At 66.4% G+C, this 57,671-nt stretch carries 47 protein-coding genes, 1 tRNA gene and 1 pseudogene (1 of these 49 running past the window's edge); 28 read left to right on the top strand and 21 right to left on the bottom strand.

The genetic code is table 11. The annotated features are described in order from the left end of the window. Positions 1–63: 63 nt before the first annotated feature. From L810_RS23620 to L810_RS23630, 3 genes are all read right to left on the bottom strand, one after another. Positions 64–873 (bottom strand): BPSS1780 family membrane protein, encoded by an 810-nt coding sequence (locus L810_RS23620; RefSeq protein ID WP_021160836.1) that lies wholly within the window; start codon positions 871–873, stop codon positions 64–66. Continuing rightward, positions 864–1,862: a homoserine kinase gene (locus L810_RS23625; protein WP_021160837.1), complete on the bottom strand. Its 999-nt coding sequence runs from the start codon at positions 1,860–1,862 to the stop codon at positions 864–866. Before L810_RS23625 ends, L810_RS23620 begins: the two co-directional genes overlap by 10 nt. A gap of 101 nt (positions 1,863–1,963) precedes the next feature. After that, entirely contained in the window at positions 1,964–2,359 is a 396-nt protein-coding gene (locus tag L810_RS23630; RefSeq protein ID WP_021160838.1) for a hypothetical protein, read from the bottom strand. 129 nt (positions 2,360–2,488) lie between these two features. On the opposite strand from L810_RS23630, the gene L810_RS23635 reads away from it, so the two are divergent. Further along, the gene (locus L810_RS23635) at positions 2,489–4,015 is read left to right on the top strand and encodes an AMP nucleosidase (RefSeq protein ID WP_021160839.1); all 1,527 of its coding nucleotides are present in this window, start codon (positions 2,489–2,491) and stop codon (positions 4,013–4,015) included. Positions 4,016–4,624: 609 nt separating this feature from the next. Here the strand turns inward: L810_RS23635 and L810_RS23640 are convergent. The 4 genes from L810_RS23640 to L810_RS23655 all read right to left on the bottom strand — a co-directional run bounded on the left by L810_RS23640 (position 4,625) and on the right by L810_RS23655 (position 8,021). Then, positions 4,625–5,188: a tautomerase family protein gene (locus tag L810_RS23640; protein ID WP_042975828.1), complete on the bottom strand. Its 564-nt coding sequence runs from the start codon at positions 5,186–5,188 to the stop codon at positions 4,625–4,627. A gap of 149 nt (positions 5,189–5,337) precedes the next feature. Continuing rightward, positions 5,338–6,330, bottom strand: a complete 993-nt coding sequence (locus L810_RS23645) for a GlxA family transcriptional regulator (RefSeq protein WP_021160841.1) — start codon at positions 6,328–6,330, stop codon at positions 5,338–5,340. Positions 6,331–6,562: 232 nt separating this feature from the next. Further along, positions 6,563–6,871, bottom strand: coding sequence for a hypothetical protein (locus L810_RS23650; RefSeq protein ID WP_021160843.1), 309 nt, complete (start codon positions 6,869–6,871; stop codon positions 6,563–6,565). Positions 6,872–7,262: 391 nt separating this feature from the next. After that, a complete protein-coding gene (locus L810_RS23655) occupies positions 7,263–8,021 on the bottom strand; it encodes a TIGR00730 family Rossman fold protein (RefSeq protein ID WP_021160844.1) in 759 nt (252 codons plus the stop codon). A gap of 1 nt (position 8,022) precedes the next feature. On the opposite strand from L810_RS23655, the gene polA reads away from it, so the two are divergent. From polA to L810_RS23670, 3 genes are all read left to right on the top strand, one after another. Next, positions 8,023–10,776, top strand: a complete 2,754-nt coding sequence (polA, locus tag L810_RS23660) for a DNA polymerase I (RefSeq protein WP_042975830.1) — start codon at positions 8,023–8,025, stop codon at positions 10,774–10,776. A gap of 271 nt (positions 10,777–11,047) precedes the next feature. Beyond that, positions 11,048–12,382, top strand: a complete 1,335-nt coding sequence (locus L810_RS23665; protein WP_042975832.1) for an NAD(P)/FAD-dependent oxidoreductase — start codon at positions 11,048–11,050, stop codon at positions 12,380–12,382. 414 nt (positions 12,383–12,796) lie between these two features. After that, the gene (locus L810_RS23670) at positions 12,797–13,672 is read left to right on the top strand and encodes a dienelactone hydrolase family protein (protein ID WP_021160848.1); all 876 of its coding nucleotides are present in this window, start codon (positions 12,797–12,799) and stop codon (positions 13,670–13,672) included. 43 nt (positions 13,673–13,715) lie between these two features. On the opposite strand, the gene L810_RS23675 is transcribed toward L810_RS23670, so the two are convergent. Next, positions 13,716–14,585 (bottom strand): sulfurtransferase, encoded by an 870-nt coding sequence (locus L810_RS23675; protein ID WP_021160849.1) that lies wholly within the window; start codon positions 14,583–14,585, stop codon positions 13,716–13,718. A 117-nt stretch (positions 14,586–14,702) separates the two neighbouring features. Then, positions 14,703–15,809, bottom strand: coding sequence for an aromatic ring-hydroxylating oxygenase subunit alpha (locus L810_RS23680; RefSeq protein WP_021160850.1), 1,107 nt, complete (start codon positions 15,807–15,809; stop codon positions 14,703–14,705). Positions 15,810–16,079: 270 nt separating this feature from the next. Between L810_RS23680 and L810_RS23685 the strand changes: the two genes are divergently transcribed. From L810_RS23685 to folE2, 4 genes are all read left to right on the top strand, one after another. Next, positions 16,080–16,373: an exodeoxyribonuclease VII small subunit gene (locus L810_RS23685; RefSeq protein WP_011355806.1), complete on the top strand. Its 294-nt coding sequence runs from the start codon at positions 16,080–16,082 to the stop codon at positions 16,371–16,373. Then, complete coding sequence (locus tag L810_RS23690; RefSeq protein WP_042975833.1) at positions 16,370–17,254, top strand: polyprenyl synthetase family protein; 885 nt, start codon at positions 16,370–16,372, stop codon at positions 17,252–17,254. The genes L810_RS23685 and L810_RS23690 overlap by 4 nt, the downstream gene beginning before the upstream one ends. An 81-nt stretch (positions 17,255–17,335) precedes the next feature. Further along, on the top strand, positions 17,336–19,240 hold the full coding sequence (gene dxs, locus L810_RS23695; protein ID WP_021160852.1) for a 1-deoxy-D-xylulose-5-phosphate synthase: 1,905 nt from the start codon (positions 17,336–17,338) through the stop codon (positions 19,238–19,240). A 154-nt stretch (positions 19,241–19,394) separates the two neighbouring features. After that, a complete protein-coding gene (gene folE2, locus L810_RS23700) occupies positions 19,395–20,204 on the top strand; it encodes a GTP cyclohydrolase FolE2 (RefSeq protein ID WP_021160853.1) in 810 nt (269 codons plus the stop codon). A gap of 91 nt (positions 20,205–20,295) precedes the next feature. Here folE2 and tsaD read toward each other — a convergent pair whose 3' ends face one another. After that, entirely contained in the window at positions 20,296–21,336 is a 1,041-nt protein-coding gene (gene tsaD, locus L810_RS23705; protein ID WP_042975834.1) for a tRNA (adenosine(37)-N6)-threonylcarbamoyltransferase complex transferase subunit TsaD, read from the bottom strand. Between the two features lie 130 nt (positions 21,337–21,466). Between tsaD and L810_RS23710 the strand changes: the two genes are divergently transcribed. The 7 genes from L810_RS23710 to L810_RS23740 all read left to right on the top strand — a co-directional run bounded on the left by L810_RS23710 (position 21,467) and on the right by L810_RS23740 (position 30,126). After that, positions 21,467–22,687, top strand: coding sequence for an NAD(P)/FAD-dependent oxidoreductase (locus L810_RS23710; RefSeq protein WP_021160854.1), 1,221 nt, complete (start codon positions 21,467–21,469; stop codon positions 22,685–22,687). Positions 22,688–22,793: 106 nt separating this feature from the next. Beyond that, positions 22,794–23,006 (top strand): 30S ribosomal protein S21, encoded by a 213-nt coding sequence (gene rpsU, locus L810_RS23715; protein WP_006479415.1) that lies wholly within the window; start codon positions 22,794–22,796, stop codon positions 23,004–23,006. A 210-nt stretch (positions 23,007–23,216) separates the two neighbouring features. After that, the gene (locus L810_RS23720) at positions 23,217–23,663 is read left to right on the top strand and encodes a GatB/YqeY domain-containing protein (RefSeq protein WP_021160855.1); all 447 of its coding nucleotides are present in this window, start codon (positions 23,217–23,219) and stop codon (positions 23,661–23,663) included. Between the two features lie 70 nt (positions 23,664–23,733). After that, positions 23,734–25,608, top strand: coding sequence for a DNA primase (gene dnaG / locus L810_RS23725; protein ID WP_042975837.1), 1,875 nt, complete (start codon positions 23,734–23,736; stop codon positions 25,606–25,608). A gap of 88 nt (positions 25,609–25,696) precedes the next feature. Beyond that, a complete protein-coding gene (gene rpoD / locus L810_RS23730) occupies positions 25,697–28,117 on the top strand; it encodes an RNA polymerase sigma factor RpoD (RefSeq protein ID WP_081052572.1) in 2,421 nt (806 codons plus the stop codon). 129 nt (positions 28,118–28,246) lie between these two features. Then, positions 28,247–28,322, top strand: a tRNA-Ile gene (locus L810_RS23735). 253 nt (positions 28,323–28,575) lie between these two features. Continuing rightward, on the top strand, positions 28,576–30,126 hold the full coding sequence (locus L810_RS23740) for a phospholipase D family protein (protein ID WP_042975839.1): 1,551 nt from the start codon (positions 28,576–28,578) through the stop codon (positions 30,124–30,126). 22 nt (positions 30,127–30,148) lie between these two features. Here L810_RS23740 and pdxR read toward each other — a convergent pair whose 3' ends face one another. Beyond that, the gene (gene pdxR / locus L810_RS23745; RefSeq protein ID WP_021160860.1) at positions 30,149–31,615 is read right to left on the bottom strand and encodes a MocR-like pyridoxine biosynthesis transcription factor PdxR; all 1,467 of its coding nucleotides are present in this window, start codon (positions 31,613–31,615) and stop codon (positions 30,149–30,151) included. Positions 31,616–31,929: 314 nt separating this feature from the next. Between pdxR and L810_RS23750 the strand changes: the two genes are divergently transcribed. Continuing rightward, the gene (locus L810_RS23750) at positions 31,930–32,580 is read left to right on the top strand and encodes a pyridoxamine 5'-phosphate oxidase family protein (RefSeq protein ID WP_042975850.1); all 651 of its coding nucleotides are present in this window, start codon (positions 31,930–31,932) and stop codon (positions 32,578–32,580) included. Between the two features lie 362 nt (positions 32,581–32,942). On the opposite strand, the gene L810_RS23755 is transcribed toward L810_RS23750, so the two are convergent. After that, complete coding sequence (locus tag L810_RS23755) at positions 32,943–34,775, bottom strand: S53 family peptidase (protein ID WP_021160862.1); 1,833 nt, start codon at positions 34,773–34,775, stop codon at positions 32,943–32,945. A 5-nt stretch (positions 34,776–34,780) separates the two neighbouring features. After that, entirely contained in the window at positions 34,781–35,473 is a 693-nt protein-coding gene (locus L810_RS47465; protein WP_155836344.1) for a hypothetical protein, read from the bottom strand. On the opposite strand from L810_RS47465, the pseudogene L810_RS49210 reads away from it, so the two are divergent. Further along, positions 35,444–35,569: pseudogene (locus L810_RS49210) on the top strand (APH(3') family aminoglycoside O-phosphotransferase); the annotation flags it as partial. The gene L810_RS47465 and the pseudogene L810_RS49210 sit on opposite strands and share 30 nt — an antisense overlap. 115 nt (positions 35,570–35,684) lie before the next feature. Here L810_RS49210 and L810_RS23765 read toward each other — a convergent pair. Genes L810_RS23765 through L810_RS23775 form a run of 3 tightly spaced genes read right to left on the bottom strand, consistent with a single transcriptional unit; the run spans position 35,685 to position 39,910 of the window. After that, positions 35,685–37,172, bottom strand: coding sequence for an efflux transporter outer membrane subunit (locus L810_RS23765; protein WP_021160865.1), 1,488 nt, complete (start codon positions 37,170–37,172; stop codon positions 35,685–35,687). Between the two features lie 13 nt (positions 37,173–37,185). Then, positions 37,186–38,772: an MDR family MFS transporter gene (locus L810_RS23770; RefSeq protein WP_021160866.1), complete on the bottom strand. Its 1,587-nt coding sequence runs from the start codon at positions 38,770–38,772 to the stop codon at positions 37,186–37,188. Beyond that, entirely contained in the window at positions 38,765–39,910 is a 1,146-nt protein-coding gene (locus L810_RS23775) for an HlyD family secretion protein (protein WP_021160867.1), read from the bottom strand. Before L810_RS23775 ends, L810_RS23770 begins: the two co-directional genes overlap by 8 nt. 92 nt (positions 39,911–40,002) lie before the next feature. On the opposite strand from L810_RS23775, the gene L810_RS23780 reads away from it, so the two are divergent. After that, on the top strand, positions 40,003–40,842 hold the full coding sequence (locus tag L810_RS23780) for a CerR family C-terminal domain-containing protein (RefSeq protein WP_021160869.1): 840 nt from the start codon (positions 40,003–40,005) through the stop codon (positions 40,840–40,842). Positions 40,843–40,869: 27 nt separating this feature from the next. On the opposite strand, the gene L810_RS23785 is transcribed toward L810_RS23780, so the two are convergent. Continuing rightward, positions 40,870–43,365 carry a mechanosensitive ion channel family protein gene (locus L810_RS23785; protein WP_021160870.1) on the bottom strand — a complete coding sequence of 832 codons (2,496 nt, stop codon included), beginning with the start codon at positions 43,363–43,365 and terminating at the stop codon, positions 40,870–40,872. Positions 43,366–43,650: 285 nt separating this feature from the next. Beyond that, positions 43,651–44,610 (bottom strand): LLM class oxidoreductase, encoded by a 960-nt coding sequence (locus tag L810_RS23790; RefSeq protein WP_021160872.1) that lies wholly within the window; start codon positions 44,608–44,610, stop codon positions 43,651–43,653. Positions 44,611–44,806: 196 nt separating this feature from the next. Here L810_RS23790 and L810_RS44085 point away from each other — a divergent pair, with 196 nt between their 5' ends. After that, the gene (locus L810_RS44085) at positions 44,807–45,205 is read left to right on the top strand and encodes a lysozyme inhibitor LprI family protein (RefSeq protein WP_021160874.1); all 399 of its coding nucleotides are present in this window, start codon (positions 44,807–44,809) and stop codon (positions 45,203–45,205) included. 21 nt (positions 45,206–45,226) lie between these two features. Here the strand turns inward: L810_RS44085 and L810_RS23800 are convergent, their stop codons facing one another. After that, positions 45,227–45,958 carry a GNAT family N-acetyltransferase gene (locus L810_RS23800; protein WP_021160875.1) on the bottom strand — a complete coding sequence of 244 codons (732 nt, stop codon included), beginning with the start codon at positions 45,956–45,958 and terminating at the stop codon, positions 45,227–45,229. 1,047 nt (positions 45,959–47,005) lie between these two features. Between L810_RS23800 and L810_RS23810 the strand changes: the two genes are divergently transcribed. The 4 genes from L810_RS23810 (at position 47,006) to L810_RS23825 (ending at position 50,595) form a co-directional block, all read left to right on the top strand. Continuing rightward, complete coding sequence (locus L810_RS23810) at positions 47,006–47,902, top strand: NAD-dependent protein deacetylase (protein WP_042975845.1); 897 nt, start codon at positions 47,006–47,008, stop codon at positions 47,900–47,902. Then, positions 47,899–48,540 carry a DUF938 domain-containing protein gene (locus tag L810_RS23815; protein ID WP_021160878.1) on the top strand — a complete coding sequence of 214 codons (642 nt, stop codon included), beginning with the start codon at positions 47,899–47,901 and terminating at the stop codon, positions 48,538–48,540. Before L810_RS23810 ends, L810_RS23815 begins: the two co-directional genes overlap by 4 nt. Before the next feature lie 97 nt (positions 48,541–48,637). Further along, positions 48,638–50,050 (top strand): NADP-dependent phosphogluconate dehydrogenase, encoded by a 1,413-nt coding sequence (gndA, locus tag L810_RS23820; protein WP_021160879.1) that lies wholly within the window; start codon positions 48,638–48,640, stop codon positions 50,048–50,050. A gap of 200 nt (positions 50,051–50,250) precedes the next feature. Beyond that, positions 50,251–50,595, top strand: a complete 345-nt coding sequence (locus tag L810_RS23825) for a DUF4148 domain-containing protein (RefSeq protein WP_021160880.1) — start codon at positions 50,251–50,253, stop codon at positions 50,593–50,595. A 130-nt stretch (positions 50,596–50,725) separates the two neighbouring features. Here the strand turns inward: L810_RS23825 and L810_RS23830 are convergent, their stop codons facing one another. Then, the gene (locus tag L810_RS23830) at positions 50,726–51,046 is read right to left on the bottom strand and encodes a hypothetical protein (RefSeq protein WP_021160881.1); all 321 of its coding nucleotides are present in this window, start codon (positions 51,044–51,046) and stop codon (positions 50,726–50,728) included. Between the two features lie 412 nt (positions 51,047–51,458). On the opposite strand from L810_RS23830, the gene L810_RS23835 reads away from it, so the two are divergent. Beyond that, positions 51,459–52,193: a peptidoglycan DD-metalloendopeptidase family protein gene (locus tag L810_RS23835; RefSeq protein WP_021160882.1), complete on the top strand. Its 735-nt coding sequence runs from the start codon at positions 51,459–51,461 to the stop codon at positions 52,191–52,193. A 57-nt stretch (positions 52,194–52,250) separates the two neighbouring features. Here L810_RS23835 and L810_RS23840 read toward each other — a convergent pair whose 3' ends face one another. Beyond that, the gene (locus L810_RS23840) at positions 52,251–52,889 is read right to left on the bottom strand and encodes a Pr6Pr family membrane protein (protein WP_027791100.1); all 639 of its coding nucleotides are present in this window, start codon (positions 52,887–52,889) and stop codon (positions 52,251–52,253) included. A 230-nt stretch (positions 52,890–53,119) separates the two neighbouring features. Here L810_RS23840 and L810_RS23845 point away from each other — a divergent pair, with 230 nt between their 5' ends. The 4 genes from L810_RS23845 to L810_RS23860 form a co-directional block, all read left to right on the top strand. Next, positions 53,120–53,656 carry a cytochrome b gene (locus tag L810_RS23845; protein ID WP_021160884.1) on the top strand — a complete coding sequence of 179 codons (537 nt, stop codon included), beginning with the start codon at positions 53,120–53,122 and terminating at the stop codon, positions 53,654–53,656. Positions 53,657–53,815: 159 nt separating this feature from the next. Continuing rightward, entirely contained in the window at positions 53,816–54,184 is a 369-nt protein-coding gene (locus tag L810_RS23850) for a DUF2946 domain-containing protein (protein WP_021160885.1), read from the top strand. 83 nt (positions 54,185–54,267) lie between these two features. Further along, a complete protein-coding gene (locus L810_RS23855; protein ID WP_021160886.1) occupies positions 54,268–56,400 on the top strand; it encodes a TonB-dependent copper receptor in 2,133 nt (710 codons plus the stop codon). Between the two features lie 228 nt (positions 56,401–56,628). Next, positions 56,629–57,671, top strand: the 5' portion of a protein-coding gene (locus tag L810_RS23860) for a triacylglycerol lipase (RefSeq protein ID WP_042975848.1). The gene runs 52 nt beyond the window's last position; the window shows 1,043 of its 1,095 coding nt (coding positions 1–1,043); its start codon is at positions 56,629–56,631; the stop codon falls past the right edge of the window.

Below are 57,671 nucleotides of genomic sequence, written 5' to 3' on the forward strand. Positions count from 1 at the left end.
CGGCGCCGTGCCGAAATATCGCGCCGCGCTTCGGGCCGGCGACACGCGCCGGCCGGGGAGACTTCAGCGGCCCGACGTGGTGGTCGTCGCGCCCGGCTCCTGGATGCCGAAGCAGCCGCGATAGGTCGCGTAGAACGAGCAGTACAGCATCGTGACGATGACGATCGTCAGCGGCATCATGATCGTCAGCGCATAGGCGCCGGCGCCGAGCGCCTGCAGCAGCAGCGACAGCGCGAGCGACGTGCCGAGCGCGACGCCGAACCACAGCGCGCCGTACACGACGAACGCGCCGCGATTGCGCCAGCAACTGACGACGCTGAAGAACAGCGCCTTGGCGGGCGGCACGTCGTGCCACGCGACCAGCACCGGCGCGAACCAGAACAGCATCGCGACCGGCAGGTAGAGCAGCGTCGCGAACATCAGCGCGCCGAACGTGCCTTGCGCGGCGAGCGTTTCCGGCGTCGCGCTCGCTTCGTCGGCCGCGCCCATCATCACGTGGAACAGCGCGCCGCCGTCCACGAACGACGAGGCGGCGAACACGAGCACCATCGACGCGACGTAGATCACGCCGAGCACGAGCAGCCGCTGGGTCGCGACGGTGCCGTACGAGCGGAAGCCGTCGACGAGGATCGTCGGCATCACGGTCTTGCCGGCCACCGTGTCGCGGCATGCGGCCATGAAGCCGACCGCGATGCCGGGAATGAACACCAGCGGCAGCGCGGAGCCGATCACGGGCACCTGCGATACCAGCGTGATCGCCAGCAGGTACGTGAAGAACAGCGTGATGAACGCGAGCGGGTTCCGGCGGAACAGCCAGATGCCTTGGCGGAACCAGACATAGCCCGTTTTCGCGGGCACTTCGATCAGTTGCATGCGGTTTGGATCTCGGGAAGCGCGGGCGTATGCGCGATACGCTCGCGCAGGATGCGTTCGAAATGGCCGGGGTCGTGCGGCTTGAGCATCTCGGCCGCGCGCGGCAGGTAGAAGTCGTACAGGCGCGACACCCAGAAGCGGTACGCACCCGCGCGCAGCATGTCGCTCCAGTGGCGGCGCTCCTCGGCCGTGAATGGCCGCACGGTCTGGTACGCGCGTAGCAGCGCATCGGCGCGCGCGACGTCGAGCACGCCGGTCGCGAGGTCGACGCACCAGTCGTTGACCGTGACCGCGACGTCGAACAGCCACTTGTCGCAGCCCGCGAAATAGAAGTCGAAGAAGCCGCCGAGCCGCACGTCGTGGCCGGTGCCGGGCGCCGCGTGCGCGAACAGCACGTTGTCGCGGAACAGGTCGCAATGGCACGGTCCGGCGGGCAGCGCCGCGTAATCGTCCGACGCGAAGAAGCCGGCCTGGTGCGCGAGTTCGCTTTCCAGCAGCGCGCGCTGCGCGTCGGTGACGAACGGCGAGATCGCGGGCACGTTCTCCTGCCACCACGGCAGGCTGCGCAGGTTCGGCTGGTTGCGCGGATAGTCGCGGCCGGCCAGGTGCATGCGCGCGAGCATCTGCCCGACCTCGATACAGTGTGCGACCCCCGGCGCGAGTTCCGCCGAGCCGTCGAGCTTCGTGACGATCGCGGCCGGCTTGCCGTGCAGCTCGCCGAACAGCGCGCCGTCGTCACGCGGGATCGGATCCGGCACCGGTACGCCGTGGCCGGCCAGATGGCGCATCAGGTCGAGGTAGAACGGCAGTTGCTGCGCCGTCAGCTTTTCGAAGATCGTGAGGACGTACTCGCCGCGCGTCGTCGTCAGGAAGAAATTGCTGTTTTCGATACCGGACGGAATGCCTCGGAACGCAAGCACGTCGCCCAGTTCGTAGTGGCGCATCCATTGCGCGAGATCGGAGTCGGAAACAGCTGTGAAAACGGCCATGCGGGATGCGTCAGGTCAGGGTGTCGGCACGCGGGCGGCGTGCGTCGCGACAGCAGGTGAAGGAAGGCGGCGCGCGGCGTTCGGTGCGGCGCGCCACGGAATCAGTAGCGCAGGTTCAGCGACGGCAGGCGCGTGATCGGGATGCCCGCGTCGTGCGGCTTCGGCGACGTATCGGGCGTCGAGCTCATCTGGTAGCGCGTGCCGAAGTTCGACTTCACGTCGATCTCGACCGGCTTGCCGCGATCGCGGTACTCGGTGACTTCGGTGCCGTTCTTGCTCTTTTCGTGGAAGCTCGGCGTGCGGCGGATGTCGGCGAAGTCGACTTTCGACGTGACTTCGGCGCCCGGCCGGTTGATCTTGCGGAGATCGGGCAGGCCGGCGGCCTCGTTGGCCTCGGCCCGTGCCTGCGCGTCGGCGTCAGGCGTGCCGCCGGCGGCGTAAGCGGCGCTGGCGGCGGCAAACGCGGCGGCAGCGACGACGAGAATGAGCGGCTTCATGATGAGTCTCCAGTGAACCCGCCGATTTTAGCAAATACTGCGCACCATCCGGCCCTCGCGTGCGTGGGGGCAGCCACAAGGGCGACCGGGTTCCGTGGTAATGTCGCCGGATCAGACGAGGTGATGAAAATGAAGAACGATTTGAGCCGCCGGCACCGTGTGCTGACGCCCGAGAGCCCGTCGGTCGAGGCTTTCGACGATCCGGTCGCCGCCGTCGCGCGGCTGTCCGCCATTTACGACACGAACACGGGTTTCCTGCGTGACGCATTCGCGCGCTATCGCCGCCACGAACCGATCACCGAGCACGTGCGCGCGTGCTACCCGTTCGTGCGGATCCGCACCGATGTCAACACGCACGTCGATTCGCGCCGCTCGTACGGTTTTGTCGCGGGCCCCGGCGTGTTCGAGACGACGGTCACGCGCCCCGACCTCTTCGCGAACTACTATCGCGAGCAACTGCGCCTGCTGGCGAAGAACCACCATGTGAAGATCGAGATCGGCGTGTCGTCGCAGCCGATTCCGATCCATTTCGCGTTTCCCGAAGGCATCCATCTCGAGGGCGAGCTCGACCGCGACCGCCTGCTCGCGATGCGCGACATCTTCGATACGCCCGACCTGTCGTATCTCGACGATCGCATCGTCAACGGCACGTTCGAGCCGGCGCCGGGCGAGCCGCATCCGCTCGCGCTGTTCACGGCCGCACGCGTCGACTTCTCGCTGCACCGGTTGCGCCACTACACGGCGACGTCGCCCACGCATTTCCAGAACTACGTGCTCTACACGAACTACCAGTTCTACATCGACGAGTTCGTGAAGCTGGGCCGCACGGTGATGACGGAGAGCGACGATCCCGAGGTGCGCGCGTATCGCAGCCAGTACAGCTCGTTCGTCGAGCCGGGCGACGTCGTGACCTACAACGCGAACCTCGGCAGCGAGCCGGCCGAGGGTGCCGCGCCGCCGCGCCTGCCGCAGATGCCCGCGTATCACCTGAAGCGCGCGGACGGCAGCGGGATCACGATGGTCAACATCGGCGTCGGCCCGTCGAACGCGAAGACGATCACCGATCACATCGCGGTGCTGCGTCCGCACGCATGGGTGATGCTCGGTCACTGCGCGGGGCTGCGCAATACGCAGCGTCTCGGCGACTACGTGCTCGCACACGGTTACGTGCGCGAGGATCACGTGCTGGACGCCGACCTGCCGCTGTGGGTGCCGATTCCGGCGCTCGCCGAAGTGCAGCTCGCGCTCGAGCGCGGGGTGGCCGACGTCACGCAGCTCGATGGCGTCGAACTGAAGCGCGTGATGCGCACGGGCACCGTCGCGAGCGTCGACAACCGCAACTGGGAGCTGCGCGATCATCGCGAACCCGTGCAGCGCCTGTCGCAGAGCCGCGCGATCGCGCTCGACATGGAAAGCGCGACGATCGCCGCGAACGGTTTCCGCTTCCGCGTGCCGTACGGCACGCTGCTCTGCGTGTCGGACAAGCCGCTGCACGGCGAGCTCAAGTTGCCGGGCATGGCCGACACGTTCTATCGCGGGCAGGTCGACCAGCATCTGCAGATCGGCGTGAAGGCGATGGAGATCCTGCGCACGAACGGGCTCGACAAGCTGCATAGCCGGAAGCTGCGGAGCTTTGCGGAAGTGGCGTTTCAGTAATGTGAACGGCGGCCCCGGGTGCGGTATGCGTCGCGATATCAGGCGCAGTCGCGAACCGGGGCATACCGGGCTTCAGGCGGCAGGTGTGCACTTGTACCTCTCCGTCTGGCCGTGCGTAGCCACTCGCGGTGGCCGCGTCGCCGCCTTAGTACTGGAACGCGATCATTTTCTGCAATTTGGAAGTTGTCCTATTGGTTGCCCTTGTCATCGAGAATATGCTCTCCTGCGTGGCGTTATTCGACGCCCGTACGAAGGAACGGCGAACAGTCGATCCGATCGATTCCTATCGAATTGAAAGAGGGCATACCTGATGAAAATCAATTTCTTGCTGGCTTCCCTGATGCTCACCACATCTCTGTCGGCAATGGCCAGAACCGCGGTGATCGGTCCGTCCAATCCCTGTGCGCCCGTCGCGGTAATCGGCCCGTCCAACCCCTGCAAACCCGTCGCGGTGATTGGCCCCGGCCCTGTCAAAAAGTGTCCGTGCTATTGACCGAATAAGTGATTAAACGGGTGCGCTCGCCCTTGGGCGCATCTCGTCCGTGTATTGCTTTCCCGTGCCGTCCGGCACGCTGCCGTGCGTGTCGGACAAGCAACTGCGCGCCGGCGTCAGCGTACGGCTTTAGCGGCCGGTTCGAGCGATCCACTCCGAGCCGTTTCCAACATCGAATCTCGCACCGCATCGATAACCCGACCCGCGTCCGCCTGTCGCTTGATCGCCAGCCGCCATTCCCCGAGCGCCCGCAGTTCGGCGCCGCCGAAATATTCCATGATGTCCGGCAGGCGGCGCACGACGCCGCGGCTGCCCCAGCAGCCGTCGTCGATTTCCGTTGGAAAGACCCACACGCGCGTCGCGACGGCATCGACCGGCAGGCCCTCCGCGCGCGCGACGGCAGCGGTCACGTCTGCGATCAGCCCGGCACGCGCGGCATCCGTGTACTGACCTTCGGGCACGGTCGGCACGATCCGGTAGATCGGCGCAGGCGCGACAGCCCCGGCGCGATACACGGCTGCCGGCCGATGGACGAAGATCCAGGTCACGTCCCGCGTGCGCGGATCGTCGGGATCGAGTCCCTCGTGACGGATCAGCGTTCCGGTCAGTTCTTCCATCAGTTGGGCTTCGGCCTGCGGTGCGAGCGCACCTTCGGGAATGTAGACGTCGATCATCGGCATGATGGTGTCCTGGTTCGGTGAGGATGGCGTCGCTCCGATGCCGGGCGACGTGAATCCAGTGTACGAACCGCGTGCCGGCACGCGGAGTGGCGAAACTGCCATTCGACGATGCCATTTCCGACACCGCACCCGACGACGGTTGCGCGCGCTTATCGCGTGAAGCGACGGCGATACTCGCCGGGGGAGATGCCGGTCTCGCGCTTGAACAGTTGCCGGAAGCCGCTGATGTCCGCATAGCCGACGCGCTCGCAGACGGTGTCGATCGCGAGCGTCGTTTCCGCGAGCAGCCGTTTCGCGACTTCGATCCTGAGCGTCTGCAGATACCTGAGCGGCGGCGCGCCCACGGCGTCCCTGAAACGGCGATGGAGCGTGCGTTCGCTCATCGCGACGTGATCGCTCAGCCGGGCGAGGCTGAACGGCTCGCGCAGGTGCTTTTCCATCCAGCGTTGGGCGCGTGCAATGGCCGCATCGGCGTGCCCGTCATGCCCCATCCGGCCGAGATCGATGAATGAATCCTGCGACACGCGGTTCACGTCGATCAGCATGACCTTGGCGACGGCCGCGGCGAGGCGCGCGTTCGCGAGTTTGTCGACGACCCGCAACGCGAGATTCTGATACGACGTGATGGCGCCGCCGCACAATATGCCGTCCTGTTCGGTCAGGACGTCCGACGCGCGCAATGCCACGTCCGGATAGCGTACGCGGAAGCTCGATGCTTTCGACCAGTGCGTCGTGGCGACGCGGCCGTCGAGCAGCCCGGCTTCCGCGAGCAGGAACGCGCCCGTGCAGTACGTCGCGATCAGTGTGCCGCGCGCATGTTGCCGGCGCAGCGCGTCGAACAGCGGCGCGAGTGACGCGGGCCGGGCGAGCAGCCGCTCGAGATCGGCGACGAACGGAGCGGTGAGCCAGATCGCATCGGCGGTGCCGTGACCGTCGATCGTGCCGTCGACCGCGGCGGCCTGGCCGGAAGCCGTGCGCACCGGCTTGCCGTCGATCGATTCGATGCGCCAGCGAAACGGGGCCTGCGGCCGGCCGTTACGTAATGACGGGGCGAGATGATTGGCTGCCGTGAAGATGTCGGTCGGCGCGGCGATGCCAGACGCAAGGGCATGGTCGACAGCCCAGATCCGGATGAGTGGCATGGGTGGCGGGAATGGCCATGGACAGGGTCGATCCTACCATCGGTGCCACGCGGTCATGGAGGCGGTTGCAGGCGCGCGATGCGCCGGCTCGCAGCGTGCGCGGCAGTCGGGCTTTCCGCTCGCATCGTCGGTAGGGGGCAGGGATGGCACGGAACGCGCCGCTGAAAGCGACAAGGCCGCCCGGCGCTGAAGCGCACGGGCGGCCTTGCCGGTCAGGCGAGTGCGTTGTCGCTCAGCACTCGCCCTTCTTCGCGTGCCCCGGCGGGCAGTGATAGCCGCGGCGATCCGGGCCGTGTTCGCGGTCGCGATAACGCTGGTGATCTTCCCATTCGCGGCGTTCCCAGTAGCGGTGGCCGTCCCAGTAGCGGTCGCCGTGCCAGCCGACGATGACCGCGGGTGCCGGGGCGACCACGACGGGCGCGGGCGCGACGACGACCGGTGCGGGCGTGCCGATGTTGACGTCGACGTTGACGGCGTGGGCGAGGCCGGACAGCGAAAGGCCGAGGCCGGCGAAGGCAAGGGCGATCAGGGAGCGTTGCATGTTCTTTTCCGTGATGTCGTTGTAAAAGGCCGGCGCGACGCGATGGAAGCGAGGGGGGATCGTTCCACCGGGGGAAACGCCGCACCGACACATGCAGTGTGCTGGTGCGCGACGGAAAACGCGAGGCGGGTTTGTTACGGCGGATTGGCGGCCGGCAGGGGCAGGGTACAGGCGCCGGGTCGCGTCATTTGACAATGGCGGCCCGCGTTTGCGGATGATTGCGCGCGTCGCACGGCACCGGCCTCGCGAATTTGACATTCGACGGCGAACGGCGCGCCAGGCGCGATTAATGGCACGTTACAAAGTGACACGCGGCAGGTGGTGGGATCGCCAAGCCTGCCGCGCGGAAAGCGGGATGCCGGCCCTCGGGCCGGCGGTCTTCATCGACCGGTTACAGGTAGAACATCCGGTCTTCTTCGGGGCGCGGCGGATGGCCATCGTCGTCCGAACCTTCGTCCTCGCCGCTGTCCTCGTAGAACGCGAGCACGGCGTCGAGCACCTGGTCGGGATCGTCGATCACCTGCATCAGGTTCATGTCTTCCGGGTTGATGAGGCCCATCGGGATCAACTGGTCGCGGAACCACTGCAGCAGCCCCTTCCAGAACTCGCTGCCGACGAGGATGATCGGCACGAGGCGCGACTTCTTCGTCTGGATCAGCGTGAGCACTTCCGACAGCTCGTCGAGCGTGCCGAAGCCGCCCGGCATCACGATCACCGCATCCGAATTCTTCACGAACGTGACCTTGCGCGTGAAGAAGTGGCGGAAGCGCAGCGAGATGTCCTGGTAGTGGTTGCCGGCCTGTTCGTGCGGCAGCTCGATGTTCAGGCCGACCGACGGCGCCTTGCCGGCGTGCGCGCCCTTGTTCGCGGCTTCCATGATGCCGGGGCCGCCGCCGGAGATCACGGCGAAGCCTGCATCGGACAGCTTGCGCGCGATCTGCGCGGCCAGCTTGTAGTGCGGCGTGTCGGGTTTGAGGCGGGCAGAACCGTAGATGCTGACGGCCGGGCGGATCTCCGACAGGTACTCGGTCGCCTCGATAAACTCTGCCATAATCGTGAACATCTGCCACGATGCGCGGGCCTTCTTGGCCGTCGCGCGCTCTTGATCTGCGAGCGAACGCAGACTCGGAATCACTTTTCTCTTGTTCATAATGCCTGAAGAACGAAATCTGGAAGGTAAGACCCTGCTATTGGTTGACGGTTCGAGCTATCTGTATCGGGCTTACCATGCGATGCCTGATTTGCGTGGCCCTGGCGGGGAGCCGACCGGAGCGCTCTACGGAATCATCAACATGCTGCGCCGTATGCGCAAGGAAGTCAGTGCAGAGTATAGCGCTTGCGTGTTCGATGCAAAGGGCAAGACGTTCCGTGACGACCTTTATGCCGACTATAAGGCAAACCGTCCGTCGATGCCGCCCGATCTTGCGTTGCAGGTCGAGCCGATCCACGGCGCCGTGCGTGCGCTCGGCTGGCCGCTGCTGATGGTCGAAGGCGTCGAGGCCGACGACGTGATCGGCACGCTCGCGCGCGAAGCCGAGCGGCACGGGATGAACGTGATCGTGTCGACGGGCGACAAGGATCTCGCACAGCTCGTGACCGACCGCGTCACGCTCGTCAACACGATGACCAACGAGACGCTCGATCGCGACGGCGTGATCGCGAAGTTCGGCGTACCGCCCGAGCGCATCATCGATTACCTCGCGCTGATCGGCGACACCGTCGACAATGTGCCGGGCGTCGAGAAGTGCGGGCCGAAGACAGCCGTGAAATGGCTGGCCCAATACGACAGCCTCGACGGCGTGATCGAGCATGCGGGCGACATCAAGGGCGTGGTCGGCGACAACCTGCGTCGCGCGCTCGACTTCCTGCCGCTCGGCCGCAAGCTCGTGACCGTCGAGACGGCCTGCGATCTCGCGCCGCACCTCGAATCGATCGAAGCGTCGTTGAAGACGGACGGCGAAGCCCGCGACCTGATGCGCGACATCTTCGCGCGCTACGGCTTCAAGATCTGGCTGCGCGAAGTCGACAGCGCGCCGCCCGAAGGCGGCGGCGCCGATGCGCCGGAAGGCGAGCCTGCACCGGTGGTGGCGGCCGACATCGTGCGCGAATACGACACGATCCAGACCTGGGAGCAGTTCGACGCGTGGTTCGCGAAGATCGATGCGGCCGCATTGACCGCGTTCGACACCGAGACGACTGCGCTCGACCCGATGCTCGCGCGGCTCGTCGGCCTGTCGTTTTCGGTCGAGCCGGGCAAGGCCGCGTACCTGCCGGTCGCACACCGCGGCCCCGACATGCCCGAGCAACTGCCGATCGACGAGGTGCTTGCGCGCCTGAAGCCGTGGCTCGAATCGGCCGATCGCAAGAAGGTCGGCCAGCACCTGAAATACGACGCGCAGGTGCTCGCGAACTACGACATCGAACTGAACGGCATCGAGCACGACACGCTGCTCGAATCGTACGTCGTCGAATCGCACCGCACGCACGACATGGACAGCCTCGCGCTGCGCCATCTGGGCGTCAAGACGATCAAGTACGAAGACGTGGCCGGCAAGGGCGCGAAGCAGATCGGTTTCGACGAAGTGGCGCTTGCGGAGGCCGCCGCATACGCGGCCGAAGATGCGGACATCACGCTGCAGCTGCATCACGTGCTGTATCCGCAGGTTGCACGCGAACCGGGCCTCGAGCGCGTGTATCGCGAGATCGAAATGCCCGTGTCGCTCGTGCTGCGCAAGATGGAACGCACGGGCGTGCTGATCGACGATGCGCGCCTGCAGGCGCAGAGCACCGAAATCGCGACGCGCCTGATCGAGCTCGAAGCGCAGGCGTACGAACTGGCCGGCGGCGAATTCAATCTCGGCTCGCCGAAGCAGATCGGGCAGATCTTCTTCGAGAAGCTGCAGCTGCCGGTCGTGAAAAAGACGCCGAGCGGCGCGCCGTCGACCGACGAGGAAGTGCTGCAGAAACTGGCCGAGGACTACCCGTTGCCGAAGCTGTTGCTCGAGCATCGCGGGCTGTCGAAGCTGAAGTCGACCTATACCGACAAGCTGCCGCGCATGGTGAATCCTTCGACGGGCCGCGTGCATACGAACTACGCGCAGGCCGTCGCGGTCACGGGCCGTCTCGCGTCGAACGACCCCAATCTTCAGAACATTCCGGTGCGCACGGCCGAGGGCCGGCGGATCCGCGAGGCGTTCATCGCGTCGCCCGGCCACCGGATCGTGTCGGCCGATTATTCGCAGATCGAACTGCGGATCATGGCGCATATCTCGGGCGATGCGTCGCTGCTGCGCGCGTTCTCGCAGGGCGAGGACATTCACCGCGCGACGGCCGCCGAGGTGTTCGGCGTGACGCCGCTGGAAGTCAATTCCGACCAGCGCCGGATCGCGAAGGTGATCAACTTCGGGCTCATCTACGGGATGAGCGCGTTCGGCCTCGCGTCGAACCTCGGCATTACGCGCGATGCGGCGAAGCTCTATATTGACCGCTATTTCGCCCGTTATCCGGGCGTCGCGCAGTACATGGAAGACACGCGCTCGGCGGCGAAGGAGAAGGGCTACGTCGAAACCGTTTTCGGTCGCCGCCTGTGGCTGCCCGAGATCAACGGCGGCAACGGCCCGCGCCGCCAGGCAGCCGAGCGCGCGGCAATCAACGCGCCGATGCAGGGCACGGCGGCCGACCTGATCAAGCTGTCGATGATCGCGGTGGACGACTGGCTCACGCGCGACAAGCTCGCGTCGCGGATGATCATGCAGGTGCACGATGAACTGGTGCTCGAGGTGCCCGACGAGGAACTGTCGCTGGTGCGCGAGAAACTGCCGGAAATGATGTGCGGCGTCGCGAAGCTCAAGGTGCCGCTCGTCGCCGAAGTGGGGGCCGGCGCGAACTGGGAAGAGGCACACTGACGCACCGCCACGCGGTTCCCGATTCCTGCGGCATATTGTTGCAGGGATGCTGAATATCGAGATGGTTTGCTTGTGGTCAACGCGCAAGCTCCCGGACAATGCATGTCATGGACACGGGGGCTTGCGCACCCCGCGTTCCCGGGGCGGTTGCATCGAAGTGCTTCGAACTGCACATCGATGATGTCCGAACCGGTTAATCCAACGGGTGGCGCGAATGCATCGCGTTCGCGCTGTCCGGCGGCAGCAGTGTCGAATCGCAAAGGGGGAACAGATGCATCGGATCATCATCGTAGGCGGAGGCGCGGGCGGCCTGGAACTGGCGACGCGGCTCGGCGACCGTTACGGCGCGCGCGGCAATCGTCCCGCGCGTGCGCTTGTCACGCTTGTCGACCGCAATCCGACCCACATCTGGAAACCGCTGCTGCATGAGGTCGCGGCCGGCAGCATGGATCCGTTTACGCAGGAGCTCGAATATGCGGCGCAGGCGCGCTGGCATGGCTTCGAATTCCAGCAGGGCGAGCTGACCGGGCTCGACCGCGCGGCGAAACGCTTGACGCTGTCACCCATCAACGACAGCGACGGCGAGGAACTGCTGCCGGCGCGCGAGCTGGAATACGACACGCTCGTGATCGCGATCGGCAGCACGACCCACTTCTTCGGCGTGCAGGGCGCATCGGAAAACGCGATCGCGCTCGATACGGTCGGCGAGGCCGAGCGTTTCCGCAAGCGGCTGATCGCCGCGTGCATGCGTGCGGAACATCAGGCGCCGGCGCCGACCGCGCCTGGCGAGGCGGCCGAGCCGCGCATCCAGGTCGTGATCGTCGGTGGCGGCGCGACGGGCGTCGAGTTGTCCGCCGAGTTGCGCAACACCGCGCAGGTGTTGTCGGCCTACGGGCTGCACAAGCTCGACCCGCGGCACGACGTCGGCATCGTGCTGATCGAATCGGGGCCGCGAATTCTCCCGGCGTTGCCGGAGCGCGTGTCGTCGGCGACGGCCGAACTGCTCGAAAAGATCGGTGTGCGGCTGATGCTTGCCGAGCGCGTGACCGAGGTGGCGCCCGGCGCCGTTCATACGGCGAGCGGCAAGACGGTGCGCGCCGATCTGACGGTCTGGGCCGCGGGCATCAAGGCGCCGTCCGTGCTCGCCAATCTCGATGGCCTCCAGGTCAACAAGCTCGGCCAGCTTGACGTGCGCCGCACGCTGCAGACCTTTACCGACGACAACGTGTTCGCGCTCGGCGATTGTGCGGCATGCGCATGGCCCGGCAACGAGCGCAACGTGCCGCCGCGCGCGCAGGCTGCGCATCAGCAGGCGAGCTTCCTGCTGAAGGCAATCGGCTGTCGGCTCGACGGGCGCCCGCTGCCCGAATTCACCTATCGCGACCTCGGCTCGCTCGTGTCGCTCGGCCACTTCAGCGCGGTCGGCAACCTGATGGGCGGGCTGATCGGCGGCAACATGCTGATCGAAGGGCTGTTCGCGCGCTTCATGTACATGTCGCTGTACCGGATGCACATCGCCGCGCTGCACGGCTATCCGCGCATGATGCTCGACACGGTTGCGCACTGGCTGCGGCGCACGACGCTGCCGCGCGTCAAGTTGCACTGAGCGCGCGTTCGCGCGGGCAAGCGGGCGGGGAGCGCACGTCGTGCGCCGTCCCTGCCCGTCGTTTTTTTGCGTGCTGCCGTGCCGGCATGTGGCGGGCAACATCGACCGCGTGTTTTTCGTTTCAATTCGCCACCATCCGATCGCGCGACGGCGATCGACATGCGGCTTGTTGCATCGCGATTCGACGGGGCGCCTGCGGTTTTTGCGCGGCGATCGACGTGTCGAAGCAACGCGCCGTAATCGAGTCTTACATATCCGACAGTTGACGTGACAACGGATTATTGGGCATCTTGTCCGGGTTTCCGTTTGCGGCGGGGTGCCAACCGCCGCGACATCCGCGCCGCATGCCGGCGCGATGCCACGTCATGCCGTATCCGCGATCGTGACGTCGGCGCCCAATCGAGGAGTGCATTCATGTTGAAACCCGAAGTCGACAGCCTGGTTCCCCACGTTCCGTTCTCGCGCCGCAAGTTCATGCAGGCCGCGCTGGGCGGTGCCTTCGCAGCGGCGGTGCTGCCCGTGTCGGCGCAAACGGTCACGACCGACAGCGAAGGGCTGGACGTCGACACCGTCGAGATCCGCTCGGGAGACGCGAGCGTGCCCGCGTATCGCGCGCAGCCGAAGGACAAGACGAACCTGCCGGTCGTCATCGTGATTCACGAGATCTTCGGCGTGCACGCGCACATCGCCGACGTCTGCCGCCGCTTCGCGAAGCTCGGTTATCTCGCCATCGCGCCCGACCTGTTCGTGCGGCAGGGCAATGCGGCGAAGTATCCGACGATCAAGGATCTGTCCGAGCACATCATCAGCAAGGTACCGGACCGGCAGGTGACCGAGGATCTCGATGCGACCGTCGCGTGGGCCGGCAAGAACGGCGGCGACCTGTCGCGTCTCGGCGTGGTCGGGTTCTGCTGGGGCGGCCGTCAGAGCTGGCTGTATGCCGAGCACAACCCGCACGTGCGTGCGGCCGTTGCATGGTACGGGTTCGTCGAAGGCAAGACCGACGAGATGACGCCGTTCAACCCGGTCGATCATGCATCGTTGCTGAAGGTGCCCGTGCTCGGGCTCTATGGCGAGAAGGACGCGAACATCACGCAGGCATCGCTCGCCGACATGCGCAAGGCGATCCAGGCGAGCGATTCGAAGCTCGCGCGCGAATCGGAGATCGTCGTGTATCCGGATGCCGGCCACGCTTTCTTTGCCGATTACCGGCCGAGTTATGTGAAGGCCGATGCGGAGGAGAGCTGGAAGCGCGCGATCGCGTGGTTCCACAAGTACGGCGTGATGTAAACGGCAAGCGGCGGCACATGCCGCCGCTGCGTTGTGGCCGCGCTTACGGTGTCGGGCCGGTTGCGATCGGTCGCGACGGATCGGCGCTCCATTCGCTCCACGAGCCCGGATACAGCGACGCGCCGTGCAGGCCCGCCACCTCCAGTGCAAGCGCATTGTGGCAGGCGGTGACGCCGGAGCCGCATTGCAGGATCACGCGGTTCGGTTCGGTGCCCGCCAGCACCGCGGAAAACGCTTCGCGCAGTTCATGGCCGGTCTTGAAACGGCCGTCCGCGGCGAGGTTGTCCTTGAAGAAGCGGTTGCGCGCACCGGGGATGTGGCCGCCCACACGATCGATCGTTTCGTTTTCGCCGCGGTAGCGGTCGGGTGCGCGCGCATCGATCACGACGCGCGTGGGTGTGCTCACGTTGGCGAGCACGGCAGCCGCGTCGACCGTCGATTCGAGCGGCGCCGCCGCGCGGAAATCGCCGGCGGCCGGATGCGGCACGTCGGTCGCCAGAGGCTGGCCGGCTGCTTCCCAGGCCTGCAGGCCGCCGTCGAGCACGGCGACCGAATCGTGGCCGAGCCAGCGCAGCAGCCACCACAGGCGCGCCGCATAGGCGCCGCCCTGCGCGTCATACGCGACGACTTGCTGGCCCTGCTTGAGGCCTCGGCTCGCGAGCAGCGTGGCGAGTGCGTCGCGGGTCGGCAGCGGATGGCGGCCGTTGGTGCCCGTCTTGCGGCCCGACAGGTCGCGGTCGAGATGAAGATACTGTGCGCCGGGGATATGGCCGGCCGCATACGCGGCTTCGCCGGCGGCGGGATCGGCGAGATCGAAGCGGCAATCGAACAGTACGACGCTGCCGGGCGCCGCCGCCAGGCGCTCGGCGAGATTGGCGGCGGAAATGAGCGTGGTGTAGTGGGTGTGTGGCATGACGGCTCCCTGGAGTGCGAATGGCCTGACATTCCAAGTCTAAACAAAAAAAGACGGGCCGAAGCCCGTCTTTTCGTCTGCCGGATGCCGTGCGGCGTCAAAGCGCCGCACCGGCTGTCAGATGTCGCCGAGGTGGCGGCGCAGGAACTCGTGGAAGTGCTGCATGCCGTCTTCCATCGGGCTCTGGTACGGGCCGACCTGCGACTCGCCGCGTGCCATCAGCGCACGGCGGCCTGCGTCCATCCGCATCGCGATCTCATCGTCCTCGACGGCCGTTTCCATATAGGCGGCGCGTTCCGCCTCGACGAATTCGCGTTCGAACAGCGCGATTTCCTCGGGGTAATAGAACTCGACGATGTTGGTCGTCTTTTGCGGGCCTTGCGGGATCAGCCACGACACGACGAGCACGTGCGGGTACCACTCGATCATCAGGCCCGGGTAGTAGACCATCCAGATCGCGCCGAACTCCGGCGGCACGCCGTTGCGGAACTTGAGCACCTGCTCGTGCCATTTCTGGTAAGTCGCGCTGCCCGGTTTCGCGAGTGCGTTGTGCACGCCGACCGTCTGCACGCTGTACCAGTCGCCGAACTCCCACTTGAGATCGTCGCACGACACGAAGCTGCCGAGGCCCGGGTGGAACGGGACGACATGGTAATCCTCGAGATAGACCTCGATGAACGTCTTCCAGTTGTAATCGCACTCGTGCACTTCGACGTGATCGAAGTGGTACTCGGAGAAATCGAAGTGATGCTTCGTGCCGAGATTGGCGAGATCGCGCGCGACATTCCGGCCTTCGGCTTCGAACAGCAGCCCCTGCCAGTTCTGCAGCGGGCTCTTGCCGAGGTTCAGGCACGGCTTGTCGGGGAAGTGCGGCGCGCCGAGCAGCTGGCCTTCCAGGTCGTACGTCCAGCGGTGCAGCGGGCACACGATGTTCTGCGTGTGGCCGCGCCCGTTGAGCATGATCGCCTGCCGGTGGCGGCAGACGTTCGACAGCAGTTCGATCTGGTTCGCGGGGTTGCGGACCAGCACGCGACCTTCCTTCTCGGACGGCAGCGCAAAATAATCCCCCGCCTCGGGCACCATCAACTCGTGCCCGACGTAACGAGGTCCTTTCTTGAAGAGGGTTTCGATCTCGCGCTCGAGTAGCGCCTCATCGAAGTATGCAGTGACTGGAAGCTGGCTGTGGGCCGACTTCAACTGAAGCGCATCGCTCAGATTGGACATTCCCACTCCCGGTGTTAGCGTGAAAGCAGTGAACAACCCAACCATCGAAAAATCGATTTAGGGAAACGGGGAATTATACCCGGTTCGCCTCGCAAGGCTAGGATTAAGTGCCTGATTTGTGTCAATTTTTTGTCGGGCGGCAATCGGAAGGCGCACAATGTGCGTCGAAGGTGGGGCCGGAATATGTAGCGGGTGCCCAAGACGGCAGGTCGGAAAATTCTCTTTTGCCGTAGAATGTCCGACTTGTTTTGAAATTTGACACCCTCGTCCATGGCGAAAACCGCATCCCCAGGCGCCACGCCGCCCGGCAATGGCACCGAACCGTTGCCGGACAATTATGAGATGGCGCTCGCGGAGCTCGAGACGCTGGTTGCCCGGATGGAAGGCGGCGCGTTGAGCCTCGAGGATTCACTGACGGCATACCGCCGCGGTGCGACCCTCGTTGCGTTTTGCCAACAGCAGCTCGAGAAGGTGGAACAGCAGGTTCGCGTGCTCGACGGCGCGACGCTGAAGCCGCTTTCGTCCGGAACGGCCGCCACGGACGGCGAAGACGACGATCTATGACATTCGAACAATGGATGCGGTCCGTGCTTGACCGTGTCGAGGACGCACTCGGCCACTATTTGCCCGCTGAAACCGCGGTGCCGGTGAAACTCCACGAGGCGATGCGCTACGCGGTCCTCGGCGGCGGCAAACGCGTTCGCCCGCTGCTGTGCCATGCAGCAGGCGAACTGACCGGCGCGACGGAAGCGGCGCGCAATGCGGCGGCGGCGGCACTGGAGATGATCCATGTCTACTCGCTCGTGCACGACGACATGCCGTGCATGGACGACGACGCACTGCGTCGCGGCAAGCCGACCGTGCACGTGCAGTACGACGAGCCGACGGCACTGCTGGTCGGCGACGCGCTGCAGTCGCAGGCGTTCGTCGCGCTGACCGATGCCGCTGCGCTGTCGCCGGTGCAGCAGGCCGCGCTCGTGCGCGAGCTGGCGCTGGCGAGCGGCTCGATCGGCATGGCCGGCGGGCAGGCGATCGACCTGGCGAGCGTCGGCCTCAAGCTGACGCGCGAGCAGCTCGAGACGATGCACCGGATGAAGACGGGCGCACTGCTGCGCGCGGCCGTGCGGATGGGCGCGCTGGCCGGCGAGACGCCGTCGGCGGAAACGATGGCGGCGCTCGATGTGTACGCAGGGGCCGTGGGTCTGGCCTTCCAGGTCGTCGACGACATTCTCGACGTCACGACCGATTCGGCGACGCTCGGCAAGACGGCCGGCAAGGATGCGGCGAACGACAAGCCGACCTATGTATCGATCCTCGGCCTCGAGGCGTCGCGCGAGCTCGCAGCACAGCTGCGCGCCGAAGCGCACGACGCGCTGAAACCGTTCGGCGCACGCGCTCAGCGTCTCGCCGAACTTGCCGACCTGGTAGTGAACCGGGTCAGCTGACGCGAAAGCCCGCCGCCGCGCACATGCTACGGTGCGTGCAACAGAATGCGGGCGCGTTTGATTTCCTACAATGGAACGACGATGTACGACTTGCTGAAAACCATCGACGACCCGGCGGACTTGCGCCGCCTCGATCGTCGCCAACTTCAACCGCTCGCGGATGAACTGCGCGCGTTCGTGCTCGACAGTGTGTCGAAGACGGGCGGCCATTTGTCGTCCAACCTCGGGACGGTCGAGCTGACGATCGCGTTGCACTACGTGTTCAACACGCCGAACGATCGCATCGTCTGGGACGTGGGGCACCAGACCTACCCGCACAAGATCCTGACGGGGCGTCGCGACCAGATGCATTCGCTGCGTCAGCAGGACGGCATCTCGGGTTTCCCGCGCCGTTCGGAGTCGGAATACGACACGTTCGGCACCGCGCACTCGAGCACGTCGATCTCGGCCGCGCTCGGCATGGCGATCGGCAGCCAGCTGAACGGCGACGACCGCTTCTCGATCGCCGTGATCGGCGACGGCGCGATGACCGCCGGCATGGCGTTCGAGGCGATGAACAACGCGGGCGTGTCGGAAGACGCGAAAGTGCTCGTGATCCTCAACGACAACGACATGTCGATCTCGCCGCCGGTCGGTGCGCTGAATCGCCATCTCGCACGCCTGATGTCGGGCCGCTTCTACGCGGCTGCGCGCGCGGGCGTCGAGCGCGTGCTGAGCGTTGCACCGCCGGTGCTCGAACTCGCACGCAAGCTCGAGGAGCACGCGAAGGGCATGGTCGTGCCGGCCACGCTGTTCGAAGAGTTCGGCTTCAACTACATCGGCCCGATCGACGGTCACGATCTCGATTCGCTGATCCCGACGCTGCAGAACATCCGCGAACTGCGCGGCCCGCAGTTCCTGCACGTGGTGACGAAGAAAGGCCAGGGCTACAAGCTCGCCGAAGCCGATCCCGTGCTCTACCACGGCCCGGGCAAGTTCAATCCGGCCGAAGGCATCAAGCCGTCCGCCACGCCCGCGAAGAAGACGTACACGCAGGTGTTCGGCGAGTGGCTGTGCGATGAAGCCGAGCGCGACACGCGCGTCGTCGGCATCACGCCCGCGATGCGCGAAGGCTCGGGCATGGTCGAGTTCGAGAAGCGCTTCAAGGATCGCTACTACGACGTCGGCATCGCCGAGCAGCACGCGGTGACGTTCGCCGGCGGCCTCGCGACCGAAGGGCTCAAGCCGGTCGTCGCGATCTACTCGACGTTCCTGCAACGTGCGTACGATCAGCTGATCCACGACGTCGCGCTGCAGAACCTGCCGGTCGTGTTCGCGATCGACCGCGCGGGCCTCGTCGGCGCGGACGGCGCGACGCATGCGGGCGCGTACGATCTCGCGTTCATGCGCTGCATTCCGAACATGACGATCATGGCCGCATCCGACGAGAACGAATGCCGCCAGATGCTGCACACGGCGCTGCAACAGCCGAACCCGACCGCGGTGCGTTATCCGCGCGGCGCGGGTACGGGCGTGGCGACGGTGAAGGAGTTCACGGAGATCCCGCTCGGCAAGGGTGAAGTGCGTCGCCACACGTCGCAGCCGGAAGGCAAGCGCGTCGCGATCCTCGCGTTCGGCACGATGGTCGCACCGTCGCTTGCCGCCGCTGAGGAACTCGATGCAACCGTCGCGAACATGCGCTTCGTGAAGCCGGTCGACGCGGCGCTCGTGCGTGAACTCGCCGAGACGCACGACTACCTCGTCACGGTCGAGGAAGGCTGCGTGATGGGCGGCGCGGGCTCGGCCTGCGTGGAAGCCCTGATGGAGAGTGGGGTTATCCGACCCGTACTACAATTGGGCCTCCCTGACCTGTTCATCGATCACGGCGACCCCGCGAAGCTGCTGTCGCAATGCGGCCTCGACGGCGCGGGTATCGCGAAATCGATTCGCGAACGCTTTCTGAATCCGGCGGCCGATGTCGCCGGTCAGGCGAAGCGCGTCGCATAAGCTGGCGCCGCCCGCGGGCGGTGCCGGTGCGACTGGCGCGACCGGTCTTCATTGATGCGGAAAACATGGGCCTGCGGGCCCATGTTGCTTTTCCGGCTGCCGCATGACGCGGCGTGCGCGTCATCGAACGCGCGGCTTACAAGGATTGAACAAGATGAACCAGATGAATCCCGCCTTCGTGATGCCCGACGTGCAGAGCACGGTGGATACCCGCCAGATTCCGATTCAGCGCGTGGGCGTGAAGGCGGTCCGGCATCCGTTGACGGTGTGTACCGAAGGCGGCGACGTGCAGCCGACCGTCGGCGTCTGGAATCTCGACGTCCGCCTGCCGGCCGACCAGAAGGGTACGCACATGTCGCGCTTCGTCGCGCTGCTCGAAGAGAATCGCGCACCGCTGACGGTCGAGCGTTTTCGCGCGATGCTCGCGTCGATGCTCGAGAAGCTGGAAGCCGAGGCGGGCCGCATCGAGGTCACGTTCCCGTACTTCGTGAACAAGACGGCGCCGGTGTCGGGTGTGCAGAGCCTGCTCGACTATGAAGTGACGCTCGCGGGCGAAAGCCGCAACGGCGACACGCGCCTGTTCCTCAAGGTGCTCGTGCCGGTGACGAGCCTGTGCCCGTGCTCGAAGAAGATCTCGCAATACGGCGCGCACAACCAGCGCTCGCACGTGACGATCGACGCGGAGCTCGCGGCCGACCTGCCGGTCGAGGCGCTGATCCGCATCGCGGAGGAAGAGGCGTCGTGCGAGCTGTGGGGCCTGTTGAAGCGTCCGGACGAGAAGTTCGTCACCGAGCGCGCATACGAGAACCCGAAGTTCGTCGAGGATCTCGTGCGCGACGTCGCGCAGCGTCTCGACGCGGACGAGCGCGTGGTCGCGTATGTGCTCGAAGCCGAGAACTTCGAGTCGATCCACAATCACAGCGCGTATGCATTGATCGAGCGCGACAAGCGGCAGGCTGCATAACGCTGCGTCGTTTTGCCGCGCCGATGAAAAAGGCCGCTCGTATGAGCGGCCTTTTCGTTTGTCGGTGTGGCGTTGTGTCGCGGGGCGTCGCTCAGCGTGCGAGTGACGCGAGATCCCAGCGCGGCTTCACCGTGAAGGCATAGTCGGCATTCGCCTGCTCGGGCCAGCGGCCGAGCCGCAATGCGCCCGCGAGCGCGATCATCGCGCCGTTGTCGGTGCAGAGCGCGAGGTCGGGGTAGTGCACGTCGAAACCGCGCTTGGTCGCGGCGGCCGACAGCGCGGCGCGCAACTGGCGGTTCGCGCCGACACCGCCCGCGACCACGAGGCGCTTGAGCTTCGTTTTCTTCAGCGCGGCGAGCGACTTCGCGACGAGCACGTCGACGGCCGCGTCGACGAAGCCGCGCGCGAGGTCGGCCTTTGCGCGTTCGAGCGCAACGCCCTCCAGCTTCGCCGCTTCGAACTTCTTCATCTGCGTGAGCACGGCCGTCTTCAGGCCGCTGAAGCTGAAGTCGAGATCGCCCGAATGCAGCATCGGGCGCGGCAGCACGACCGCACCCGGCGTGCCGGTTTCGGCGAGCTTCGAGACTTCCGGGCCGCCCGGGTAGCCGAGGCCGATCAGCTTGGCCGTCTTGTCGAATGCTTCGCCGGCCGCGTCGTCGAGCGTTTCGCCGAGCGTCTCGTACACGCCGACGTCGGTCACGCGCATCAGTTGCGTGTGGCCGCCGGACACCAGCAGGGCGACGAACGGGAACGGCGGCGGCTCGTCGACGAGCAGCGGCGACAGCAGGTGGCCTTCAAGGTGATGGATGCCGACGGTCGGCTTGTTCCAGGCAAGCGCGAGCGCATTCGCGATGCTCGCGCCGACCAGCAGCGCGCCGGCGAGGCCGGGGCCCTGGGTGAATGCGATCGCGTCGATGTCGTCGCGACGCGTGCCGCTTTGCGCCATCACTTCCTCGAGCAGCGGCAGCGCGCGGCGGATGTGGTCGCGCGACGCGAGCTCGGGCACGACGCCGCCGTACTCGCGGTGCATCGCGATCTGCGAATGGAGCGCGTGCGCGAGCAGGCCGCGCTGCGTGTCGTAGAGCGCGAGGCCGGTTTCGTCACAGGAGCTTTCGATGCCGAGAACGAGCATGGGTGCGGGCAGGGCGCACCGTATCGAGCGCGCCGCAGGAAGGTCAACGTAACCGGAAATTATAGCAGGCGGGGGCAGGTCGCCGCCGCAGGCAGCCCGGGCCGGAGGCCGGGCGGGTACAATCCGCGCCATGGAAACCTATGACATCGCCGTGATCGGCGCGGGCGCCGCCGGGATGATGAGCGCCGCGGTTGCCGGGCAGCTCGGCCGCCGCGTCGTGCTGATCGACCACGCGCCGCGGCTCGCCGAGAAGATCCGCATCTCGGGCGGCGGCCGCTGCAACTTCACGAATCTTTACGCGGGCCCCGACAACTATCTGTCGGCGAATCCGCATTTCGCGCGCTCGGCGCTGGCGCGCTATACGCCGCGCGACTTCCTCGGGCTGCTCAAGCGCCATCATGTGACCTGGCACGAAAAGCACAAGGGCCAGCTCTTTTGCGACCACGGCAGCGACGCGATCATCGACGTGCTGAAGCACGAGTGCGACGCGGGCGGCATCGCGTGGCGCAGGCCCGTCGTCGTCGACGCGGTGCGCCACGCGCCGGCCGACGGTTTCGCGCTCGACACGCAGCAGGCGGGGACGATCGGCGCGCGCGCACTGATCATCGCGACCGGCGGCCTGTCGATTCCGAAAATCGGCGCGACCGACTTCGGTTACCGGCTCGCCAAGCAGTTCGGCCACAAGCTGATCGACACGCGGCCCGCGCTCGTGCCGCTGACGTTCGCGCAGCAGGACTGGGAGCCGTTCGCGGCGTTGTCCGGTGTATCGCTCGAAGTGCGCGTTTCGACCGGCGACAGGAAGCGCGGCGGAGAATTCGTCGAGGACCTGTTGCTGACCCATCGCGGCCTGTCCGGGCCGGGGATCCTGCAGATTTCGAGTTACTGGCAGCCGGGCGACCCGATCCGCGTCGACCTGTTGCCGCAACGCGATACGGTGGCCGACCTGCTCGATGCGAAGCGCACGTCGAAGCGCCAGATCGGTTCGCTGCTCGCGGACTGGGTGCCGTCGCGCCTCGCGCATGCGTGGCTCGACACGCATCGCGTCGCGGCCGACGCGCGGCTCGCGGACCTGCCCGACAAGACGCTGCGCCAGATCGGCGACGCGCTGTCCGGCTGGACGCTGACGCCGAACGGCACCGAGGGCTACAAGAAGGCCGAAGTGACGAAGGGCGGGGTCGATACGCGCGACCTGTCGTCGGCGACGATGATGAGCGCGCGTGTGCCGGGGCTGTTCTTCGTCGGCGAGGCGGTGGACGTGACGGGCTGGCTCGGCGGCTACAACTTCCAGTGGGCATGGGCGTCCGGCACGGCGGCCGGGCAGGCTGCCGCGGAGTATTCGCGTGGCGCCTGACATGCCGGGCCGACGCCGTTTTGGCGGGACCAGGCCCCGTGCCTTTGGGCAATCGCTCTGCTATACTCGGTAGTCTTTCCCTGCAAACCTTTATTCGTGTCGGATCATGACGATCATTCGCGTTAAAGAGAACGAGCCGTTCGAAGTTGCAATGCGTCGCTTCAAGCGCACGATCGAGAAGAACGGGTTGTTGACCGAACTTCGCGCGCGCGAGTTTTACGAGAAGCCGACCGCGGAGCGCAAGCGCAAGAAGGCGGCAGCGGTGAAGCGTCATTACAAGCGTATCCGCAGCCAGACGCTGCCGAAGAAGCTGTACTGAACGATTGGGCGCCGCGCGGTTCGCTGAGCGGCGCACCGGCGACTCCGCGCGATCGGGCGATCGCGGAAGATCGAGCATGATCGTGCGACCGATCAGGCGAGCCGCCGATGCCGGATTCGAGCAACCCGCTTGAGACACAGTCCCAAGCGGGTTTTTGTGTTGACGCCCGTATGGCGGGCGTCGGATTCACGTTTCCTTCCCGGGTGAAAGATGAGTTTGAAAGAGCAGATCAGCGAAGACATGAAGGCCGCGATGCGCGCGAAGGAAAGCGAGCGCCTGGCAACGATTCGCCTGCTGATGGCCGCGATCAAGCAGCGCGAAGTCGACGATCAGATCACCCTCGACGATGCGGGCATCACGGCCGTGATCGACAAGATGATCAAGCAGCGCAAGGATTCGATCAGCCAGTTCCAGGCCGCCGGCCGTGACGACCTCGTCGCGAAGGAGCAGGCGGAACTGGTCGTGCTGAGCGGCTACATGCCCGAGCAGCTGTCGGAGGCCGAGGTGGCCGCCGAAGTCCAGGCCGCGGTCGCGCAGACGGGCGCGGCGGGCCCGCAGGACATGGGCAAGGTGATGGGCGTCCTGAAGGGCAAGCTCGCCGGCCGTGCCGACATGACGGCCATTTCCGCACTGGTCAAGGCCGCGCTTTCGAAGTAACACCTGTCTCCCCGGTGCGCGCGGTGCGTGCGCCGGGGTGTCGTATTGTCTTTTTTCGCTCGATCCCACGGTGATTCCGCATTCGTTCCTGCAGGATTTGCTGAACCGCGTCGATATCGTCGACGTGGTGGGCCGGTACGTGCAGCTCAAGAAGGGCGGCGCCAACTTCATGGGGCTGTGCCCGTTCCATAACGAGAAAAGCCCGTCGTTTACGGTCAGCCCGACCAAGCAGTTCTATCACTGCTTCGGCTGCGGCGCGCACGGCACGGCGATCGGCTTCCTGATGGAACACGCGGGTCTTACGTTCCCGGAAGCCGTGCAGGAGCTCGCGCAGTCGGTCGGCCTGACCGTACCGCACGAGCCGTCGATGCGTGGCGGCGGTGGGGGCGGAGGCGGTGGCGATTATCCGGCGCCGGTGTCGAAATCGGTTGCGACCGCGCTGTCCGATGCAATGACCGCCGCGTGCGACTACTACCGCAAGCAATTGCGTGGCGCGACCGTCGCGATCCAGTACCTGAAAAACCGGGGCCTGACCGGCGAGATCGCCGCACGCTTCGGCCTCGGCTATGCGCCGGACGGCTGGCAGAACCTCGAGGCAGCATTCCCCGACTATCGCGACGAGTCGCTCGTCGAGTCGGGGCTCGTGATCGTCAGCGAGAAGACCGATGCGCAGGGCGTCGCGCGCCGCTACGACCGGTTCCGCGAGCGGATCATGTTCCCGATCCGCAATGTGAAGGGGCAAGTGATCGGCTTCGGCGGCCGCGTGCTCGGCAGCGGCGAGCCGAAGTACCTGAACTCGCCTGAAACCCCGTTGTTCAACAAGGGGAGCGAGCTGTACGGCCTGTTCGAGGCGCGGCTCGCGATTCGCGAGCGCAAGTACGTGCTGGTCGTCGAAGGCTACATGGACGTCGTCGCGCTCGCGCAGCTCGGGTTCCCGAACGCGGTCGCGACACTCGGCACCGCGTGTACGCCGATTCACGTGCAGAAGCTGCTGCGCCAGACCGATACGGTCATTTTCAGTTTCGACGGCGATTCGGCCGGGCGGCGGGCGGCCCGGCGCGCGCTCGAGGCATGCCTGCCGCATGCCGGCGACAACCGTACGATCCGGTTCCTGTTTTTGCCGGCCGAGCACGATCCGGACAGCTACGTGCGCGAATTCGGCGCGGATGCGTTCTCCGAACAGGTCGAGCGCGCGATGCCGCTGTCGCAATTTCTGCTGAACGAAGCAATTGCCGGCAAGGCGCTCGATCAGCCGGAAGGCCGCGCGAAGGCGTTGTTCGATGCGAAGCCGATGTTGCAGGCGCTGCCCGCGAACGCGTTGCGCGCGCAGATCATGCACATGTTCGCCGACCGCCTCGATATCCCGTTCGAAGAGGTCGCGGGGCTGTCCGACGTCGATACGCGGATCGCGGCACCGCCGCGCCAGGCGCCCGCACGCAGCGAGCGGCGCCGCGTGACGGACAGCGAAAAGCGTGCGTTGCGCACGCTGGTGATGCATCCGCGCATCGCGTCGCAGCTCGACGATGAACAGATTGCGACCCTGCGTGCGTTGCCGCGCATCGGCGAACTGTTCGCGGAGGTCGTCGATCATGCCCGCGCGCTGGGCGACGGCGCGGAGTTCCGGCTGCTTTCCGATGTCCTGCGGACGTCCTCGAATGGAGCGACTTACGAGGAAATCTTCCGCGAAATTCTGGACTATGATGAAAACGTCCGCGATTTGCTGTTACAGAATCCGGAAGACGAGACGGTGCCCGAGCGGCAGCGTGAGCAGGAACGGATCGCGGGGGAGGAGTTGCAGGCCGCGGTGCTCAAGATGCGTTACGACGCTTGCTGCGACCGGCTTGACAGGCTGGCGCGGCAATCCACCTTCACACCCGAGGAATTGGCCGAATTGACGGAATTGAACCAGCAGCGAACCGACATGAAGCGTCGGCTCGGGCTGTAGGCGGCCGGGGAGCTTAGAGAGGGTTCCCCAGCGTGCTATAATATAAGGTTTCCAGCGGTTTGTTTTCCAAGCAAAGGCGAGAATCGCGATGGCAAAGACGACAGGCGGAAAGAAAGCAACAGGCAAGGGCTCGACGGAGCCGACCAAGAAGGTCACAGCGGCCAAGTCTGCTTCTTCCACCAGGACAACGTCTTCAGCCACGTCAGCCCCAGCAGGAAAAAAAACCGCGGCCGGCACTGCTCAGGCTGCGCCGGCGCCGGCAGCCAGAACACGGGCTGCCGCCAGACCCGACTCCGGGCCGGCCAAGCCGGCGGCGAAGCGGGCAAGTGCGAAAAGCGCAAGGGACACGACTGCCGCCGCGGACGAAACGGCAGTACGTACTACTCATGCACCCACGGTTCAACCGGCTGTCGTCCAGCAGCCGCGAGTCGATATAGCCGGTACGGCGAACTCCATGACCAAAAAGCTGAACGAAGTATCCGTCGAAGACGACGCAAATCAGAGCGACGAGCAGCCCGCAGCAGCAGCGGCTGCACCGGGCAAATCCAAGGTGCGCGACCGTCGCGCCAAGGAAAAGGCGCTGCTGAAGGAAGCGTTCGCGACGAGCACGCCGGGTACGGCCGAGGAGCTCGAAGAGCGCCGCGTGAAACTGCGCGCGCTGATCAAGCTCGGCAAGGAGCGCGGCTTCCTCACGTACGCCGAAATCAACGACCACCTGCCGGACAACTTCACCGAGACCGAAGCCCTCGAAGGCATCATCGGCACGTTCAACGACATGGGCGTGGCGGTCTACGAGCAGGCGCCGGACGCGGAAACGCTGCTCCTGAACGACAACGCGCCCGCCGCGTCGTCGGACGATGAAGTCGAAGAGGAAGCGGAAGTCGCGCTGTCCACCGTCGATTCGGAATTCGGCCGCACGACCGATCCGGTCCGGATGTACATGCGCGAAATGGGCACGGTCGAGCTGCTCACGCGTGAAGGCGAAATCGAGATCGCGAAGCGGATCGAGGACGGCCTGCGCCACATGGTGATGGCCATCTCCGCGTGCCCGACGACGATCGCCGACATCCTCGCGATGGCCGAACGCGTCGCGAACGAAGAGATCCGCGTCGACGAGCTCGTCGACGGCCTGCTCGATCCGAATGCTGCGGACGCCGCCGATACCGACGGCTTCTCCGCGAAGGAAGCGGAAGCCATCGAGAACGAGGACGAGGAAGCCGAAGAGGAAGAGGAAGAAGAGGAAGAGGAGGAAGATGACGGTGCCGCACAGGCATCGGCCAACGCCGCTCAGCTCGAAGCCCTCAAGCGTGCGTCGCTCGAGAAGTTCTCGCAGATCAGCGAGTGGTTCGACAAGATGCGCCGCGCGTTCGAAAAGGAAGGCTACAAGTCGAAGGCCTACCTGAAGGCGCAGGAAACGATCCAGACCGAACTGATGACGATCCGCTTCACCGCGCGTACCGTCGAACGCCTGTGCGACACGCTGCGTGCGCAGGTGGACGAAGTGCGTCAGGTCGAACGCCAGATCCTGCACATCGTCGTCGACAAGTGCGGCATGCCGCGTTCGGAATTCATCGCGCGCTTCCCGGGCAGCGAAACCGACCTCGACTGGGCCGAGAAGATCATGGCCGAAGGCCATTCGTACAGCGCGGTGCTGTCGCGTAACATTCCGGCGATTCGCGAACAGCAGCAGCGCCTGCTCGACCTGCAGGCGCGTGTCGTGCTGCCGCTGAAGGACCTGAAGGAAACCAACCGCCAGATGGCGGCCGGCGAACTGAAGGCGCGCCAGGCGAAGCGTGAAATGACCGAGGCCAACCTGCGTCTCGTGATCTCGATCGCGAAGAAGTACACGAACCGCGGCCTGCAGTTCCTCGACCTGATCCAGGAAGGCAACATCGGCCTGATGAAGGCGGTGGACAAGTTCGAATACCGTCGCGGCTACAAGTTCTCGACCTACGCGACGTGGTGGATCCGCCAGGCCATCACGCGCTCGATCGCGGACCAGGCGCGCACGATCCGTATTCCGGTTCACATGATCGAGACGATCAACAAGATGAACCGCATCTCGCGGCAGATCCTGCAGGAAACCGGTCTCGAGCCGGATCCGGCAACGCTCGCCGAGAAGATGGAGATGCCGGAAGACAAGATCCGCAAGATCATGAAGATCGCGAAGGAGCCGATCTCGATGGAAACGCCGATCGGTGACGACGACGATTCCCATCTCGGCGACTTCATCGAGGACACCAACACGGTCGCGCCGGCGGATGCCGCGCTGCATGCGAGCATGCGCGACGTCGTGAAGGACGTGCTCGATTCGCTGACGCCGCGCGAGGCGAAGGTGCTGCGGATGCGCTTCGGTATCGAGATGAGCACCGATCACACGCTCGAGGAAGTCGGCAAGCAGTTCGACGTCACGCGTGAACGGATCCGTCAGATCGAGGCCAAGGCGCTGCGCAAGCTGCGTCACCCGAGCCGTTCCGACAAGCTGAAGTCGTTCCTCGAAGGGAACTGATTTCCAGCGTCTCTCCTGCGAACGCCGCCGGTATCCGCGTGATGCCGGTGGCGTTTGTCTCCTTTGTTGTTACAATGCCGGCCCGGCTTCTTTGCCGGGGCAGCGTGTGACACGCTTCGATTCTTTTCAGGGCTTGTAGCTCAGCGGTTAGAGCAGTCGACTCATAATCGATTGGTCGCGGGTTCGAACCCCGCCGGGCCCACCAGATTTCATGCGCGCGCTCGCGCCGCATGCCGAGAACCCGCGATGGCTTCATGCGTCGCGGGTTTTTCTTTGTATCGACGCGTGCCGCGATCAGGAAAGTACCGAGAGGGTGCCGCGCCGCTGTCAATCGAAGTATGCTGTAGCGCGGCCGTTCCACACGCGACACCGGGTACGGCCGAACAAAAACCAGGCAGCCCCGCGATCCATCCGGCGGCGAGAACAAACAGACTTCGGCCGGGAGCGGGACGGCAATCATGACCATGCTGCGTTCGTGGGGTGCGATTCTTTCGTTGCTGGCGCTCGTCGCATGCGCGAGCCTGCCGCCGCAGGCCGATCGCGCGCCGACGCACGCATACACCGATACGGACAACACGCGGCTGGGCGTCGCGTTCCAGCAGCAAGCCAGCGCCCATCCCGGGCAGGACGCGTTTCACCTGCTGACCGATCCGGTCGACGCGCTGGATGCACGCGTGTTGCTCGCCGATCGCGCGGACCGTTCGCTCGACCTTCAGTACTACATCTGGCACGACGACCTGACCGGGCACGAACTGGCCGACGCGATCATTCGCGCGGCGGATCGCGGCGTCCGCGTGCGTGCGCTGCTCGACGATCTCGGCACGAACGCGGACGACCGCAAGCTGCTCGAGATCAGTTCACACCCGAACATCGAGATCCGGCTGTTCAATCCGGTCGCCACGCGGCGGTTCAAGAAGATCGGCACGGTGTTCGAGTTCGCGCGCGTCAACCGGCGCATGCACAACAAGGCGATGATCGCGGACAACCAGGCGGCGATCGTCGGCGGCCGCAATATCGGCGACGAGTATTTCGGCGCATCGTCGATGCTGGAGTTCGGCGATCTCGATGTCGTCGTCCACGGCCCGGTCGTGAAGGACATCTCGACCGAATTCGACACGTTCTGGAATTCCCCGTACGCGTATCCGATCAGCGCGCTGGTCGGGCACGAGGCGGCACCGGGCGGGCTGGACCGCGAGCGCGAACGGTTGCGCGACTACCTGAGGGCCATGGAGGACAATCCGTACGTGCTCGAGGCCAGGCAGCGGCTCGACCGGATCGTTCACGGGCAGGGCACGGAACTGTCGTGGGGGCGCGCAACGGTGCTGTACGACGATCCGTCGAAGATCGCGCACGCGCCGAAGGACAGCGACGGGCATTTGATGCCGCAACTGCGGGCGCTCGCGTTGCAGCCCGAACATGACCTGCTGATCGTGTCGCCGTATTTCGTGCCGGGCAAGGATGTCGTCGAGCGGCTGCGCGCGCTCACGGCGCGCGGCGTGCGCGTCACGGTGCTGACCAACTCGCTCGCGTCGACCGACGTGGCGGCCGTGCATGCGGGCTACCGGCATTACCGGAGCGATCTCGTGGCAGCCGGCGTGCGGCTTTACGAACGGCGGCCGTCGGGCGACAAGAGCATCTCGAAGCAGGTCATCATCGGATCGTCGCGTGCGTCGCTGCATGCGAAGACCTACGTGTTCGACCACAAGAGCATTTTCATCGGTTCGATGAATCTCGATCCGCGTTCGCTGAACCTCAATACGGAGATCGGCGTTTACTGCGAGAGCCCGGCGATTGCGTCGCAGGTGGCGAACGATCTGGAAGCGCGGCTCGATCGAATCGCGTGGCGCGTCGAGCCGAGGACCGATCCGGCAGGCAACGGACAGCTCAAGTGGATTCAGACCGATTCGGACGGGAAGGTCACCGAGCTCGATCACGAACCGGAAGTGTCGGCCGGGCGGCGGATGGAAGTCTGGTTTCTCGGGCTGTTTCCGCTGGAATCGCAACTGTGAGCGAGGATGCCGCGTGTGACGCTCAGCCACGCGTGCGGCTCTGCTCGTCGATGACGGCTGCGAGCTGCATCGTCGCGGTCTCGATCGTCGCATCGCTCAGCCCGGAGTATCCCAGCACGAAGCCGTTGTACGGCCGGCCGTCGCCGATCCGGTAGCTGCTCAGCGGCTGAAGCAGCAGGCCACGCGAGGCTGCGGCGCGGGCGACGTCGGTATCGCGCAGCGGGAGCGCGAGATCCGCCGACAGATGCATGCCGCCCGGGCTTTCCCGAATGCTCAGCGCGGTGCCGAGGTGGCGGGCGAGTGACGTTTCCAGGTTGTTCCGCCGCTCGGCATACAGCGTCCTCATCCTGCGCAGGTGCCGCGCAAAGAGGCCGGTGTCGATGAACTCGGCCATCGCGAGTTGATCGGCCGGGTGGCCGCGATGAACGAGTTCGCGCAGCGTTCGGGTGAAGCGGTCGACCAGAACCGGCGGAACCACCATGAAGCCGAGCCGAAGGGCGGGAAACATCGTCTTGCTGAAGGTGCCGAGATAGCAGACCGGTGCGTCGGCATGCAGGCCCTGGATCGCGGGCAGCGGCTCGCCGTCGTGGCGGAACTCGCTGTCGTAGTCGTCCTCGATGATCCACGCACCGCACGCACGTGCGTGCTCGACGAGCGCCGCTCGTCGCCGGGGGCTCATCAGCGCGCCGAGCGGGTATTGATGCGACGGCGTCGTATAGATCAGCCGGGGCGGCCGGGTGCGCCACTGTTCGTCGGTGGGCGCCATCCCTTCGCGGTCGACCTCGATTGGCACGATATCGAGGCCGGTCGAGCGGAATGCGGTACGGGCGCCGTTGTAGCAGGGGTTCTCGAGCCAGCCGGGTTCGCCGGGATTCGCCAGCATGCGCGCGCACAGTTCGAGGCTGCCTTGCGTGCCGTCGGTGATGAATACCTGGCCTGTTTCGCAGCGCACGCCTCGTGAGACGCGAATATAGGCCGCCACGGCACGCCGCAATTCGGGCAGCCCTTCGACCGGACCGTATGCGAGCTGCGCGGGCTTGATGATTTTCCATGCACGCTCGATGCAACGGCGCCATTGGGCAACGGGGAATTCGTCGAGCGACGGAAGACCGGGAACGAACGGCAGCATGCGTTCGGGTTCGGGATCGGCGTTCTCCAGCCCGTGCACGCGCTCGGACAAGCGAACCGTGGCCGGCCCGCTCTCGAGCCCGGCGCTCGAACGGCCGCATCCGTCCCAGCGCGTGATCGTACCGTTGCGCGTGGCCGACACGAAGCCTTCCTCGGCAAGGCGCTCGTACGCATAGACCGCCGAATTGCGCGCGATGCCCAACTCGGCCGCGAGCACGCGGGTCGACACGAGCCGTGTGCCGGACGGGATATGCCCGTCCAGCAGCATGTTGCGCAGGCTCCGGTAGAGGGCCTCCTGCTGGCTGTGGCGTGTCGTGCCGTCCTGTCTGGAAAGCGATGAGCGGAGCAGCGCGAGATCCATGGGCTGGTTCCAGAATTTTTCGGTGAGCTGGTTCTTTTGAAGATTCGGCGCGCATCGTATCGTTCACGTTCTCGCGGTGCCGGCCGGTGCGCGGGGCCTTCCGGCGATCGTCCCCGATTGCGGCACGCGCGTATTTTGATCGATTTGAAGCGCGACTGTCGACGGGGCGATCGATCGGTCGTTCAGGCGTGGAAGTCGCACGCGTTTAATTCGATTAACTTCGCAGTACAAATATATTCCGTGCGGATCATCGAGCCTTGCCGGAACGCGCGCCGCTCGATGTGCGCAAGGGCGCGCGAACAGGAAAACGAAACATGAAAGACCAGACCGTCATCGCTTCCACACCCCGCACCACCATTCGCCGCCTGCCGGAATTGGCGAATCGCGATCGCACGACGCTTCATCGCATCGTGGACGAAGCCTACGTCTGCCACATCGCGTTCGGTGCAGGCGAGGACACGCATTGCATCCCGACCGCGCACTGGAGACGGGGCGATGACCTCTATATTCACGGGTCCAACGGTAGCCGGATGATCAAGGCGCTGTCGGCGGGCGCGCCGGCCTCCGTCGCGATTACGTTGCTGGACGGGCTCGTGCTGGCCAGATCGGCCTTCAACCATTCGATGAATTATCGATCCGCGGTGATCTACGGGCGGTTCGACGTCGTGGCGGGCCGTGACGACAAGCTGGCGGCGCTGGATGCGTTGATGGACAAGATCGCACCCGGTCGCAAGCATGATGCGCGGCCCGGCAACGAGAAGGAAATCAATGCGACCAGCGTGCTGCGGATTGCGCTTGCGGAAGCGGCGGTGAAAGTCAGCGATTCGCTGCCTTCCGACAAGGATGAAGATCTCGCGCTCGCTGTCTGGACGGGAGTCCTGCCGCTGAAGACGACGCGCGGCGCACCGGTTCATGCCGACGGCAACATGCCGGCGCCGGACTACGTCCGGAACTGGGCCGATTGAGTTGTGCGGCAAGGCCGCTAGGTTTCGCGGAAGACGGCGGGGTACGGCGTTTGGGGCGTGCTCGCGTCGCGTGGCCGCACGACGCGCGTTTCGCCGGCAGGCGGTGTGGATACCGCACTGCCGCGATGGGGTGCGTTTCACTCGGTGCGATGCTCACGTTTTGGTAATGAACATGAAGGTTGTGTGCGCAACTATTTAAGGGGTGGCGAATGCGTCGTCGCACCGGATGCTGCCCCGCGAGATCGCGCGGAACGCAAAAAACCGCGACGGCCTGGCAGTCATCGCGGGTGATTTGAACGACCGCATCCGGTTCCATGCGTGCGCTTCGAAGCGCACGCGGAACCGGGGCAGTTATCGGTCCATCAGCGCGCGAAATCCGGCGTGCTCTGGATGAACGCGTTCAGCTTCGAGATGTTCACGCTGCCGAAACCCGTCGTCGCGTCCCAGCCGGCCTTCGCCTTGTAGCCGTAGGTGCCGCTGCCGTTGTTGCCGGACGTGACATCGTGCAGCAGCGCCGCGTTGCTCGGGAAGTACTTGTAGAGGCTCGATGCGGGGAACCCGAGCGCATTGTTGTTCGCGGACTGCAGCCGCGCCCAGATGCCCGTGAAGATCGGCGCGGCGAGGCTCGTGCCGCCTTCGTTGTTCAGGTAGCCCGAGCCCCACAGCGTGTCGGACGTCTGGCCGTTCACGACGAGTATCGCGCCGGTGCGCAGGTCGGCATCGAAGCCGACGTCGGGCAGTGCGCGCTTCGTCGATCCCGTGAGGCTCGACGATTGCCACGACGGCGCGGCTTCGTACTTGCTGTACCCGCCGCCCGTCGACCATACGGTGCCCGGCTGCCAGCTCGGATCGTTCCAGACGATCTCGCTGTTGTAAGCGTTGGTCGACGTATTGGTGAACAGCGTCGTGCCGCCCACTGCGATCACGTACGGCGACGTTGCCGGCTCGCTCACCGTGTAGGTCGAGCGCGACGGCGTGCCGCCCGCGCATTCGTATGCGCCGTGGTCGCCGGCGGATACCGAGAAGGTTTGCCCCTGCGCGATCGCCTGCTTGAAGATGGTGTCGTCGGTTGCCTGCGAGCCGGTGCTGTTCGCGGACGATTCGCACACGCCGAGCGACACGTTGATTACCTTCGCGACGTTGTCGGTCACGGCCTTGTTGTACGCGGCGGTGATCGCCGTGAGCGTCATCGACGGTGCGACGTAGAACACGACCTGCTTCACGCTGCCGCCGGCCGCGCCGACGATCGACTGGCTGTCGAGGTTCCATTCGACGGTGCCGTCGGTGTCGGTGTACGAACTGCCGGACGGGCCCGTCTTCACGATGCTGCTGCTGATCGTGCCGAGGCCGTTGTTTGCGGCGAACGTGTTGAGGTCGCTCACGGTCTGCGACAGGTCGCCTTCGGAGATGATGCCGACGGTGGTCTGCGAGGCCGTCGGCGTACCGTTGCCGCCGTAGATCGACGAGAACTCGGTCGGGTTGTGCGGCACCGCCGATGCGCCGGCCGGAATCGTCAGGTTGCTGGTGTTGCCTTGCGGCTTGCTGCCCGCGCCCGTATGCATCAGTTCGACGTTCTGCAGGCCCAGCACCGCGCCCACGACGCCGCCGATCGCATTCGGCACCTGCGCGGCGTCGGTATTCGCATAGACGCTGCGGCCGTTGCGCGTGAAGCGCTTGAGCGTCGTGCGGAACGCGGACTTGATGGTCGCCGCGGTGCCGGACGCGGACACCAGCAGGCGGTTCGGTGCGACCACGATGTTCACGAAGCCTTCCTTGCGCAGGTGCGCGACGACCGAGGCGACCTGCTGGTCGGTCGGTGCATATTGCGCGGCGAACTGCGCCGGCGTGAGGAACTGCCGGTAGTGCGGCGAGCCGGGCGTATGCAGGTCGTGCAGGTATTGGTCGAGCTGTGCTTCGTTGCGCAGGTTCAGTCCGAGCACGATGTCCACCGATTCACCGGGTGCCATCTCGATGGCTGCCGTGGCAGCGGCGGCCGTGCTGGCGGCAGGCGCGCCGGCCGTACCGGCTTCGCTCTGCTGCACGAGCGGCAGGAAGCCCTTGGTGCGCGTTTCCGTCCAGCCGGCCGCGGGCGCGGCGTGGACGGTCGCGATGCCGAACGATGCGGCTGCCGCGGCGGCGAAGGCGAGCTTGACGAAGCGATTGTGCTTTTGATTCTTGTCTGCAACCTGATTCATTTGAATTACCCCTCCGGTTGAACATCGAACGGCACGAACAACAACGGTCGACAGCGGTGCGGATCGTGCACCGTCGATTTCTGTCGCATGCGTGCGGATGGCGCGGACGCGACAGGGCCTTTCGCCCGATCCGGAAAGGTGTCGTTTCTCCGGGGGCGAAATTCGGAAAATGCGGTAGCGAGAGGGCTGCGTCGCGATACGGCGCAGTCGCGCGGACTGGGCGCGGGCGGGGTTGCTAGAGCAACAGTTTCGTTGTCCTGCTCATTTGATTCGATCCTTCGGCCCGCTGCCGGATGGCAGTCGTCCAATGAAATGCATCGGGATGTCGCATGGCCGGCGCGCGAACGATACGGCCGGCGGCTGGCACTTCGGTGCGGCGGAAACGAAAAAAACGTGGAGCGGAAGCGATTGCGCAGTGAGCAATTTGTCAGATTGCTTGCATCGGACGGTATCAAGAACGAAAGCGGGGTGTCAAACTTTTTTTGGTTATATGAAACAAATTTAAAGCGAATAAATGCAATGTTTTTGAAAATATTGGCAGTAATTTGTAATATTCGGCGCCAACGAAGAAAGTAATGCTGAATGCGGTTCGCCGATCGTTTCCGGTTCGATGCGTAATTGGCGCGACTGCGTCGACCGTGTTCGAGGCGCGACTCGAATCGCCGAGGCGAGATATCGAAGCCGAGCTCGGCAGTCAATGGGTCGCGCCTTTCGTCGACCGGTACGGAATCGGGCAGCCTGATCCGGGCCGGATCGCTTTCTCTTTCTATCGGCTGCTCGACGAGTTTTTCTGATTCATCGGGTGGTCACGGGCGGCGCGCGAAACGGTTTTTCTGTCCCGCGCGTCGCCGTGGTCGATGCGGTTGCAGCCGCGACAAACCCGGCCGCACGGCACCGCTCGACTCACCGTCAACCCGCGCCCGTCTGCCACCCGAGCCCGAGGCTCTTCTGCACCGACACGTAGTCCTTGATCAGTTCGGCCTGCCCGGCAATCACGTTCTGTTGCGCGGAAAGCGCTTCGCGCTGCGTATCGAGCAGGTCGATCATCGATGCGACGCCCGCGCGATAGCGTTCATCCATCAGCGATCGCGAATGCACGGCGGAGGTTTGAACCCTGGTGAGCGCAACGACATGCTCGCGCTGGTGTCCGTAGCGCTGCAATGCCGTATTGGCATCCTGCAACGCACCGAGCACCGCCTTCTGATAGTTCGCTTCCGCTTCGTCGCGCGATGCTTCGGCCGCGCGCACCGCGCCACGCGTGCGCCCGAAGTCGAGAATGTTCCATTGCAGATACGGCGCGCCGACCCACGTGAAGTTCTGCTTGCGGAGCAGGTGGCCCGGATCCGTCGCGCTGAAGCCGAGATCGCCGAGCAGCGTCACCTTCGGGAAGTAATCGGCGACATGCTCGCCGATCTGGGCATTGCTCGATGCGAGCCGGCGCTCGGCCGCGCGAATGTCGGGGCGCTGCTTCAGCAGCGTGGCCGGATCGCCGATCGCGACGCTGCCGGGCAGCGACGGCAGCGGCGCGGCCGGTGTCGTCAGCGCCGCGTCGAGCGCACCCGGCGCGCGCCCCGTCAGGATCGCGAGCCGGTCGAGCGATTCCGTCACCTGCGCGTCGAGCGGGATCAGCGAGGCTCGCGTGTTCTCGACCTGTGTCGTCAGGCGTTCGATGTCGGCATCGGCCGCGACGCCGCGCGCGCGGCGCTGCTGCGTGAGTTCAAGCATCTTCTGTTGCAACTCGGCGGTGCGTCGCGACAGCGCAAGCCGCTGCTGCTGATCGCGGAGGTCGACATACGAGTTCGCGACTTCTGCCGCGATCGACACCTGCGTGTCGGCGAGATCGGCGTCGACGGCTTCCGCTTGCGCGGACGCGGCTTCGACCGCCCGGCGCGTACCGCCGAACAGGTCGATTTCCCAGGTTGCGTCGAAGCCTGCCGAATAGAGCTGCAGCGGACCCGAGCCGCCCAGCGATGGCGATGCACTGCCCGACTGGTTCGAGCCGTTCGACGGCAGCAGCGAACCGAGCGCGCTGATATCCGGCTCGCGCATGCGGATGGCGGCGACGGTGGCGGACGATTTCGGCAACTGCGCCGCGCGCTGTTGCGAGAGCTGCGCGCGCGATGCGCGCAAGCGTGCCTGCGCAGCGTGCAGATCGGGGTTGTACGCGAGCGCCGCAGTGATCAGGTCGTCGAGCTGGCGATCGTTGAGCGCGTGCCACCACGCGCTCGGTGCGGGCGCGGCGGTGTCGACACCGGAGGCCGGCGCGCGCACGAAGATCGGCGCATCCGGTGCGGCAGGCGCGCCGCGGTAGTCGGGGCCGACCGTGCAGCCGGCGAGCAGGCACGCGGCCGCACACAGCGTGAGCACGGGGCGGCGGGGCAGGAAGAAGGGTTTCATCGCGTAAGACGGTTCAGTGGCCGGACGACATCGGCTGCGGCCCGCGCGGCGTTCTCAGCAGCAGCGCGAGCGGCACGCAGGCGAGCAGTGCAAGGCCCAGCAGATAGAAGGTTTCGGAATAGGTCATCACGACGGCCTGGACCTGGATCTGCTGCGCCAGCTGTCCGAGCGCGCGCATGTTCGAATACGCGAGATCGCCGGTGTGTGCGAACCAGTTGGCCGCGTAGGCCGACAGCCGGTCCTGCCCGATCAGCGAGTTCGCCGTCACCGATTCGCGCAGCGCGGCCGTATGGAAGGTCGTGCGCCGGTCGATCACGGTGCCGATGATCGCGAGCCCGATCGAGCCGCCGAGGTTGCGTGCCATGTTGTAGAGCCCGGCTGCGTCGCCGGAGTCTTCGCGTGCGACGGCCGCCATCGATGCCTGGTTGAGCGGCATCATCGCGAGCATCTGCGCGACGCCGCGAATCAGCTGCGACCAGACGAAGTCGTGGCCGACGCTCTGCGCGGTCAGGCTGATGTCGAGCATGCAGCTCAGGCAGAACAGCAGCAGCCCGGAGATCACGAGGATGCGGAAATCGACCTTGCCGAGCAGGCGCGGCAGGATCGGCATCACGAGAAAGGCCGGCAGCCCCGACAGCAGCATGATTGCGCCCGCCTGTTCCGCGTTGTAGCCGGCGACGATCGCGAGGAACTGCGGCAGCAGGTAGGACACGCCGTACAGGCCGGCACCGACCGCGGACACGATCACGATCACGCTCGCGTAGCGCGGGTTGCGCATCAGCGACAGCCGCATGATCGGCCGCTTCGCGAAGCGTTGCGACAGCGCGATCAGGATCATCCCGGCGAGCGACACCAGGCTCAACGTGACGATCATCTGCGATTCGAACCAGCGTTCGCGCTGGCCTTCCTCGAGCACGACGGTGAGCGAGCTCAGCCCGATCGCGAGGCCGGCGATCCCGAGCCAGTCGGCGTTGAAGAACGTGCTCCATTGCGGACGGTCGGACGGCAGCCCGAACCACAGCAGCCCCATCAACAGCACGCACACCGGCAGGTTCAGGAAAAAGCACCAGCTCCAGTTCACGTTTTCCGCGAGCCAGCCGCCGAGCACCGGGCCGAACAGCGGCCCGAGCAGCACGATCAGGCCGAACAGCGTCATGCCGACCGGCAACTGAGACAGCGGCAGCCGCGTGCGGATGATGGTCTGCGCGGTCGGGATCAGCGCGCCGCCGGTGAAGCCCTGGCCGATCCGGCCGGCGATCATCATCGGCAGCGAATGCGACCAGCCGCACATCATCGAGAACGCGATGAACAGCGCGGAATTCGTCAGCAGGAAATTGCGCAGCCCGAACACGCGCGTGAGCCACGCGGCGAGCGGGATCATCACGATCTCCGACATCAGGTAGCCGGTCGAGATCCACGTGCCTTCGGTGCCGGTCGCGCCGATTTCACCCTGGATCTGCGGCAGCGCGGAATTCGTGATCGAGATGTCGAGCGTCGCCATCAGCGCGCCGAGCGCGCCGGCCGCGACCGCAATCCAGTCGGTCACGCTCGCACGGCCTTCATGCGGCGGCGCGGGCATCGTGGCGGACGGTTCAGCCATGATGCGACTCGTCGCGGGCCGAGCGTGTATCGACGTCGACCGTCACCGACAGCCCCGGCAGCAGCATGCGCTGCGCGCGGGCGTTCGCGGCGAGGCGGATGCGCACCGGCACGCGCTGGACGATCTTCGTGAAGTTGCCGGTCGCATTCTCGGGCGGCAGGAGGGCGAACTGCGCGCCGGTGCCGGGTGCGAAGCTGTCGACGACGCCGGACAGCGCACCGTCCGGCAATGCGTCGACGTGCAGTTCGACCGGCTGGCCGATACGCATGTTGCCGATCTGCGTTTCCTTGAAGTTCGCGACGAGGTAGATCGAATCGACGGGCACCACGGTCATCAGGCGCGTGCCGGGCTGCACGTATTGACCGACGCGCACCGTGCGATCGCCCACGCGGCCGGCGAGAGTGCTGCGCACGATCGTGTTGTCGAGGTCGAGCTGCGCCTGTGCGGCACTGGCCTGCGCGGCTTCGAGCTGCGCGCGCGCCTGCTGGAGCTGGGCGGTGAACGACGCGATCTGCGTGCGTGCGGCCGCGATCGACGCATTGTTCGCGGCGAGCGTCGCGACCGCCTGATCGCGCGTGCTCTTCAGGTCTGCCACACGTTCGTGCGTCTCCGCACCGGTCGCCGCGAGCGGCGCATAACGCGCGTATTCGTCGCCGGCGTGCTGCGCATTGATCCGCGACACCTTCGCCTGCGCGTCGGCCTGTTCGAGATTCGCACGCTGCTGGCTGATGTCGGCCTCGGCGCGTGCGATATCCGCGCGGCGTGCATCGACGGTCGCAAGCGATTGCGCGAGCGCAACCTGGTACTGGCGGACGTCGAGTCGCACGAGCGGATCGCCGGCCTTCACGGCCTGGTTGTCGCGGACATACACATCGGTCACGTAGCCGGCGACCTTCGGCGCGGCAGTCATGCTGTCCGCCTGCAGGTACGCGTCGTTGGTACTTTCGATGAAACGGCCGACCGTCCACCAGCGGCCGAGCCAGACGGCGCCGCCGATCGCCGCGAGCACGGCGACGACGAGCAGGATGCGCCGCTTCGATCCGTTTCCGGATTTGCCTGCCGAGCCGCTTCCGTTTCGCGGCGTTGTTCCGTTTTCCTGACGATCTGCTTGCTGTGGCGGGTCTTGCGGCGTCGACATTCCGGTGTCCAATTTATTCCAAGTGGAAGAATTATTCCAGTTGATAAAATTGTGTCAAGTAGAATATCGATCGATCGAATGACGGGGAAGGCATGAACGAAGCGAAGAAGCTGCGCCGAACGTCGGCGGGCGGCTACGCCCGCGGCGACGAAACGCGCCAGCGGATCATCGAGGCGGCGATCGAACTGTTCGGCGAGCGCGGGTTCGCGGGTGCGTCGACACGCGAGATCGCCGCGATGGCCGGCGTGAACGCGCCGGCGCTCCAGTATTACTTCGAGAACAAGGAGGGCGTGTACCGCGCGTGCGTCGAGGCGATCGCGGAGAACGGCAGGGAAGTGTTCGCACCGTCGGTCGGCCATGCGAGGGCGATGCTCGATGCGGACGCGGACGTCGACGTGCTGATCGACGCGTTCATCGGGCTGCTGCGCGCGCTGTCGGACCGGATGTTCACTGCGCCGAAGACGATGAACCAGCGGATGTTCTTCGCACGCGAGCAAGGCGGCCAGGAGCCGGCGAGCGCGAGCGAGATCCTGATGAAGCGCATGCGCAAGCCGCTCAACGACGTGAGCGCCGAACTGATCGGCCGTATCTCGGGCCGGCCGGCCAACGATCCCGTCACCCGATTGCGCGCGCTGAGCCTGTTCGGGCAGATCACGGTGTTCCACATCGCGCAGCGTTCGGCGTTGCAGTTGCTCGAATGGGAGGCGTTCGAGGGCGAGCGCGCGGCATTGCTGATCGACACGATCGCCGACCAGACACGCGTGCTGCTCGAGCAATGGCATGCGCAGCGCGACGTATCGGCTGCCGATCCGGAAGCCGGCGCGAAGCGCGGGCAGGACGCGGCGGCGAAACGTGCGGCCAAGGCGAAGGCGGGGGCATCGGCGCCCGCCGCGACAAGCACGCGGCGCGTGAACAAGCCCGCCTCGCGTTGAGCGCGGGGCGGCATCGCCCCAGGCCGGTCAACCCGGCTTGCGCCCCGGTTCGGCGGGCGACGGCGGCCGGGCCGCCGGTTCTGCAGCATGGCCGTTGCCGCTGTTGTCACCGTCGCCGCCATTGTCGCCATTGCCGCCGTTTTCGCCTTCGACGACAGGCCGCGATCCGTCCGCATAGGCGACGACGCTGCGCTGCGGATTGGCGATACGGATGCCGCGTTCGCGGAACGTCTCCGCGATCCGCCGGTTGAATTCACGCTGCACGCTCCAGCGCGTCGCGTCCGTGCATTGCATCTGTCCGGACAGCGCGAGTGCCGCGCCGTCGACCTGGTCGATCCCCCAGTAGCTGAAGTCCGACAGGATGCCGTCGCGGTATTTCGGATCGTCGCGCAACGCCGCGCCGATCTCCTTCAGCGTCGCGATCGCGCGATCGATATCCTCGCCGTAGGCAATACTGATCTTGACGGCGGCGTTGCCGAGCCCGCGATTCGTGTTGTTGACGGTCGTCACGGAGCTGAACGGGATCGTGTACAGCGACCCGTCGCCCGCGCGCAGCCGCACGGTGCGGATCGACAGGTACTCGACCGTACCCGACACGCCGGCGAGCGTGACCCAGTCGCCGACCTGCATCGCGTTTTCCATCAGCAGGAAGATCCCGGTGATGAAATCCTGCACGAGCTTCTGCGAGCCGAAGCCGAGCGCGACACCGAAGATGCTCGCGCCGGCAAGCAGCGGGCCGACGTTCACGCCGAGCTGGCTGAGGCCCGTCAGCACGACGACGAGCGCGATCATCACGAACAGCAGCGAGCGCAACATCGGCAGCAGCGTGCGCAGTCGCGCCGCGCGCACGAGATTGCCTTCGCGCGTCCATCGTTGAAGGCGGCGCTCGATCGCGATGTTCGCGGCTTCCCACACGAGGAGCGCGACGATGGCCGCGATCGCGATCGTCACCAGCGCCGACGCGAGGCGGTGGCCGATGGTGCCGGTTTCGAACGCGCGGAAGATCGGCACGCCCCAGATCTGCAGCAGCAACACGACGGTCACGATGCCGATCGCGCCCGACACGATCTGGCGCAGCAGCGGGTAGTAGCGGTACGCGTGCAGGTGGACGAGCGTGCGGTCTTCGTCGCGGCCCTGGAACAGCCGCGCGAGCGCGCCGAACACGACGATCGAGACCATCCGCATGCCGATCATCACGGCGATCGAGCGGCCGCCGAGCGTGATCAGCACGCGATAGCCGTTGTGGACGTCGAGCGCCCACACGAACCACAGCGCCATCACGATGAATACCGACACGGGGGCCCACGCGTCCGCGAGCGCATTCGCGACCATCTCGAAGGACGCACGGTCGTCGCCGGCCGCGCGAATCCGCGCGGCGACGGGCTGGCGGCACCGCAGGATCAGCGCCGACACCATCAGGTGCCCGACGAGCGCGACGGCTTTCAGCAGGGCGACATGACCGGCCTCGCTGAGGCCGAAGCTCGCGGCGATCTCGACAGCGGCCGTGCAGGCGCCGACCACGATCACGATCCGCGCGATCGAGCGTTGCGCGAAATCGGCCCACGCATCGCTGATGTGCAGCAACCGCAATTGCCGCGCATCGGGCTGGAAGAACAGCCGGCTGACGATCGTGACGAGCCGGCAGATCACGTAGATGTCGATCAGCGCTTCGAGCGCGGATTCGATCGGGGTGCCCGTCTCTCCGATCGCGGACATCGTCAGGCTCGCGACACCGACGAACACGAGCAGCGGCACGGCCCGCAACGCAAGGCTGACGAGCGCGCGCGGCATCCGGTGCAGCAGCGTGGTGTGGCGGCGCGCGTGGCCTCGGCCTGGTGACGGCGCGGGGGCGGTGTCGGGTGCATTGGCGGGATCGGCGGCGTCGGGTTTGGCGGGGGTGTCCGGCGGTGCGTCGTCGTCATCGGGCGTGGCGGAGTCCGGCGCGGTGCGGCGCGACGTGTCGGCACGCCGTGCGGCCACCGCGGCCAGCGCGCGTCGCAACAGCCGCTTTGCCAACCATTCGATGAAGAGCGCGGGCACGAGCACGGCGACGATGATCCAGAACGCGTGCGCGAGATCCGCGCGCTCGTCGGCTCGCACCAGCCTGTCGTGCCACCAGTTTCCGACCGAGCCGACATCGAGCAGCGAGTGCAGCGACTCCTTCAGCGCGCCGCCGATTTCGGTGGCCCAGCGCGATCCCTGCCGGACGAGCATCGACGCGAGCCCGTTCGACGTGAGCGCGCCCGGGGCCGCGGCAGCCGATGCGCCGCTGGCCGCCACCGCATTGCTTGCAGCGACCGCGGGTGCGCTCAGCGCGCCGACGGCCGCGATCGCACGCAGCGTCGTTTCGACCTGCGCCCGATCGCGGGGATTTTCGAGCACGTCGAGTGCCTGCCGAGCCTGTTGCGGCGTCAGCGCGGGCGCGGTGCCGGAAGCGGCCGACGCGGCGGCCGGGGCGGGAGCGGCCGCGTGAGCGGCCGTGACGACGGCGGCAAGCAGCCAGCCGAGGAGGATATGTCGCATGGAGTGGGCATGCGGGCGCGCATCGGCGCGCGGCCCGCCGGGCTGAACGATGGACGGGAAGTTAACATGATCGCGCCCGGAACCGAATAGTTCCGTCGACGATCATTCGAATCGGGCATGCACGATGCGGCGCGGCCGTTCGCGGCACGTTTCCGCGGTCATGTGGCTGACGCAGGGAGGGTGAGGCGACTCGATTGCCGGCGTGTAAGGCGCGCGTAATGCCCGCTTGCGGGCAACGGCGAGCGCCGCGCGCATCGCGCCGAATTCATCCGGAATCCTGCCAAATCACGCTTCCCCGTCGTGAAAAACCGGCAGGACGTGTTCCGCGATTTCTTCGATGACGTCGCGCACGGGCCGGTCGGAGCCCGGATTCAGCGTGACGTGATGTGTTCCTGCCGCGCGCATGTTCCGCAGGATGTCGATCAATGCGCGGCGGCCGGTTGCATAACCGAGCGGCAATGCGGTGGCCGGCGCATCGGGATCCGCGACGAGGTCGACGCGCATCGACACGCCGAACGCGCGAAAGGCCGGCGACGCGAGCCTTTCAACCGCCGCGCGCCACATCGAATAGCGTGCGCGTTGCGTGTCCGGATCGCGGTGATACGTCATCCAGCCGATCGAGTGACGCGCGATCCAGTCGACGCTTTGCCCGCCCGAGCCGACCGCCAGCATCGGCACCGCGTCGGCGCCGCGAGGCAGCAGCGTGAAGTCGGGCGCATCGGGCGGCGCCTCGTCGGGCAGCACGCGCGATGGCACGCCGAGCGCGGCCGCGACGACGTCCCAGTGCGCGCGGTACCGGTCGCGGCGCGTTTCCGCGTCGACACCGAACGCCGCATATTCGGGCGGCCGATCGCCGGAGCCGAGCCCGAGGATGAAGCGTCCGCCCGACAGCGTCGCGACCGACAGCGCGCCTTTCGCGATATGCAGCGGATGGCGCAGCGGCAGCACGATCGCGCCGCTGGCGAGTGCAATCCGGCGCGTGCGTGACGCCAGTGCGCCGAGCAGGACCCACGGGTCGAGGTGGCCGACCGGGTCGGGATAGTCGGCGCTGTTCAGCGGCACGTCGCGAATCCACAGCGCGCGAAAGCCGAGCGTGTCGGCCAGCGCCGCGAGTTCGAGTTGCTCGTCGAAGTCGGCGACGACATGGCCGGTGCGAAGCAGCGGCAACGTGAGGCCGATCGACAACTGCCCGGCCGAAAAGACGCGATGCGCGACGTCGGGGCGGGCAGGGGCGGGCGTGGTCATGTCGGTTCCTTGGAGGCGGGGCAAAGCGGGCGCGACGTTGCGTGTCCGAATGCTAGCGTGTTTGCGCGCCAGCTGCGCGGCACGGCATGCGCAGCGCCCGATCGGGCGTGAGCGGTGACGTCGAGGCAACGGGAGCCATGCGGGCGGCACGCCGGGCATAATCGGTGCTTTCGATCATTGGGAACGGCGAATCCAGATGAATACGCTTCAACACGCGGTGATCGGTCTGGCGGCGAGCGCGATGTTTTTCACGGTTGCGTCCGACGCGCGCGCGGACGATGCGCAGCGTACCGCTATCTGCAAGACCGCCGAGGAAACGGGCTACACGGCCGACATCCGCAATTGCCTGCGGCTGAAATACGACGAGGCCGACCGACGGTTGAATGCCGTCTACAAGACGAAGATGGCGAGCCTGGATGCACAGGGGAAGGCGCGGTTGCGCGACGACGAGCGCCGCTGGCTCAAGACGCGGGATGCCGCCTGTGCCGAATCGCGGCAGCCCGATGCAGGCGGTACGCTCGGGCTCGTGGAGGTTGACAGTTGCTTCGTCGGCGAAACCGAACGCCGCGTCAAGGTCATCGAGGCCTTTCGTTGAGGTGTCGCGCGTGCCCCCGCGTTATGCCACCCGCAGCGTCGTGCCGCACAGCGTGAGGCCGAGGCGCGACGCCACGCGCTGTGACGCGCGGTTGTCGCTGTCGGTGCTGTAGAACAGCGTGCGGGTTCGAAGCGACGGCAGCCGCGACCACGCGGCGGTCACGGCTGCCGCGAGGCCGCGCCCCCGGAATGCAGGGGCCGTCACGAGACCGAGTTCGGCACCGACTTCGGACAGTCGCGCGGCGAATGCGACCGATGCGACTTCTCCGTCGACGACGGCCGCGCACCACGGCGCCCACAGATCGGCGGCGCCTTGAAACCCCATCGAGAACAGGCCTTCGGGCATCCCGCGCGTCGACAGCGCGTGCAGCAGATGCCGGCCCGCGTCGCTGTCGCCGTCGATCAGCTCGACGTGTGCGTCGGTGTCGAAACCGAGTGCGTGCGGCAGCGCGTAGACGAGGCCGATGTTCCAGTGCAGAACGGGGGCGAGCAGCGCCAGATAGCGTTCGAGATGCGCGGGCTGGGTGAAGTCCGCCGATGGCGTTTCGCTGTCGGCCAGCCGCGCCAGTTCTTCTGCGACAGGAAAGGGCACGTCGGCGCGTACGCCCGCGAGGTTGCGTTCCGCGCATCTGCCGAGCCAGAAGCGGGGTCCGGGCGAGCAGTCGGGATCGTTCTCGCGTTCGATCCGGCGATCCGGATGCAGCCGGAACAGCGTCCGGTAGTCGATATCCAGCCAGTCGTGTGTATCAGGCATAGGTCGGGCAGGGGGCTCCCGTCAGGTGGCGGCGAGTTGCGCGAAGCAGGCCGGGGCGGGCCCGCGCGTCCGTTCGTGCGTATGCGGCACTGTGGGGCGATTGTAAGCCGGTCGGCAATCGCGCGCGGATGCAACGACGCGACATCGGTGCGGGACGTGCCGGCGCGGCATGACGACATCGCGGCATGCCCGGCCGAGGGTCGCCGATCCGGCACGCGTTTCAGTTTCGAAACGTCCGCGCTGCTTGCCGGTGCGCGATTCGCCGCGATGGCCCCGCTGTGGCCCGCGCGGCCTTGCGGCGTGAAGCATGGTGCGCTCCTTGCATATCTGTACGGGCCGTGAGCGCGGTCGCGGACGCAGTCGGTCCGGCGATCGCTTCAGTGGGTCGGACGTATCGGATACGGGGACAAGAGAATGAAAACAGACCGAATCGCAACATGTCGTGTTGCAAACATGAATCGCCGACCTGCCTGGGTACTCGCTTCGCCGTTGATCGAGGCGACCTGAGCGCGCGGCTTTCCGTTCCATCCGAGCAATCGGGTTTGTTCTGAACGACGACGTGCAGGTGTGACGCACGAGGCCGACTGGTGCCGGTCGGCCGTCGGGGACGAACTTCGACCAGCTGTGGATGGCCCGGCCCGGAACCCGGATCGTCATGCTGGCGCGCGCAACGCGAATCGTCGCGCGGCGCGGGCGTTCGCGCGCCGTGTATTGCGCCGGCGCGACGGGCCCGAACCGGATCGCACCGGAAAGCCGGCCGCGCATCGATGTGTCCGGCACCGCGGAATACATGCAGTCCAGGGGAAGCGTTCGCCGGCCGCAGCATGGCGGGCGCCGCGAAATTGTGCTGTCAGTTGATCCACTACCCCGATGGATCAATTGTTGAAGCGCCCATCGCCGAGTGGCTGATGGGCGTCTTTTTTTGTGCGCCGGTTTGCGACGCGGGCCATCGGCCCGATCGCGCGGCGTTCTGTATCATGTGCTGGCGTGCCTGGCTGCCCGTGCGGGCGCACGGCTTGCCGGCGCGCCCGATCACGCGTTGCCAACATGAACGACACAGCCCTGCACGACCCCTCAACCGCCGGCATCGATCCGGCCGCACTCGATGCGCTGCAGACGTTCGTCGAACGTCATCCGCGCCTGCTGGTACTGACCGGCGCGGGCATCAGCACCGACTCCGGCATTCCCGGCTATCGCGACCGCAACGGCCAGTGGATGCGCTCGCCGCCGATTCAGCTCCAAGAATTCCTCGGCTCCGATGCCGCGCGGCGGCGTTACTGGGCGCGCAGCATGATCGGCTGGCCCGTCGTCGGCCGCGCGCAGCCGAACGGATCGCACGTCGCGCTCGCGCGGCTCGGCGGCGCGGGGCGGATCGAGCGTCTCGTCACGCAGAACGTCGACGGCCTGCACCAGCGCGCGGGCAGCGGCGACGTGATCGAACTGCACGGCGGCATCGACGGCGTCACGTGTCTCGACTGCGGCGCGCATCATGCGCGCGCGACGATCCAGGTCATGCTCGAGGCCGACAATCCCGAGCTGCTGGGCGCGCAGGCCGAGCCTGCCGCAGACGGCGACGCGCATCTCGAATGGGCGGCGCTCGACACGTTCCGCATCCCGGCGTGCCCCGCGTGCGGCGGGCTGCTGAAGCCGGCGGTCGTGTTCTTCGGCGAAAACGTGCCGCGCGAGCGCGTGGCGCTCGCGTCGCAGGCACTCGATGCGGCCGATGCGCTGCTCGTCGTCGGCTCGTCGCTGATGGTGTATTCCGGCTACCGTTTCTGCGTGTGGGCGCAGGCGCAGCACAAGCCGGTCGCCGCGCTCAATCTCGGCCATACGCGCGCCGATCCGATCCTGACGCTGAAGGTCGAGGCGCGCTGCGCACCCGCGCTCGACGCGCTCACCGCGCGGCTGGGCCTCGCGGGCCACGCACCGGAGCACGCATCGTGACCGATCCGACCGCTTCGCCCGATCCGTCCGCGCGGCTGTCGGCGCCGGCAGCCGAACGCAATCGCGGGCCGATCCTCGACGTCTTGCGCCGCGTGTTGCCGGCGAGCGGCCGCGTGCTCGAAATCGCGAGCGGCACGGGCCAGCACGTCGTCCACTTCGCACAGGCGCTGCCGGGCCTGCACTGGCAACCGAGCGATCCCGATGCGCAGGCGCGCCGCTCGATCGCCGCGTGGGTTGCCCATGCGGGCCTCGCGAACGTTGAAGGGCCGCTGGCGTTCGACGTGCGCGACGCGTCGTGGCCGGTCGACGCGCTCGACGCGATCGTCTGCATCAACATGATCCACATCTCGCCCTGGGCCTGCACCGACGCGCTGTTCGCGGGCGCGTCGCGCCTGTTGCGGCCGGGCGGCGTGCTGTTCCTGTACGGGCCGTATCGCCGCGAGGGCCGGCACACGGCGCCGTCGAACGAGGCATTCGACCTGCAACTGCGCAGCCGCGACCCGTCGTGGGGCGTGCGCGATCTCGAAACCGTCGTCGCGCTCGGCCTCGATCGCGGGCTCGACTGCATCGAGGTGGTCGAGATGCCGGCGAACAACCTGAGTGTCGTGTTCCGGCGGCTGCCGCACGCGGAGCAGTGACACGCAAGCGCGCATCGCCGCCGGGTTTCCACTATCCTTTCGCCTGTGCGCGCGACCCGGTTCGGGTCGCGCCCCGTTTTTTCCGGAGAATTGACTAATGGGCAAACAAGCAATCGGTGTGATCGGGCTCGCGGTGATGGGCCGCAATCTCGCACTCAATATCGAGAGCCGCGGTTACGCGGTGTCTGTGTACAACCGCAGCCGCGAGAAAACCGACGAACTGATCGCCGAATTCCCCGGCCGCAACCTGGTGCCGACCTATACGCTCGAGGAATTCGTCGCGTCGCTCGAAACGCCGCGCCGGATCCTGATGATGGTGAAGGCCGGCGAAGCGACCGATGCGACGATCGCATCGCTCAAGCCGCTGCTCGAGAAGGGCGATGTGCTGATCGACGGCGGCAACACGCATTTCACCGACACGATCCGCCGCAACCAGGAACTCGCGCAATCGGGCCTGCACTTCATCGGCACCGGCGTGTCGGGTGGCGAAGAGGGCGCGCTGCGCGGCCCGTCGATCATGCCTGGCGGCCAGCGTGACGCGTACGACCTCGTCGAGCCGATCCTCAAGCAGATCGCCGCGAAGGCGCCGTCGGACGGCGAGCCGTGCGTCGCCTACATGGGCCCGGACGGTGCGGGCCACTACGTGAAGATGGTCCACAACGGCATCGAATACGGCGACATGCAGCTGATCGCCGAAAGCTACTCGGTGCTGAAGGACGTCGCGGGCCTGACCAACGACGAACTCGGCGCGGTGTACACCGAATGGAACCAGGGCGAACTCGACAGCTACCTGATCGAGATCACGTCGAAGATCTTCGGCAAGAAGGACGAAGAGACCGGCAAGCACCTCGTCGACGTGATCCTCGATCGCGCCGCGCAGAAGGGCACCGGCAAGTGGACGAGCCAGAACGCGCTGGATCTCGGCGTGCCGCTGCCGCTCATCACCGAGTCGGTGTTCGCGCGCGTGCTGTCGTCGCTGAAGACCGAGCGTGTCGCGGCCAGCAAGATCCTGTCGGGCCCGGCCGCCGCGCCGTTCGACGGCGATCGCGCCGCGTTCGTCGAAGCGGTGCGCCGCGCGCTTTACCTGAGCAAGGTGATCTCGTACGCGCAGGGCTTCGCGCAACTGCGCACGGCATCCGAAGAATACGGCTGGAACCTCGATCTCGGGACGATCGCGAAGATCTTCCGCGCGGGCTGCATCATCCGCGCGCGCTTCCTGCAGAAGATCACGGACGCGTACGCGAAGGATCCGGCGCTCGCGAACCTGCTGCTCGATCCGTACTTCAAGGACATCGCCGCGAATTACCAGGCGTCGCTGCGCGACGTCGTGGTGGCCGCGGTGAAGGCAGGCGTGCCGGTACCGGCGTTCGCGTCGGCCGTCGCGTACTTCGACAGCTATCGTTCGGAGCGGCTGCCGGCGAACCTCGTGCAGGCGCAGCGAGACTTCTTCGGCGCGCACACGTTCGAGCGTACCGACAAGCCGGGCAGCTTCCACGCGAACTGGTCCTGACCGGCCGGCGGGGGCGGCATTGTTGCGAAAATCTATTCTTTGAATAGGGTTTTTCTATCCCGGATGCCGGCATTGTTGGCTCCGGGGAAACAGTGTTTTCGTTCTTTCATGGTTTTCCCTAGGTGTTCCCGGGACTAAACTCTGTTCCATCGCTGCAGACATGGTGTGTGCGGCGGAGCAAAAAAATCCCGGAGGTAATCATGAAATCGCTGATCGCAACGTTCGCCGCAGCTGCCGTTCTCGCCGTTCCCGCCGTCTCGTTCGCCCAACAGAATGCGCCCGTCACCCGTGCACAGGTGAAGGCCGACCTGGTCGCCGTCCAGCAGGCCGGCTACAAGCTGGGCAGCGACCGTACGAACTACCCGGAAAGCATTCAGGCCGCTGAAGCCCGCCTGAACCCGCAACAGAACGTTGCCGCTGCCGACACGACCGGCTATGGCGCACAACCGGCTGCCGCACAAGAATCCGGCGCACCGGCCAAGGCCAAGACCGGCTGGCAAGTCAAGCGCATCGCTGACGACGCGCCGATCTACAAGGGTCGTTAATGCGGGTTCGGTCGGTGCGGCCGCGTTGGCGGCCCGATCCGTCCCCTGAAGTACGAACAGCCCGTCGTTCCGGATAGCGGAACGACGGGCTGTTTTCATTGGTGGCGCGCGTATTGCGCCGACCGTCGGTTCAGTGCAGCGGGCGCCTGCCGCGCCCGATATCCCGGAACAGCGCTTCCGCCGGTTCCAGCACCTGCAGCCACGTTTCGTCGTAGCCGCTCAGCGTGTCGAGCGCGTCGCGCAGCCGCTCGATCGCGAGGACCGGCAGCTCGACGCTGTGGCGCGTGGCGCCGGTCATGTGCGCGACGCTCGCCAGCTGGACGAGCGCATCGGCCGCCTCGGCGACGTCGGTCGCGAACAGCAGGTGCCGGTTGAGCAATTCGACCAGGCCGCTGGAACCGGAGAAATCGTCGGCGTTGAGCTGCACGGAAAGAAACGTCGCGTTGTTCATTGTCATGCTCCTCGTTGTCGTTGGATCGCGCAGTGCATCACCGAGTATAGGTGGCGATCGCGGGGGAGAATGTGACGGGATCGATACGGCAGGCGTGGGTGGCGAGGCGTGCGGAAGATCCGCGGCAGGCCCGCCCGGCGGGGCTCGCAGGCGGCCGGCGCGCTGCTGCGGCACCGCAAGATTGTTGCCGGATCAGGCATCGGGCGCGGCCTTGACCGCCACAAATGGTATCTTTGCCGATCGGAACGGCGCGAAAAAGGGGCCGGTGAGCCCATCGCGCCGATGTTCCGCTGTGGAAACTGACGGCCGCGAGAGCGGTCGGATACTGATTGGTCCGGCCGTCCGGCCGGACATCGTGCGTCGCGCGCCGGGGGGCGGTGGGCGGCGCAACGACGCAAATCCGGGAGGACCCTTGAGAGAAACTATTCCCATCCACGATGCGCCGACGCGCTGGCTGCCGCAGGCGGCACTCGTTGCCGCGGCCATCGCGCTGACGGGTTGCACGATGACGCCGTGGACCGACAGCTGGCAGCCGGCGCGCCAGTCGGCACCCACGTCGGCCGCGACGCCGGGCGTGATCGCCGGCTATTACCGCGTGAATCCGGGCGATACGCTCGCGGGCGTCGCGAACGCGTACGGGCAGCGCGTGCAGGACGTGGCCAGCTGGAACCACATGGCGCCGACCGATGCCGTGTATCCCGGGCAGGTGCTGCGCGTCGCGCCGCCGCCTGCGCAAACGTCGCTCGGGCAGCCGCCCTCGGCGGCCGCGCAGCCGGGCTCGCTCGCCTGGCCGGCCACCGGTGTCGTGGCGACGCCGTTCACGGCCGGCAGGACGCGCGGCATCGTGATCGCCGCGTCCGGCCCCGACCATTCGGTGCGGGCCGCGGCGGCCGGACGCGTGGTTTATGCGGGGTCCGGCGTCAAGGCCTACGGCCCGCTCGTGATCCTGAAGCATGAGAACGGGCTCATCACGGCCTACGGGCACAACGGCAAACTGCTGGTCAACGAAGGCGACGCGGTGCGCCAGGGCCAGCCGGTCGCCGAAATGGGCACCGACGCGAGCGGCCGTTCGACGTTCGAGTTCGAAGTGCGCCAGAACGGCAAGGTCGTCGATCCGATCAACTTCCTGCCGCGCAACGGCGGCTGACGGCCCGCCTCGCCCCGTGTGCGCCGGGCGGCGCACACGTTCAGGCGTTTCCCGCCTTCATCCTTTCCCGAGCGTCACCGCGCCCGACTGTCTCGCGTGATTGCCGAGCCAGCGAATGCCCAGTGCGAGCGCCGCCGCGCCGATTGCGATCAGCGAACACTGGATCGCGACCGGCAGGTAGCCATGCGGCCGCGGATCGACGAATGGGTAGGGATACCAGTTCTCCAGCGCGCCGCGCACGAGCGTATAGCCGAGATAGACGACCGGAAACGCGAGCCACGCGAACGCGCTGCGCCGCGGGATCGGCAGGCGCGGCTCCACGTACAGCCAGTCGCACAGCACGACGAGCGGCACGATCCGGTGCAGTACCCAGTTGTTGAACGCCGGCGTGACGTGGCGCAGCGCATCGAGCCGCGCGAGCAGGAGCTCGTAGACGATCGCGGTGATCAGGACGTACAGCACCGCGGCGCCGCGCATCGATTCGTAGCGAGCCGAGCCGGGGCGGGCGATGCGCCAGAGCCCGGCGGCGAGCATCGCGGCCGCGTAGAGGCTGCTCAGTTGCGTGAAGTAGCTGAGAAAGTTGCCGAGCTCGAATGCAGGCATGCCCCAGTAACCGGCGATGCTGTGCAACGTCGTCGACACCGCGAGCAACGCGGCGGTCAGCCGATAGGCCGCAACGAAGAACGCCTTGCTCATGATGCGCGCGCAACGTCGACACCAAAGCTTCATCGTGCCACAGCCGTTTACGGGCGCGATGCGGATTTTCCATATGACGGCCCGCGCGGCGCGTGCGTTGACGATTCGTCCGATATTTGACCTCGCCGCACAAAACCGGACGCGCGTGCGGCTACAATCGTGGCAGCTTTGCCGGGCTGCCGAGCCGATTGCGGCATGCGCCCATCCCCGCATACAACACGAGACGAAGCATGAGAAACATCCTCGCGAAACAGACGCGCTACAGCTCGCCCGCGATCTTCTTCCACTGGGCCGTGTTCGCGCTGGTGGCGCTGGCCTACCTGGCCATCGAGATCCGCGGGCCGAAAGGCAGCGACAGCCGGGTGTTCTGGATGAACGTGCACCTCACCGCGGGCACGCTCGTGCTCGTGCTGTCGGTGCCGCGCGTGCTGTGGCGAGTCGTCAGCCGCGTGCCCGAGGCCATTCCGCAAACGGCGCTGCTACGCTGGCTCTCGAAGCTCGCGCATCTCGCGCTCTACGTATTCATCATCGCGCAGCCGCTGCTCGGCATCATGATGATCAACCTGGGCGGAAAGCCGGTGTCGCTCGACTGGCTCGGCGTGTCGTTCACGCTGTTCGGCCCCGACAAGGCGCTGCGGCCGACGATCAAGGAAGCGCACGAGCTGATCGGCAACGCGTTCTATTTCGTGATCGGATTGCACGCGCTGGCCGCGCTCTACCATCATTTCATCCGGCGCGACGACGTACTGCGGCGCATGGCGCCCTGAACGGCACGTTCGTTCCGGAAGCATGCAGCAGGCGGGGGCGCATGGTTGTGTTGACAACCATGCGCCCCCGCTCCGTTTACCGCCATCCGCGCTGGTCAGCGCGTTAAACATTCTGTAACATCTCGGCTGTTTTTACATTCCGCTTACTCTGCGCCGCGCATGCTGCACCGACATCGTCACCTGACCGCCTGGCTTGGCGTGCTCGCGATCTGGTTCGCGATCGCGGCGCCGCTGGTGTCGCAGTGGCGCGTCGCGCAGGCGGCCACGCCCGACGCAATTGTCTGCAGTGCAGAGCATGGCGCGCATCGGTCACCCGATGCAGGCCGCATGCACGACCACGCGCTGCATCTCGATGCGTGCGGCTACTGCGGTTTCTTCGCGCACAGTCCCGCGATCGGCGGGCCCGCCGCCACGGCACTCGCTGCCGTTCCCGTCGTTTCCGTCTCCGCCGTCGCGCCGCCTGCCGTCGCGGCGCGCACCGACCGCTATCCGCGCGCGTACCCGCGCGCACCGCCCGAGCGCGCCTGACGCGCTGTTTTCCGTTCTTTTCATCGCCGCTATCCGTGCGGCCCGTCGAGGCCGTGCGGAGGGCGTCACTCGGGCTTTCGATCATGACCATTTTCCAGTTGCGTGCGCCGCGGGCGTCACGCAATGCCTGTGCGCGGCGCATGCCGCGCGTGCTGAAACTCACCGTTCCCGCGCTTGCAGCCGGCGCATTGGCCGCGAGCGCCGCGGCAGCCGAAACGGCGCGCGCGGCCGGCGCGCCGGCCGACGATACGGCCGCGCCGCTGCCGGCCATCGAAGTCGTCGCATCGCCGCTGACGACGCCGCTCGTCGTCGTCACGGATCCGAAGACCCCGCGCCAGCCGCTGCCCGCCAGCGACGGCGCGGATTACCTGAAGACGATCCCCGGCTTCACGTCGATCCGTAGCGGCGGCACCAACGGCGACCTCGTGCTGCGCGGGATGTTCGGCTCGCGGCTGAACATCCTGGCGAACGGGATGTCGACGCTCGGCGCATGCCCGGGCCGGATGGATGCGCCGACGTCGTATATCGCACCGGAAAGCTATGACAAGGTCACCGTCCTGAAGGGGCCGCAGACCGTGCTGTACGGCCCCGGCGCATCGGCCGGCACCGTGCTGTTCGAGCGCGTGACACCGCGATTCGACAAGCCCGGCATGCGCTTCGAGGGCAGCCTGGTCGGCGGGTCGTTCGGCCGCAACGACCAGAACGTCGACGTGACGGCCGGCACGCCGGATGTCTATGGCCGCGTGACCGCGAACCACGCGCATTCGCAGGACTACAAGGACGGCAACGGCAACACCGTGCCGTCGCAGTGGGACAAATGGAACGCCGATGCGGCGCTCGGCTGGACGCCGGACGACCACACGCGCGTCGAGCTGACCGCCGGCACCGGCGACGGTTATGCGCGCTACGCGGGGCGCGGAATGGACGGCGCGCATTTCCGCCGCGAGACGTTCGGCCTGTCGTTCGACAAGAAGCACATCGGCGACGTGCTCGACCGGATCGAGGCGCGCGTGTACTACAACGAAGCCGATCACGTGATGGACAACTACACGTTGCGGCAACCCGACCCGACCAGCAGCATGCCGATGCGGATGGCGTCGGAAGTGCGGCGTCGCACGGTCGGCGCGCGCGCAGCCGCGACGTTCCGTTTTGCCGGCGACTTCAAGCTCGTGACGGGCGTGGATGCGCAATCGAACCGGCTCGACTCGCGCTCGGCGATGGGGCGGCAGAACTACGGCGACCAGCCGTGGGATGCGCAGGCGACGATGTGGAACGCAGGCGTGTTCGGCGAACTGACGTGGTACGCGAGCGAAGTGTCGCGCGTGATCGGCGGCGTGCGCGTCGACTATGCGAGCGCACGCGACAAGCGCCCGACGACGAGCGGCATGATGAAGAGCAAGCCGAATCCGACCTTCGACGACGATCGCACGCGCGTGCTGCCGAGCGGCTTCATCCGCTACGAACGCGATCTCGCCTCGCTGCCCGTCACGTGGTACGCGGGGATCGGCCATACGGAGCGTTATCCCGATTACTGGGAGCTGTTCTCCGCGAAGCGCGGGCCGGCCGGTTCGGTCAACGCGTTCTCGGCAGTGCAGCCGGAAAAGACCACGCAGCTCGACATCGGCGCGCAATACAGGAGCGACCGGCTCGATGCATGGGTGTCGGCCTACGCGGGCTACGTGCAGGACTTCATCCTGTTCAACTATTCGGCCGGCATGATGGGCCCGACCACGCAGGCGACCAACGTCAATGCGCAGATCATGGGCGGCGAGGCGGGCGTGTCGTGGCGGCCGGTTGCGCCGCTGCGCGTCGAGACGTCGCTCGCGTATGCGTGGGGGCGCAACGTCGCAAGCGGCGATCCGCTGCCGCAGATGCCGCCGCTCGAGGCACGCATCGGGCTCGAATACACGCGTGGTGCGTGGTCGGCAGGGGGCCTGTGGCGCATCGTTGCGCCGCAGCATCGTTATGCACTGAACGAGGGCAACGTGGTCGGCAAGGACTTCGGCCCGAGCGCCGGATTCGGCGTGCTCTCGCTGCATACGCAGTACAACGTGAGCAAGACCGTGCAGGTATCGGTGGGCGTCGACAACGTGCTGAACAAGGCCTATACCGAGCACCTGAACCTCGCCGGCAACGCGGGCTTCGGCTATCCGGCGAACTCGCCGGTGATGGAGCCGGGCCGGACCGCCTGGGTGCGCGTGAGCGCGAAGCTGTAACGCGTCGCGGGTGTGCGTTGCAGCATGCGCACGCATGAACGCGGCCCCGCCTGAACGGGCGGGGCGCGTCAACCGATTAGAGAACCGTGTCTAGTCAGGGCGCAAACGTTCACGAGTCGTGATTCACTCCCGCATTCGACGCACACGGTGCACGCGACGTTCGCGATGCATCGTGTGTGTCGATCCGGCTTCATTCGCACCGGCAGCACAATAATCAGGAGAACATGCATGGCCAGGACGATGCGTTCCAGGGTGGTGGCAGGGGCAGTGGCATGCGCGATGAGCATCGCGCCGTTCGCGGGGACGACCGCGGTGATGACGCTCGCGACGACGCACGCGGCAATGGCGGCGACCACGCCCGCCGATGGCTACGCGGCGACGCGTTACCCGATCATCCTCGTGCATGGGCTCTCGGGCACCGACAAGTTCGCCGGCGTGCTCGAGTATTGGTACGGCATCCAGGAGGACCTGCAACAGAACGGTGCGACCGTCTACGTCGCGAACCTGTCGGGTTTCCAGAGCGACGACGGCCCGAACGGGCGCGGCGAACAGTTGCTCGCTTACGTGAAGACGGTGCTCGCGGCGACGGGGGCGACCAAGGTGAATCTCGTCGGCCACAGCCAGGGCGGCCTCTCGTCGCGCTATGTTGCTGCCGTCGCGCCCGATCTCGTTGCGTCGGTGACGACGATCGGCACGCCGCATCGCGGCTCGGAATTCGCCGACTTCGTGCAGAACGTGCTGGCGTACGATCCGACCGGGCTTTCGTCATCGGTGATCGCCGCGTTCGTCAATGTGTTCGGGATCCTGACGAGCAGCAGCCACAACACCAACCAGGACGCGCTCGCCGCACTGCAGACGCTGACCACCGCACGAGCCGCCACGTACAACCAGAACTATCCGAGCGCGGGCCTGGGTGCGCCGGGCAGTTGCCAGACCGGCGCGCCGACCGAAACCGTCGGCGGCAACACGCACCTGCTGTATTCGTGGGCCGGCACGGCGATCCAGCCGACGCTCTCCGTGTTCGGCGTCACGGGTGCGACGGACACGAGCACCCTTCCGCTCGTCGATCCAGCGAACGTGCTCGACCTGTCGACGCTCGCGCTGTTCGGCACCGGCACGGTGATGATCAACCGCAGCTCCGGGCAGAACGACGGGCTCGTGTCGAAGTGCAGTGCGCTGTACGGCAAGGTGCTGAGCACGAGCTACAAGTGGAACCACCTCGACGAGATCAACCAGCTGCTCGGCGTGCGCGGCGCGTATGCGGAAGATCC

The sequence above is a fragment of the Burkholderia sp. AU4i genome (assembly GCF_000466765.1).
GTDB classification, from domain to species: Bacteria; Pseudomonadota; Gammaproteobacteria; order Burkholderiales; family Burkholderiaceae; genus Burkholderia; species Burkholderia cepacia.

Coding starts and splice junctions, on each gene's coding strand:
- L810_RS23620 (WP_021160836.1), bottom strand. CDS start 873: ATGCAACTGATCGAAGTGCCCGCGAAAACGGGCTATGTCTGGTTCCGC.
- L810_RS23625 (WP_021160837.1), bottom strand. CDS start 1,862: ATGGCCGTTTTCACAGCTGTTTCCGACTCCGATCTCGCGCAATGGATG.
- L810_RS23630 (WP_021160838.1), bottom strand. CDS start 2,359: ATGAAGCCGCTCATTCTCGTCGTCGCTGCCGCCGCGTTTGCCGCCGCC.
- L810_RS23635 (WP_021160839.1), top strand. CDS start 2,489: ATGAAGAACGATTTGAGCCGCCGGCACCGTGTGCTGACGCCCGAGAGC.
- L810_RS23640 (WP_042975828.1), bottom strand. CDS start 5,188: ATGCCGATGATCGACGTCTACATTCCCGAAGGTGCGCTCGCACCGCAG.
- L810_RS23645 (WP_021160841.1), bottom strand. CDS start 6,330: ATGCCACTCATCCGGATCTGGGCTGTCGACCATGCCCTTGCGTCTGGC.
- L810_RS23650 (WP_021160843.1), bottom strand. CDS start 6,871: ATGCAACGCTCCCTGATCGCCCTTGCCTTCGCCGGCCTCGGCCTTTCG.
- L810_RS23655 (WP_021160844.1), bottom strand. CDS start 8,021: ATGAACAAGAGAAAAGTGATTCCGAGTCTGCGTTCGCTCGCAGATCAA.
- polA (WP_042975830.1), top strand. CDS start 8,023: ATGCCTGAAGAACGAAATCTGGAAGGTAAGACCCTGCTATTGGTTGAC.
- L810_RS23665 (WP_042975832.1), top strand. CDS start 11,048: ATGCATCGGATCATCATCGTAGGCGGAGGCGCGGGCGGCCTGGAACTG.
- L810_RS23670 (WP_021160848.1), top strand. CDS start 12,797: ATGTTGAAACCCGAAGTCGACAGCCTGGTTCCCCACGTTCCGTTCTCG.
- L810_RS23675 (WP_021160849.1), bottom strand. CDS start 14,585: ATGCCACACACCCACTACACCACGCTCATTTCCGCCGCCAATCTCGCC.
- L810_RS23680 (WP_021160850.1), bottom strand. CDS start 15,809: ATGTCCAATCTGAGCGATGCGCTTCAGTTGAAGTCGGCCCACAGCCAG.
- L810_RS23685 (WP_011355806.1), top strand. CDS start 16,080: ATGGCGAAAACCGCATCCCCAGGCGCCACGCCGCCCGGCAATGGCACC.
- L810_RS23690 (WP_042975833.1), top strand. CDS start 16,370: ATGACATTCGAACAATGGATGCGGTCCGTGCTTGACCGTGTCGAGGAC.
- dxs (WP_021160852.1), top strand. CDS start 17,336: ATGTACGACTTGCTGAAAACCATCGACGACCCGGCGGACTTGCGCCGC.
- folE2 (WP_021160853.1), top strand. CDS start 19,395: ATGAACCAGATGAATCCCGCCTTCGTGATGCCCGACGTGCAGAGCACG.
- tsaD (WP_042975834.1), bottom strand. CDS start 21,336: ATGCTCGTTCTCGGCATCGAAAGCTCCTGTGACGAAACCGGCCTCGCG.
- L810_RS23710 (WP_021160854.1), top strand. CDS start 21,467: ATGGAAACCTATGACATCGCCGTGATCGGCGCGGGCGCCGCCGGGATG.
- rpsU (WP_006479415.1), top strand. CDS start 22,794: ATGACGATCATTCGCGTTAAAGAGAACGAGCCGTTCGAAGTTGCAATG.
- L810_RS23720 (WP_021160855.1), top strand. CDS start 23,217: ATGAGTTTGAAAGAGCAGATCAGCGAAGACATGAAGGCCGCGATGCGC.
- rpoD (WP_081052572.1), top strand. CDS start 25,697: ATGGCAAAGACGACAGGCGGAAAGAAAGCAACAGGCAAGGGCTCGACG.
- L810_RS23740 (WP_042975839.1), top strand. CDS start 28,576: ATGACCATGCTGCGTTCGTGGGGTGCGATTCTTTCGTTGCTGGCGCTC.
- pdxR (WP_021160860.1), bottom strand. CDS start 31,615: ATGGATCTCGCGCTGCTCCGCTCATCGCTTTCCAGACAGGACGGCACG.
- L810_RS23750 (WP_042975850.1), top strand. CDS start 31,930: ATGAAAGACCAGACCGTCATCGCTTCCACACCCCGCACCACCATTCGC.
- L810_RS23755 (WP_021160862.1), bottom strand. CDS start 34,775: ATGAATCAGGTTGCAGACAAGAATCAAAAGCACAATCGCTTCGTCAAG.
- L810_RS23765 (WP_021160865.1), bottom strand. CDS start 37,172: ATGAAACCCTTCTTCCTGCCCCGCCGCCCCGTGCTCACGCTGTGTGCG.
- L810_RS23770 (WP_021160866.1), bottom strand. CDS start 38,772: ATGGCTGAACCGTCCGCCACGATGCCCGCGCCGCCGCATGAAGGCCGT.
- L810_RS23775 (WP_021160867.1), bottom strand. CDS start 39,910: ATGTCGACGCCGCAAGACCCGCCACAGCAAGCAGATCGTCAGGAAAAC.
- L810_RS23780 (WP_021160869.1), top strand. CDS start 40,003: ATGAACGAAGCGAAGAAGCTGCGCCGAACGTCGGCGGGCGGCTACGCC.
- L810_RS23785 (WP_021160870.1), bottom strand. CDS start 43,365: ATGCGACATATCCTCCTCGGCTGGCTGCTTGCCGCCGTCGTCACGGCC.
- L810_RS23790 (WP_021160872.1), bottom strand. CDS start 44,610: ATGACCACGCCCGCCCCTGCCCGCCCCGACGTCGCGCATCGCGTCTTT.
- L810_RS44085 (WP_021160874.1), top strand. CDS start 44,807: ATGAATACGCTTCAACACGCGGTGATCGGTCTGGCGGCGAGCGCGATG.
- L810_RS23800 (WP_021160875.1), bottom strand. CDS start 45,958: ATGCCTGATACACACGACTGGCTGGATATCGACTACCGGACGCTGTTC.
- L810_RS23810 (WP_042975845.1), top strand. CDS start 47,006: ATGAACGACACAGCCCTGCACGACCCCTCAACCGCCGGCATCGATCCG.
- gndA (WP_021160879.1), top strand. CDS start 48,638: ATGGGCAAACAAGCAATCGGTGTGATCGGGCTCGCGGTGATGGGCCGC.
- L810_RS23825 (WP_021160880.1), top strand. CDS start 50,251: ATGAAATCGCTGATCGCAACGTTCGCCGCAGCTGCCGTTCTCGCCGTT.
- L810_RS23830 (WP_021160881.1), bottom strand. CDS start 51,046: ATGAACAACGCGACGTTTCTTTCCGTGCAGCTCAACGCCGACGATTTC.
- L810_RS23840 (WP_027791100.1), bottom strand. CDS start 52,889: ATGAGCAAGGCGTTCTTCGTTGCGGCCTATCGGCTGACCGCCGCGTTG.
- L810_RS23845 (WP_021160884.1), top strand. CDS start 53,120: ATGAGAAACATCCTCGCGAAACAGACGCGCTACAGCTCGCCCGCGATC.
- L810_RS23850 (WP_021160885.1), top strand. CDS start 53,816: ATGCTGCACCGACATCGTCACCTGACCGCCTGGCTTGGCGTGCTCGCG.
- L810_RS23855 (WP_021160886.1), top strand. CDS start 54,268: ATGACCATTTTCCAGTTGCGTGCGCCGCGGGCGTCACGCAATGCCTGT.